Origin of the sequence: Tateyamaria sp., from assembly GCF_039945315.1 — a bacterium.
Taxonomy (GTDB): Bacteria; Pseudomonadota; Alphaproteobacteria; order Rhodobacterales; family Rhodobacteraceae; genus Tateyamaria.
Map to the genome: position 1 here is coordinate 1 of NZ_JBDUXB010000055.1, position 56265 is coordinate 56265.

A 56265-nucleotide genomic window follows, 5' to 3' on the forward strand; every position below is an offset into this window, starting at 1 on the left:
TCCTCGGTGGCTACGATGAGCAACAAACACTCTCTTAGCAAATAACCCTATTTGGACCCATAAGCGCTGACGTCAGACAGAGCAACAAACACTCTCTTAGCAAATAACCCTATTTGGACCCATAAGCGCTGACGTCAGACAGTATCCGGTTATCCAGTCGTCTGCAGCAGACAGATCAGGCGTGGTTGAACCATCGTTGATGCTTGACCCGGCGAATGCTTCCAATTCGAACCGTGGCGCACGCAGACTGCGGGCCTGATCAAGTTCAAATTCAATCGCCTGTTTGTTAGCTTCCGCCGTCTTGATGTCTGGATTTGTCTCCAGAACATAGATGATCACATCCTTTAGCGACAAAGCAACAGAGGCGCTGGGAGCGCAAAGGCAGACCACGGCGAAAACCGTGGAAACGAAAAAACTACACTTCACTCAACTATCCCCGTCGAGGGTTGCTTCGAAAACTTACATTACATTAGACTTTTCTACGATGGGCGGATACCCCGTCAACCCGAAATGGTCGTTAATCCGCGCACCTGTAAACAAGATGAAACACATGATGAAACTGCAACGGTCAGAGCGTTAAAAGATGAGATATTTGATGAATTTGGCCGTGTTCGGGTTCGTTCTGTGCCTGTTGACCCCTCAAGCCAGTTTGAGCGCAGACATCGGAACCGTGAACTTTCAATTCGACTCCGACCAACTCGACACACAAGGCCGGGAGCAAGTCGCGGAAATTGCCGAGCGTCTGAAAGCCGTGAACAGCTATAAACCGACTGTCGTTGTTGGATACACCGATGCTGTCGGGACCTCAGGCTATAACCAATCTTTGGGTCAACGTTGCGCGGATACAGTCGCAAATGCGCTGAGAGCCGCGGGTGTTCCGGTCGATCGCATCGGCAAAACAGAGAGCCGGGGCAAGAATGACCTTTTGATTCAAGTCGCATCGGCAGAACGCCAAAACCGCCGTGTGACCGTGCAGTTGGCGGATATTCTGGGCGCCTGTCAAAGCTATCGAAATATCTCCCTGTCCGAATCCGCCGCTGGCCAAGAGTTGCAGGATGATCTCCGGGCGCGCCTGTCCGAAGCGGTGATCTACTATGACCGTTTTGCATCAAACGGTGCCAACGGGCCCGCGTTTCAGATGGCGGGGGCTGCCAAACAAGACTGTGGGCAAGCCGTCGGATACGTGAACGATTCAGTGCGTAAGATCGAATACGCCAAGAAGTGTTTCTGCAATTCTGCGCGTTTGCAGACTGCGCTTGGAAACTGAACCCTGCCATCTCGTTGGATTTGAGCGCATAGCTGGTCATTATCGAAGCACATCTGTTTATTGATGTGGCCGGGGCAATTCAGATATCTTTGCCCGGCGATCATAAGGACTGACGCATGAACAACGACGCCCACGTTTCGACCCACGATGCCGCCGAAGATACCCGAAATGATGATATCAGGATCTATGTGAACGGCCAGATCGTGCACCGGGATGACGCCAAGGTGTCGGTCTACGACTCTGGGTTTTTACTGGGGGACGGGGTGTGGGAAGGGTTGCGGCTTTATGATGGGCATATCCCGTTTCTGGCCGAACACTTGGACCGGTTGTTTGAGGCAGCGCTTTATATCGATCTTGATATCGGAATGAGCCGCGATGCCCTTGTTCAGGCGATCCACGACACGCTGGATGCCAATGGAATGAACACGGATGTACATATCCGCCTGATGGTTACACGAGGGCGTAAAAAGAAGCCGTTCCAGCATCCGCATTTGTCGATCTATGGGCCGACAATTGTGATTATCGCAGAACACTCCAAACCAGATGACAGCATTGTGGAACGTGGCATCCGTCTGGCCTCGGTCCCTCATCATCGCGGCCTGCCTTTGACGCAGGATGCCAAACTGAATTCGCATTCCAAGCTGAACTGCATCATTCCGTTGACCCATGCGGTTCGGCAGGGTGCGGATGAGGCGCTGATGATGGACCCCTTTGGCTTTGTGAACACCACCAACGCCTGCAATTTCTTTATCGTGAAGCAGGGTGCGGTTTGGACCTCGACCGGGGATTACTGCATGAACGGGATCACGCGCCAAAAGGTGATAGATCTGTGCCGCGCAAATGACATCCCTGTGATTGAACGCAACTATTCGCTGGTCGACACCTACAATGCAGATGAAGCGTTTCTGACCGGTACTTTTGGTGCTCAAACGCCCGTCTTTGAAATCGACGGACGGGTGATCGGGGGCGGTGTCGCTGGGCCGGTGTTTCACCGGATACGTGCGCTTTACAAGGCGGCGATTATGGACGCCCCGGCCTAGTCTCAGTTCGGCCTAGTTTAGCACCAACTGATGCATCCTAGTCTTCGCTTCTGATCTTTGCGGACGTCAAAGGCGAAACGACTGGTGTCCCGCCCTTCAAACATAGAACCCCACGTCTTTGGCCAACGGCAATTGCCGCACACGAGTGCCGGTGGCAGCAAAGATTGCGTTGGCCAACGCAGCCGCTGCCGGAGGCGTGCCGGGTTCGCCCGCCCCACCAATGTCGTGGCCGCTGTTGATGATATGGGTTTCGATCCGCGGCGCCGTCGACATGCGCAGCATTTCGTAGTCATAAAAGTTGCTTTGAACGACCGCGCCGTCTTCGATGGTGATATCGCCGTGGATCGCAGCTGTGAGGGCGTAGATGATGCCCGATTCCATCTGTGCCTTGATGCCGTCGGGCGTGATGGCGACCCCCGCATCAATAACGGCCAGAACACGATCCACACGCACGTCGCCGTTGATCATGGTAACCTCGATGACTTCTGCGACGATGGAGCCGAAGGATTCCTTGACGGCGATGCCGCGCCCGCGTCCTTCACCCAAAGGGGTGCTCCAATCGGCGGCTTCAGCGGCCTTGTCCAGAACCGCCTTCATCCGAGGGTGATCTGACAACAAAGCCGCGCGATAGGCGTAGGGGTCTTGCCCGGCGGCATGCGCGCATTCGTCGATAAAGCTCTCGGTAAAGAACCCGTGCTGTGATTCATCAACGCTGCGCCACGCGCCCCATGGGACGTGGCTTGGGCTTTGAATGTACCCGATGTCCTTGGCGGCAACTACGTATGGGATCAGCGGCGCCTCGACCGGTTCCTGTTTGTTGACGTAGGTGTTTTTCCAGCCTTGGGGTTTGCCGCTGTTGTCCAGTGCGGCGCGAAAGCGGCTGGTGGAGGCGGGACGGTAGTAGTCCTGTCGCACGTCCTCTTCACGCGACCAGATCAGCTGTACGGGTTTCTCAATGGCCTTGGAGATTAACGCCGCCTGAACGGCCCAGTCCGGAACTGATTTGCGTCCAAATCCACCGCCCATAAGCGTGTTGTTCAGGGTCACCTGGTCTTCGTTCATGTCCAGCGCGGTTGCGATCTTGCGGCGGAACCCGAGGGGGTTTTGGCAACCCACCCAAATCTCTGCCGCCGCGCCTGTCACATGCGCCGTGGCATTGGGCGGTTCCATTGTGGTGTGGGCGAGATAGGGCACACGATACTCTGCCTCGATAACGGTCGGCGCTCCTTCAAAAGCCGCGTCGATGTCGCCTTGGGACAAGTCGTGTTCCCGTCCGGCGCCGGCGGCTAGGTCGCTGGCGTGTTTTTCAAAGATTGTCTCGGACGTAACGCTGTCCAGCCCCTTACTGTCCCACTGGATAGTCAGCGTCTCAAGCGCCTGCACGGCGGTCCAGTAGCTGTCCGCAATCACAGCAACGGACTCGCCCGTCGGCCCATATCCACCGATCATGTCCTCGGAGGCATCAGAGGGCAGGGTGAGCACATCAATCACGCCGGCCATTTGGCGGGCTTCGGTGTCGTCGATTTGCACAACGGTTCCACCAAAAACGGGCGCACGCCGGGTCGTCGCGTAGACCATGTCGGGCAGTCGTACATCCAGCGCGAACGGCGCTGTCCCATCGACCTTGCCTGGGATGTCCTGACGCTCAACTGACTGGCCGATAATGGAAAAGTCGCCGATCTCCTTGAGTTGAGGATTGTACGAGGGCGTCATCTCAGCCGCGGCCGAAGCGAAGGTTGCATACGGCTCTGCGCGAGAAGACGCACGGTGGAGCAGCATGCTCTTTTCCGTTTCGATCTGATCGATCGGCACACCCCATGCGTCTGCCGCCGCTTGTTTCAGCATGTCCTTGGTGGCCGCACCTGCAACCCGCATACCATACTGACCGGTCGCGCGGATGCTCAGGCTGCCGCCTGTGATCTGGGCGTTGAGCGCGTTTGATACACGCATCATTACCCCGTCGATGGTCGGGATGACGGCACCTGGTAATGGAACATCTTTGAGCAGGTAGCCGCGGCCCAAGGTGTATGTTGAGTAGTCTCCCAGAGCAGGCGCTTCTTCGATGCGCACCTTTTCCCAATCGGCATCGAGCTCTTCGGCCGCCATTTGCGCCAGAGCTGTCTGCGCACCCTGACCCATTTCAGAGTGAGGAGAGATCACGGTAACAGTGTTGTCCTGATCTATTTTGATGAAGGCATGGACCAGCGTCTCGCCGTCGCCCGCGACTGCATCCTGCAAGCCCGCAACTCGATTGCCGGGACGCATTGCGACCCCCACAAGAATACCGCCACCAACGACAACACCGGCTGAAATGAACGCACGTCGGGTCCACTTATTCATTGGATTGTCCTTTCGTAAGAGCAGCGGTTTTGATGGCGGCTCGGATGCGATCATACATACCGCAGCGGCAGATATTGCCGTCCATTGACGCGTTGATGTCATCGTCTGTTGGATTGGGGATGTCGTTCAAGAGTGCGGCTGCGGACATCAACTGACCAGACTGGCAATACCCGCATTGTGGCACCTGATGCGCGATCCATGCTTGCTGAAGCGCATGCAAAACGTCTTCAGCAGGGGCAAGCCCCTCAATCGTGGTAATCTCCTGACCTGCGACTGCGTCAATCGGCGTGACACATGTACGAGTGGCCACGCCATCGACCATGACTGTGCAGGCCCCACACTGGGCAACGCCGCAGCCAAATTTGGTTCCCGTAAGGCCCAGATCTTCTCTGAGCACCCACAGCAGGGGTTTGGACGGAGCGGCGTCGACATCGCGCAGGCTTCCGTTCACTGTGATCGTGGTTTTCATGGATCTCTCCGGTCAGAGGGGGCTGGGCGCAAATGTAAGAGTAGTATTTGAGCTGTAAACAGAACAAGTATTCTAATTCTGTTTTGACACCGTCCTTGGCACCTGTCAAGAAGCTGAGACATTATTTGATGACGAAGGGTTTGTGCTTGGAAAGCCGCTGGAAATCGGAACTACACTGGCGGCGCACAGGGCAACAAAGCCGCAGCGAGCGCACTCAATCCGCGTTGCTGGATGCGGCAGAAGAGCTGATCCTCGAAAAGGGTACGGACGCGACATCGATTGCGGATATAGCGAAGCGAGCAGGCTCCTCGGTAGGGGCCGTTTACCACCACTTCAAAGACAAAACGGCGCTATACTACGCGTTGTTCCACAGGATGACGGCGACGTACGAGGCGTTAAACAAGCAGGCGTCCGATCCCAAGCTTTGGGAGGGCGCTACGATAAAGGATTTGTTTCGCGGCTATTTGGAAATTGTTCTGACCACGACGCGTGAGAACAGTGCTGCCAAGGCTGCGGCGTCGGCAGTCATCGCAGATTTTCCGGAACTGAACGCCCACTACTGCGAAATTCAGGGCGAAACGCGGAAGGCACTGCTGACACTGGTCATGGAGCGGCGCGACGAAATCAGAGCCCCAGACGCAGAAAACGCAGCCACATTTGCCATCGACCAACTGTCGGCGATGTTGCGTGTCTATCTAGATGCAACCCTGCGGCAGGCCGCACTCGCGCCACTCGATGAAGACCAGTTTGTCGCACAATCGGTCGAACTGGTGTCGCGGTATCTTGATTTGCCTCGGGCGAAATGACTCTTAGTGGAGAGTGCGTTTATGGTTCAAGTCGCGTTGAATGAATCGGACTAGGTTGAGCGGAAAGATTTTACGCAGCCGAGCGAACCGTAAGATGTTCAATGTTGGCTGAGTTCTGACAGGACACGCTGCCCGATCAAAGAGGGCACAAAAAAGCTATAACGGAGGAGACCAGATGTTTGACAAAGCAATTAGCGCAGGCGGTGTGGCCGTGATCACCGGTGGTGCGAGCGGAGTAGGGTTTGCAGCAGCACAGGATCTGGCGCGCCGTGGATTGTCCATTCTGCTGGCGGATGTATCTACAGACGCACTTGAGCAAGCCGCAAGCAGCCTTTCCGCGCAAGGCGCACAAGTGCAGACATCGCAAACGGATGTGCGCGATGCGGATGCCGTTGGCGAACTCGCCGAAATGGCCCGCGCGATGGGCCCGACAGCAGTCTTGATGAACAACGCGGGCATCTCGCGTCCAACCAGCAGTTGGGACAACGCTCAAAATTGGCGCGATCTGATTGAAGTTAACCTTTTTGGTGTGTTGAACGGCGTACAAGCATTTGTGCCGGGGATGATTTATGCCGGTCGCCCGGCGGTCGTGATCAACACGGGGTCGAAGCAGGGAATCACAACGCCGCCCGGCAATCCCGGCTACAACGTATCCAAGGCGGGGGTGAAAGTTATGACGGAAATGCTGGCCCATGAATTGCGTGCCGCAGAATCCCCCATATCGGCGCATCTGTTTGTTCCCGGCTTTACTTATACGGGGATGATTTCGTCCTTCATTCCGGAAAAGCCGGCGTCGGCGTGGACGTCTGAACAGACAATCTCCCACCTTTTTGAGCGGGTTTCGGCAGGGGACTTTTATGTTTTGTGTCCGGATAACGATGTCACGCCAGAGATCGATCAGCGTCGTGTATCGTGGTCCGCGCAGGATATCGTTGAAAATCGACCTGCTTTGTCCAGATGGCATCCGGATTATGCCGAGCGTTTTAACGCGTTTCAGAAGTCTGGGAGTTAGTGTTCAAGCCTGCACAGGGGTTTCTTGGAGTTCTGAGCCAACTGAACCGGCAAGTGCAGATGCATGAGACATCAATTGCCTCGGGAAAGATCCTCCATGAGGGGCTGCCTGAAAACTGTGTTAAGAGCGGATTTTCGATTTCCGAAAGGTTTTCTTGCACATGCCCTTGCGGTCCCTAACGACTCAGACTAAACCCCGCGAACCAAATGGCGCGGGATGGAGCAGCCCGGTAGCTCGTCAGGCTCATAACCTGAAGGTCGTAGGTTCAAATCCTACTCCCGCAACCAAAAAAACCGAAGCGCAAAGCGTCGCAAAAATGGCCACCCGTCGGGTGGTCGTTTGCGTTTTAGCACTTAGGAAAGGCGGTTCTGGCATTGAGCAACGTCGCGTGGTGCAAAGTTTACAGGTCGGTACCATGATCCGCACGCAGTCGGCTTTATCAATGCTTCCACCCCACTCTGCTGGTGTGCTCCACCCCGATAATCGCGCGGCCGAACGCGGCCAGCATAGCCGTCATTGCTGTGTGTTGTTTGCGAAGTTAAAGACAGGTCAGGGCTGTGCAGCACTCCGCACAAGATCCCCAATCTCGCGCAGCGCATCCGCCATCGGGTTGGACTTGCGCCAGACAAGTCCGACGGTGCGGGTCGGCGGCGGTCTGTCAAATCGCGTAATGCAGACCGGAGCTGAGCGGGTTTCGACATCGACTGCCATGTCCGGAATCAATGTCACTCCAATGCCTGCGCCGACCATTTGAACCAGAGTCGACAGCGAACTGCCATCCAGTCCGTCGCGGGGTCGCGTTGGGCTGATGTTGCAAAAAGACAGGGCCTGGTCACGAAAACAGTGTCCTTCTTCCAGCAACAATAGGCGCATCTCATCCAGTGCATCGCGTTGCACGAGTGGCGCGCCAGCATCTTTTTCGGGGCGCACCAGCACCAACTCTTCGCTAAACAGGGGCATTTCTGCCAGGGCAGGTTCATCCGTTGGCAGCGCCACAATTGCTGCATCTAAACGCCCGTCGAGTAATTCTGTGATCAGTCGCGGCGTGACGGTTTCACGGACGTGAAGATCTATTGTGGGGTAGGTTTGGGTCACGTTGCTGATGAAGCGCGGCAACAGGTAAGGCGCGATTGTCGGGATTACACCAAGGCGCAACCGCTCGATCTGCCCGCCCCGCGCCGTTTCGGCCCAGTCGCTCATATCGGCAACCGCGCGCAAGATGTCGCCGGCGCGTTTGGCAAATGCGTCTCCCAACGCAGTCAGGCGGACGTGCCGTGGCCCGCGTTCGAACAGGGCAAAACCAAGGCTTTCTTCAAGGTCCTTGATCTGTACTGAAAGGGCAGGTTGCGAAATTGCGCAGCGTTCAGCTGCACGTCCGAAATGCCCCTCATGGGCAAGAGCTTCGAAATACGTCAGCTGACGCAGGGTGAGATTCTTCATAACCAAAAATTATGACAGTAATAAAAAAATGCAACTTAAATCTATGACGTGATCTTGCTATGACCACACTCAGCCATGGGAGGGATGTGCAGCCAAACGCGAATCGCGCGGTGGCCAAAAACCTTTTGTGACCCAGACAAACAAATCGGCAATCGAGCCTAGATCCACCGTGGTTTAGGCTTGCCTCGCCACAAGAAACCTTTGATCGGAGACAGACATGGACGGAAATGACGTTGGCAAATGCCCAGTGATGCATGGGGCGACCTTGCACAGCACTTTTGGCGGCCGCACGAACAAAGATTGGTGGCCTGAAACCCTGAGCATTGATGTTCTGCACCAGCATGGCGCGCGCGTTGATCCAATGGATCCCGACTTTGATTATCGCGAGGCGGTGAAGGGTCTCGACTATGATGCGGTCAAGGCTGACCTGCATGCGTTGATGACAGACAGCCAGCCCTGGTGGCCTGCGGACTGGGGGCACTACGGTGGCCTGATGATCCGGATGGCGTGGCACGCGGCGGGTACGTATCGCATGCAGGACGGCCGCGGCGGTGGCTCTGCAGGGGATCAGCGCTTTGCTCCGCTGAACTCGTGGCCGGACAACGCGAGCCTTGATAAGGCCCGTCGTTTGCTGTGGCCGATCAAAAAGAAATACGGCAATGCACTGTCCTGGGCTGACCTGATGCTGCTGGCCGGTAATGTTGCTTATGAATCCATGGGGTTCAAAACCTTTGGCTTTGGCTTTGGCCGCGCGGACACATGGGCGCCCGGCATCGACATCAACTGGGGGGAAGAGGCCGAGTGGCTCGCACCCAGCGAAAACCGTTATGAAGATCTGGAAGATCCGTCCACCATGGCGAACCCGCTGGCCTCTGTGCACATGGGCCTGATCTATGTGAACCCCGAAGGTGTGAACGGCAATCCCGACCCTGCACGCACAGCGCTGCACGTCCGTGAAACATTCGCGCGCATGGCGATGAACGACGAAGAAACCGCTGCCCTCGCCGCAGGTGGTCACACGGTTGGCAAGGCGCACGGTAACGGCGACGCCGGCGCGTTGGGTGCGGAACCCGAGGGCGCAGGTTACGAAACCCAAGGCTTTGGCTGGACCAACCCCAACCAGACCGACAAAGCAAGCTCGCTTGTCACTTCCGGCATCGAGGGTGCCTGGACGACGGAGCCAACCAAGTTCGACATGGGCTATTTCAAGCTGCTGTTCGGCTACGAGTGGCAGTTGACCAAATCCCCAGCAGGCGCAAACCAGTGGGAACCCATCGACATCAAGGAAGAGGACATGCCAGTTGATGCCTCTGATCCGTCGATCCGCCGCATGCCGATGATGACGGACGCGGACATGGCGATGAAAGTCGATCCGATCTACCGTGAAATCTGCGAAAAGTTCATGAGCGATGAAGCCTACTTCCGCGACACGTTTGCGCGTGCTTGGTTCAAGCTGACGCACCGCGACATGGGCCCCAAAGCCAACTACATCGGCCCCGATGTGCCTGCTGAAGACCTGATCTGGCAAGACCCGATCCCCGCAGGCAGCACCGACTACGATGTGGCGGCAGTCAAGGCAAAGATCGAGGACGCAGGCGTTCCACACGCCAACCTTATCGCGACGGCATGGGATAGTGCACGTACGTTCCGCGGATCTGACAAGCGGGGCGGGGCCAATGGCGCGCGCATCCGTCTGGCACCACAACGCGGCTGGGAAGGCAACGAACCGGCTCGTTTGGACGCAGTGTTGGCCGCTCTTGAGCCAATCGCTGCAGAAACCGGCGCATCCATCGCAGACGTGATCGTTCTGGCGGGCAACGTTGCGGTTGAAGCGGCGGCAAAGGCCGCTGGGTTCGACATCACCGTGCCCTTCACACCCGGTCGTGGCGATGCCACGGACGAGATGACAGACGGCCCCAGCTTTGACGTGCTTGAGCCCTTCTCGGACGGGTTCCGCAACTGGCACATGGACAAGGTGGCCAAGAGCCCCGAGGACATGCTGGTAGATCGTGCGCAACTGCTTGGTCTGAACGGTCAGGAAATGACCGTGCTGTTGGGCGGGATGCGCGTACTGGGCACCAACCACGGCGGAACGGCGCATGGCGTGTTTACCGACCGCGTGGGCCAACTGACGAACGACTTTTTCGTCAACCTGACCGACATGGCCTACAGCTGGAAACCAGCCGAAGGTGGAACGTACGAGATTGTGGATCGCGCCACAGGCGAGACCAAATTCACGGCCACCCGGGCGGACCTTGTCTTTGGTTCAAACTCGATCCTGCGGGCCTATGCCGAGGTCTATGCGCAAGACGACAACGCGGCCAAGTTCGTGAAGGATTTCGTCGCGGCCTGGACCAAGGTAATGAACGCCGATCGGTTCGACCTTCTGGCCTGATCGGGAGCACAACCACACAGACAAACGCGGGCCCGTCACCGGGCCCGCGTTTTGCGTTTGGCAGGCGTCGCTTGCCGCCTTGACTTTCCACCCCATGCCCGGTGTATCTGCGCCGATCAATTGACCACCCCCGAAGGGACCAAACCCATGCATGCATACCGCTCTCACTCCTGCGCCGCGCTGACTTCGGCGGATGTGGGCAATACTGTCCGTTTGTCGGGCTGGGTGCACCGGGTGCGCGACCACGGTGGCGTGCTGTTTATCGACTTGCGCGACCATTACGGGATGACGCAGGTGCTGTGCGATCCAGACAGCCCCGTCTTTGGCGAGGTCGAAAAGCTGCGCAGCGAATGGTGCATCCGTATCGACGGCGAAGTGAAGGCGCGCGATGCGTCTCTTGTGAACCCTAAGATCCCGACCGGCGAGATCGAGGTATTCGTGCGCGATCTGGAAGTGTTGGGGGCCTCGGACGAGTTGCCGCTGATGGTCTTTGGTGAGCAGGAATATCCCGAGGAAACACGGCTGACATACCGCTATCTCGATCTGCGTCGTGAAAAGATGCAGGCGAACATGAAGCTGCGGAGTGACGTGGTGTCGTCGATCCGCAAGCGCATGTGGGATCAGGAGTTCCGCGAATATCAGACGCCGATCATCACAGCATCTTCACCCGAAGGCGCGCGTGACTTCTTGGTGCCGTCGCGTTTGCATCCGGGCAAGTTTTACGCTCTGCCGCAGGCCCCGCAGCAGTTCAAGCAATTGCTGATGGTGTCTGGGTTCGACAAGTATTTCCAGATCGCGCCTTGTTTCCGCGACGAAGACCCACGCGCAGATCGCTCGCCCACCGACTTTTACCAACTCGACCTCGAGATGTCCTTTGTCACCCAGCAGGACGTGTTCGATACGATCCAACCCGTGCTGGCTGGTGTATTCGAAGAGTTCGGCGGCGGCAAAAAAGTGGACGAGACTTGGGAGCAGATCAGTTATCGTGATGCGGCCTTGTGGTATGGCTCGGACAAACCCGACCTGCGCAACCCGATCAAGATGCAGGTGGTTAGCGAGCATTTTGCAGGCTCCGGTTTTGCGATCTTTGCCAAGCTTCTCGAGCAAGAAGGCACAGAAATCCGCGCCATCCCTGCGCCCAAAGGCGGATCGCGTAAGTTCTGCGATCGCATGAACGCTTACGCCCAGAAAGAAGGGTTGCCCGGAATGGGCTACATCTTCTGGCGCGAAAAGACAGCTGACTCCGTAGCGCAAGAACTTGGTATTTCTGTCAAAGAAGCGCAGGCCAAGCTGAAATCCGGCGAAGTCGAAGGCGGCATGGAAGCCGCGGGTCCGCTCGCCAAAAACATCGGACCAGAGCGCACCGAAGCCATTCGCCAGCAACTGGGCCTGAGTGTGGGTGATGCAGCGTTCTTCCTTGGTGGCAAACCCAAGGCGTTCGAGGCTATCGCGGGGCGTGCGCGCAATGTCATTGGGGACGAGCTGGGACTGACGGACCAAGACCGCTATGCCTTTGCGTGGATCGTCGATTTCCCGATCTATGAGCGCGATGAAGAAAGCGGCAAGGTCGACTTTGAACATAACCCGTTTTCCATGCCGCAAGGCGGTATGGAAGCCTTGCAAGGCGACCCACTGAAAGTCCTCGGGTACCAGTATGATCTGGCCTGCAACGGCTATGAACTGGTGTCCGGCGCGATCCGGAACCACCGCCCCGAGATCATGTTCAAGGCGTTTGAAATTGCAGGCTATGATGAGGCCGAGGTGCGCAAGCGGTTCGGTGGGATGGTCAACGCCTTCCAGTATGGCGCGCCGCCCCACGGGGGCTGTGCGGCGGGTATCGACCGGATCGTGATGCTGCTGGCGGGTGAACAGAACATCCGCGAGGTCATCCTGTTCCCGATGAACCAACGGGCCGAAGACCTGATGATGAACGCACCCAGCGAACCGACAAGCGAACAGCTGATGGATCTGGGCTTGCGTGTTATTCCGCAGGAATAGTCGCACCTTCGCCCGCGCGATGTGCGCGGGCAAGTGAGCCGCACTAGGTTAGAGGGTCCCGCAAGTTGATTTGCAGGGCCGACAACCTGTACGTTTTGACGTGCATCAATAGGGCAGCTTTTGAGCAATCGGTGTTTCCCGGCGTTGAGCTTGGTCCGGATTTAGGCCGTTGTCGCAGCTGGTCGGATGAATTTACTTGGTGTTGCGCTCGACTGCGCCTAACTACACGGTATGTTTGTACTTTATCGCCCGCACCATGATCCTGTTCCTGACTGGACACCGCCGCCTGCGCCGAACAACACGCTAGCGCTAGACGGTGAATATTGCCTGTTAGAACCGCTGGTTGCGGAGAAACACGCTGCTTTGCTCTACCGTGCCTACGTGGGACAGGATCATGTCTGGGCATATCTGCCCTACGGTCCATTTTCGTCTTCTTCTCAATACCATCGCTGGATGCGCGAGACGGAAACTGACAACACGGTTGAATTCTATGCGATCAAGAACAAAGAAACTGGTGCCTATGAAGGGGTGGCCAGTTATCTGCGTATCTCGCCGGCTGCCGGCAGCATTGAGGTTGGGCACATCAATTTCAGCCCTGCTTTGCAGCAAACCCGGGCTGCAACCGAAGCACTCTACCTGATGATGGCATGGGCCTTCGATGCCGGATACCGGCGGTTTGAGTGGAAGTGTGATGCACTGAACCAAGGGTCGCGCCGTGCCGCTCAACGTCTTGGTCTAAGTTACGAGGGTGTGTTCCGGCAAGCGGCCGTGGTCAAAGGGCGCAACCGTGACACGGCCTGGTTTGCCGCTATCGACCGGGAATGGCCGAGTTTGAAGGAGGCGTTTCGCGTTTGGCTGGACCCTTCCAACTTTTTCGGTGATGGCAGGCAGAAAGAGCGTTTGTCCGACCTGACCCAACTCGTTCGTTCAGCCGAGGACCCGTCCTTAAACGGCTAGGCTTGTCTTTCAGATCGCGATCTTGTTGGCCAACCTGCGCTGGACCAGCCCCGCGACGGTGGCCGCTTCGGATGCAGCAGAATCTCCGCGGGCCCTTTTTGCGGGCAGCAGTTCAGTGGCCAGCGCCAATTCATTGTCATCCGCACTGCGCGCCACCCCGCCAAGGAACTGGGCGATGTAATCCAGTGTTCGTGTGTCGTTGTCTTCTTCCATTACGTCCGCGACATGCGCCATGTCGTCGCGGAATGCGATTGGATCAGGTTGTATGATTTCTTCGGGCACCGAGCGTGGCCCAGCGGGATGTCGGTCTCTAGGCAGATTTGCAAGAATTTGATCCTGAAATGTTGCCAGAGAAACGACGGGCTTGCCGAGGTACCCATCGGCGCCTGCCTCCATCACAAGGGCTTCGCTGTTATCGTCTCCAGAGGTGCCAAGGATAACATCCGGGCGCTGGTTGGACGTGGCCAACTCGCGGATCAGGTCTGCACCGTTTCCATCGGGCAGGCCCACATCGATAATTGCCACCGAAGGGCGATATACCTGCAAATGGCGGCGCGCAGCGCGCAGCGTATCGGCCCGCCGGATCCGCGCACCGCTGCGCAGACAAAGCAGACGCAGGGCTTCACATGCAAATCGGCTGTCTTCAATCACCAGTACGGTCAGGCCTAGCAGCGGGCGCATTGCGGTGGGGGCCGGGTAATTTGGTGCTAACGGGTCTGTGGTATCCATTTTTGATCTCCAGGCAGCTATCGCGACTCATCGTTACGTACCGTTGCCTAACAGCAAGTTAACGCCGCGCTTGCGCGCGCCCACAAGCTTGGCGATAAGGGCACAAATTCAACGTCACTTCAGGAGCTTTGTATGATTGGACGCCTCAATCACGTTGCAATCGCCGTGCCCGACCTCGAAGTCGCCGCTGCCCAGTATCGCGATGCCTTGGGTGCGAATGTCGGCGCGCCACAGGACGAGCCTGATCACGGGGTGACGGTGGTGTTTATCGAACTACCCAACACCAAGATCGAACTGCTGTATCCATTGGGTGAAAATAGCCCGATCGCGGCGTTTCTGGAAAAGAACCCATCGGGGGGCATGCATCACGTCTGCTACGAGGTCGATGACATTATCGCCGCGCGTGACCACCTGAAATCAACCGGTGCTCGCGTGCTGGGCACCGGCGAACCCAAGATTGGGGCCCATGGCAAACCTGTCTTGTTCCTGCATCCCAAGGACTTCAACGGCTGTCTGGTCGAGTTGGAGCAGGTCTGATGGGCATCACCTCGGCCCTCGTCCTTTATGCCGTGATCTGGTGGATGTGTTTTCTGATCGCGCTGCCGATCAAGGTGCAGACCCAAGGGGATCTGGGCAAGATCGAGCCGGGCACCCATGCGGGCGCGCCCGAGCATCATCACACGAAGCGCAAGGCGTGGATCGTCACAGTGGTTGCGTTTGTTTTGTGGGCCATCATCGCCGGTATCATCCTGTCGGGTTGGATTTCCCTCAGCGATATGAGTTGGTTTGATCGGGCGCTTGAGCCCCTGTGAGGAGGTGAAACAGGTGCGTGAACGTTGCCGCCCCGATGATCGGGATCAGTAGGTTTATCAATGGGATAGACAGCGGGATCGCCATTAGCGTTCCGGCCAGCCAAACGGTGCCGGAGTGCGCGCGCCTCAGCTCTTTGGCCCGCGCTCGCCCGACACGACGCATGGCGGCGAGGGTGAAGTATTCCCGTCCCAGCAAGTATCCGTTCAGACCCCAAAAAATGAAAATCGCCGATGGTGGAAACATCACGTAGAGGATCAGCGCGAGTATGTTGGCCCCAATCAGCACTCCGAGAAAATTGATAGTATCAACCGCTGCATCCCCAAAAGGCACAGGCGTTGTAGGGGGCAGGTGGGGGTAGTTGCGTTCTTCTACAGCCGCTGCCACCTCGTCCAGAAACATTGAAGTGATTGCCGAGGCCACAGGCATCATCAGAAAGATAGAGAGTCCGAAGAACAAAAAGAATGATCCCCAGCTGACGACGTCGTCCAACCAAGTGATTTCCCCGAACCAAGGGACTGAAACGCTGTCCGCTGTCAGCCAGCCAATCAGCCAGACAAGTCCGGATGTGGCCCCAATCAAAAGTGCGACCGTTAGGGCGAGTCCGAGGAACAGCACCCGGCGAAACCGGGGATCACCCATCTGACCGAGGGCTGCAAAGAAAGACGACAGGATCATGTGTCTACCCATGTTGTGATCTGGGACATATCGGGGCGCGGCCGGTCCGGCGGCGCGCTTGTTTCTGTGCCGATATGGATCAAACCGGCGATGCGTTCATGCGCTTCAAGTCCAAGTCCTAACTGCATAAAACCGCGATCATGGCTGGGCCATCCGCTCAACCAGTTGGCCCCCCAACCTGCCGCAAGTGCAGCGTTCAGCAAGGCCAGACATACCGCTCCAGAAGAGTAGGTTTGCTCCAGCTCGGGGATCTTTTCGGATGGCTTTTGAACCTCGATCACTGCCACTGCGAGGTGGCCCTGATCGAACTGGTTACGTCCTTTGGTGATTTGTTCGGTGTCCAATCCAAGAGCTTCACCGCGAGCCTGAACTGCGGTCGCCAGACGGGGCATCGCACCTTTGCCCAACACGATGAAACGCCACGGCTCCAGCTTGCCATGATCAGGCGTGCGAGCGGCAGCCGTAAGCAAGTTTTCCAATGTCGCGGGATCGGGCACTGGTTCGGCAAGTGTCTTGGCCGGGCGCGACCGTCGTGTCAGCAGAAAGTCGAGGGCGGCGGGGTTTGGGGTGGACATATGTTACGCCTTTTTACATGTTGAGGGTCATGTCGTGACGAAGGGCTGCGACGTCAAGGGGTTAGAGCCCTAATTCTGTGGCCATACGGTCGATTTCCCCTAACTGGAACGCTTCAAGCCGCGCACTTGGTTGGCGCGAGGAGAATGCGCGGGCGAGGGGGTCGGGCGCGGCGATGGCGCTGCCTGACAAAGCTTCGATCGTAGCGTGTCCGCAGAAGGGGACGTAAATTTCGGAGTAGCCACCCTCGTGAGCCAGCACTAGTTTTCCGTCGCAGAGGCGTTCCGCCAAGGTTTTGATCTTCAACGTCATTTCGCGGAATGTCTCGGCCATGCAGAGCATGCTGGCCAGCGGGTCCGGGGCGGCGGCGTCAAAGCCGCAGGCGACGATGATGAGGTCGGGGTTGAACTGTTCAATGGCCGGAATGGCAACCCGGTCGATGGCGTGCAAATAGCCGTTGTGCCCGGTGCCGGCGGGTAGAGGGAGGTTGAGGTTGTAGCCCTCACCGGCGCCCGCGCCTCGGTCGTTCAAGTGCCCGGAATCTAACGGATAATTACCTTCCTGATGGAATGAGATTGAGAGGACTTCGTCGCGCACATAGAAGATGCTCTCTGTTCCGTTCCCGTGGTGCACATCCCAATCAAGCACGGCCACTTTGAGATCGGGCTGCGCCACCTTGGCGCTCTCGATCGCGATGGCGATGTTCGCCAGCAGGCAAAAGCCCATGGGGCCGTCTGCGCGGCAGTGATGGCCCGGAGGACGGCTGAGGGCGTAGGCATTTGCGTGGGTGCCTGCCAGTACATTCGCGACGGCCGTGGTCACGAGCCCGGCGGAGAGAGCGGCGAGGTCGAAGCCGCCCTTGGCGAAAGGCGCATGCTGGCCAATTTCTCCGCCGTTTTTAGCCGACAACGCTTTGAATGTATTTATGTATTCCGGATCATGAACCGCCAATATCTGAGCCTCTGTCACGAGCGGCGCGGAGGCGACAGACAGATCGTGGATTAGTCCCGTGACGTCCATCAGGTTCTTGAGGCGGCGCTTGGTTTCAGGGCTTTCGGGCAGGCCCCCGGCGGCGAGTGGCTGCACCAGCCCACCAAGTGGGACGGTGAAGGCATAGTTCCCACCCGCATGCCACATGCTGCGTTCGTCCCAGTAGAACCCTGTGCTCATAACGTCCCCTTTTCTTGCCCGCGCAAAGTGGCCGAAATCGTACCCCGGCGCAACGCGCGGTGCCGGAAATCCCTGAAGCGGCGCGAATCAAGATTAACGCCATAAAAACAGGGAAATTCCGATGCACTGTGCGTACACAGCGCGTGCACAGGCTGTGCATCGCTTTGTGCACGCGTACCAGTTTAACAGAGCGCGCGCCGGCAACAGTTACCAAAGCCCTAACGTGCCTCTGCCAGCAAAGCGTCAACGTCCAGGGGTGCGTTGACCATGGCAAGATCACCATTGGCATCCACAGGCCAATCGGCGCGGTCGCGGTCCCGATAAAGCTCGACTCCGTTGCCATCCGGGTCCCGGAAATAGACGGCCTCGGACACACCATGGTCTGCGGCTCCATCCAGCGGGGTGCCGTGATCTATCACGCGTTGCAATGCCGCCCCAAGCGAGGCGCGGTCGGGATAGAGAAACGCGGAGTGATAGAGGCCTGCGGCGCGTTCTGGCGCTGGTCCGGCGCCAAGAGAATGCCATGTATTCAGGCCGATATGGTGGTGATATCCGCCCGCCCCGAGAAACGCTGCCCGATTTCCATAGCGCTGAGTGAGCGTAAAGCCGAGTACGTCGCCATAGAAGTGGATGGCACGGTCAAGATCGCTGACCTTGAGATGGATGTGGCCGACGCGCGTGTCAGCCGGTGCTTTTCCAGACATGAGCGTTCCTTTCCTTTAGAACGAGTATCTAAGAGATAGGGTGGGCAGGACGGGTCGAACAAGCGCCAGCCTTGCGCAGCATTGGTGCGTAGATGCAGAGATGCGGTTTGTTTTGGGCCTGTCCGACAGAGGATATCAGGAGCAAACATGCCAAAGATCAGAACGGATCAGTGGAGGCCGCACACAGGCGGCCCGCATCCCATTTCCGGTCAGGACGATGGGTCGAGTGCCGACATCGCACTGGGCGATGCCATCGGGCTTACGCAATTTGGCGCTCGGTTAGAAAAACTGCCGCCCGGGTCACGCTCATCCCATCGCCATTGGCACGAGGGAGAGGATGAATTGATATGTGTGCTCTCGGGCACTTTGGTGTTGGTGGAGGAGGGTGAGACGCCTCTGGGTTCCGGTGACGTTGCTGGATGGAAGGCTGGAGTGCCAGTCGGCCATTGCCTTGAAAACCGATCGGATCAGGAGGCCGTTTTTCTGGTGGTGGGGACACGCGTTGCGGCGGATACCGTGCACTACCCCGACCACGATGTAGTTCTGCGATATGATCCGGACGGGCGGCGTTATTTCCATGGGGACGGGACGGAGGTTTTGCCAGAGGCGTGATGGATTGCGCGTAGGGGCGCTGATGTGTTTGAAACCCGCTTTGCGCTTGATCGTATGCGCGTTAGACTGCCTCAAACAATGAGGTGAGCAGACCCATGATCCTAACCCGCAGAACGGCCCTTTTGACTTTGGGCGCCTTTGGCCTTGCCGCTTGCAGCACAGGTGGCGGATCCGGGGCCCCAGCCAATTCCACCGGGGGCGCGCTCCCTGCTGATTTACGGCCCACGCCAAATGCGGCCTATGATGCGTGGGTGCGTAGTTTTCGTGGGCGCGCCGGAGCGCAGGGGTTGTCCGATTCTACACTGGCGGCAGGGTTTCGCGGTACGGGGTATTTGCCCGGTGTCGTCAAACGGGATCGCAATCAGGTCGAATTTTCCCGAACGCTTGAAGACTACTTGTCCATCGCGGCCTCGGACGAACGGGTGAGCAAGGGGCGCGCGGCCTATTCCCGGCATCGCGACACCTTGGCGGCAGTCGAGCAACGCTATGGCGTTGCGCCCGAAATCGTGACGGCGATTTGGGGTTTGGAGAGCTTTTTTGGCGAGCGGCGGGGTAATGTTCCGGTCGTGTCGGCGACCTCTACACTTGCTTTTGACGGGCGGCGCGGCGCGTTTTTTGAAAAGCAGCTGGTGGCGGCGCTGAAGATTCTGCAATCGGGCGACGTGGCCGCGTCTGACCTCAAGGGGTCATGGGCCGGGGCGATGGGGCACACGCAGTTTATCCCGACATCTTATCAGGCTTTTGCTGTGGATTTCACAGGCGATGGTCGGCGCGATATCTGGTCGGACGACCCATCGGATTCGCTGGCCTCGACCGCTGCGTATCTGTCGCGCAACGGGTGGATGCGCGGTTTGAAGTGGGGAACTGAGGGGGCGGGGCCAGGCCGGTCCCTCACGCCGCAGCCGGGCGGGCCGACGTTCAGCGTGACGTCGAATTTCAACGTCATCAAGCGCTACAACAACTCGGATTCATACGCCATCGGGGTCGGCCATCTGGCGGACCGGATTGCGGGTGGCGGGCCAATCCGGGCGTCTTTCCCGCCAGACAAATACGGGCTGGTCAAGGATCAGCGGATTGCCTTGCAAGAGCGACTCACCGCGCGCGGGTTTGACACCGGCGGGGCGGATGGGGTGATCGGGCCGAAAAGCCGGACGGCGATTTCGGCCTATCAGACCAGCATTGGAGAAGAGGCGACCGGGGATCCGTCTGTGGCGCTCCTGCAAAGCCTTGGCGGCTAGGGCCCAGGGCTTCAGTTGCCTTTTGCGCGCCGAACTTGGCCAAATCCTGCCCGGAAGGACAATACTGCGCCGAAGACCATCAGGGCGTAGCCCAAAAGCTCCAGACTTTCCTGAACGGCGGCTTTGAACGCGGGGTTGTAGGTTTCCCCCATGATCGGGCGCCACAACTCACCTGAGCCGAACACCCGGCTGAAGATCACGATGATCACAAAGCCGACCATCATGAAAACTGCCTCGCGCGTCGCTGCGTGCTGCCTGAATGGGTTTTTAAGAGTATCGCGGTGGCGGTAGGCAAAGAGGGCGCCGATCCCAAGCAGTATCGTGTTCGGGACAACCCAGAAGCCGTGGCGGATCGCGTCGAAATAGGCGTCATTTTCGCGAATAAACATCCATGCGCACAGGGTGGCTACGCTCATCAGGTATCCGACGGCTTCAGGAAATCTGCGCGTGCCGATAAAGAAAAGGATAGCCGTCGTCAGGATGGAGCCGGCCTGTGCAAGTTCCGTCAGCGATGTTTCGGACACGCGTCCAGAGAGCACCTTTACATCGAGCAACACGATCAGCGGGACAAGGATCATCAAAAGGACAAGACAGCCGAATTCAGTCGCGATACGGCCGACCGTAGGCAGGCTGCGTGCTGTCTGCAAAGGTGCATCGTCCGGCATCTGATGTGCGTCCGGTTCCAATGGTTGATTACGTCCCAATACGCGTTTCCCAGAGAATTATTTAGCTGGTAAATTACCGCATTCATTGCTGAAATCAAATAACCATTCAAGTGTAGGTATTTGTGCGGCGCAGTCACGTTTTTGGACTTGGAGGGCTTGGCGGACTGTTTGGGAGAGGCCCATATGGGGTGGTTCTTGAGTGCAAACAGAGGTGGACTGGATCCTAACTTGAGGCCGTCTAGCGATGGTATTTGGTGTCTTTGGGGGTTGGGTCGTTGCCCCAACAGATCGCAACCAAAAGAAAAACGCCCACCCGGGAGGGTAGGCGTTCAAATCTGTGGAGTATTGTCGTTTCGGCTTAAGTCTTGCGGCGGCGCTGAACCGCGAGGGCACCGAGACCCGCGATCAGCAACAGGCCACCTGCTGGCAGAGGCACCGGAGCGACTTGGGTGATGACGCGGATGTTGTCGATATGCGTTTTATTGGTCGTCAATGTGAAGGAAATCTCGTTCGCGCTTTCCAGAACGAAGGTGTCACCTGTGCGTCCGCTGGCTTTACCCTCGGCTCTGCGGCCCAGGTGACTCTCATATGTCGTGGAATCTCCCCCAAACGTGCGATCACTGACGTTCAGCAACCCAAGCGGTGAAAACCGGTCAGTGTTGCCGCTGCCGTTGGAAAGGATGATCGCCACGATTGAATGAGCGAAGGTGAAAGAGCCTGAGGTTGAATTTGCGTTGAATGGATCAAAGTGGATTAGAAAGCTGTCGTAAGTGCCGGCGCCAAGTTCGATGCCTGATCCCGTGACAAAGTCGGTGACGCCGAAATTTACATCACCAAAAACCAAACTGGACGCGAGATAGTCCACTTCCACATCGCCTTGGCCCACCGTCACATTTGATTGTTCTGCAAACAGACGCGCATCCGAGCCTTGTGTCACGCCGAGTCTGAGGTTTGCGGGGAGCGTTTCAGTCGGCGAGACCGTGCCCGCTTGAGTCATCGATGTCGTTGCAATGACAGCCGCAAAAGCCGCAATTAGAGTTTTGATGTTCGAACGCATACTCTGCACGCCTCTTTACTAGTTACACATTCGTTGAATGTGGCGATAACGCGTTTTTTTGAAGGCTGCAACGGCACTCAATCCACGCAAGAGTATTTTTCCCGAGGGGCGATATGGGTGCTTTTTGTGCGTCTTTTTTTGGCAAGAGACGCCTGAGGTTTGGAGGCTGGTTAAAATCGGGAGACAGCCGCCGCGCAATCAGGCGCCGACCATCCCCACAATCTCGTAGGTCTGTTTCAGGATCGGCGCCGTGATCTCGCGCGCCTGTTCTGCACCGCGTGCGAGGACGCGGTCGATTTCAGGGATATCATCCATGAGCCGGGCCATTTCGCCAGAGATTGGCGCGAGTTTTGACACCGCGAGTTCGGCCAATGCTGGTTTGAACGTGCCAAACTGGGCGCCGCCATATTCGGACAGCACCTGTTCCACGGTCATGTCGCCAAGGGCTGCGTAGATGTTGACGAGGTTGCGCGCCTCGGGACGGTTCTCTAGCCCCTTGGCCTCACTTGGCAGGGCGTCCGGGTCGGTTTTCGCCTTGCGGATCTTTTTCGCAATCGTGTCTGCATCATCTGTCATGTTGATGCGTGATGCATCCGAGGGGTCAGATTTAGACATCTTTTTGGATCCGTCCCGCAAGGACATAACGCGGGTCGCGACCCCTTCGATCACCGGTTCGGTGATGGGAAAGAAATCGACGCCATAGTCGTGGTTGAACTTGGCCGCGATGTCGCGCGTCAGTTCAAGGTGCTGTTTCTGGTCCTCGCCCACGGGTACGTGGGTGGCATGATAGATCAGGATGTCAGCGGCCATCAGGGCCGGGTAGGCAAACAGGCCAAGCGAGGCGTTTTGGGCGTTCTTACCGGCCTTGTCCTTGAACTGCGTCATCCGCTGCATCCAGCCCATGCGCGCCACACAGTTAAACACCCAACCCAGTTGGGCGTGTTCGGGCACAGCGGATTGGTTGATCAAAATAGATTTTTCGGTGTCGATCCCGGCGGCGATGTATCCCGCAGCCAGCTCACGCGTTTTGGCCCGTAGATCGGCCGGGTCCTGCCATGTGGTGATCGCGTGCAGGTCGACCATACAATAGATCGTCTCGAACCCACCCTGATCCTGCATTTCCACGTAACGTTTGAGTGCTCCGAGGTAGTTGCCCAAGGTCAGGCCGCCCGAAGGTTGCATCCCCGAAAAGACGCGGGGTGTGAACGTGGTATTTGACATGAGAACCTCTGGGCAAATCAGCGTTGCTGGCTTACCCATGGGGTGTTCCTTCGTCAAGCAGGCCCCGGATGTCAGATTATAAAGAACCAAGCCCCGTTAACCCGTTGCCGCCGGCTGTGTGGCTGCTGTTTCTGGCTCTCGCCTTGCCGGAACTGGCCTTTAGTCTGGCCGAGGCGGGGCTGATCGGTGGTGCAGGCGCTGTGGGTTGGCGTCTCAATGCGTTGAACGACTATGCGTTTTCCGGGGTTGCCTTTGATTTCATGGTTGAGAACGGGCGCCTGTTGCCCGAACACATGCTTCGCTTTGTGACTTATCCGTTTGTTTTTGGCAGCTTTACCTCGTTCCTGTTTGCGGGCGTGATCCTGTTGGCCATGGGCAAGATGGTGGGCGACGTACTGGGCGGTTGGGCTGTGGCGCTGGTATTTTTCCTGTGCGGCATCTTTGGGGCGCTGATGTTTGGTTGGATCACCAATGAGTCCTGGTTGGTGGGGGCGTACCCGAGTGTGTACGGGCTGATTGGCACGTACACCTTCCTTTACTGGCAGCGGCAGGTGGTCAGCGGTGGCCCACAGGGGCAGGCGTTTATGCTGATTGGGGTTCTGATGGGGATCCAGTTGGTTTTTGGCGCATTCTTTCAGGTTGGCTATGATTGGGTTGGTGAGTTGGCGGGCTTTGTTGCGGGTTTTGCCATCACGGCCATTGTTGTGCCCGGTGGCATGGCGCGGGTGCGGGCTGTGCTGCGGCGGCGTTGAGCGGTGGTGTTTGACTGGCATGGCGGCGAGATCACGCGCCAGACGCCGCTGGATTCGGGTTATCGCAACACGCGAAATAAGCGCTGGTTTTTGACGGTTTGTTCGGGCACGGGGTCAAGTTTGACCGCCCGTTTATGGCGTGGATCACGTCAGTTGGCCCGCACACCATGGGGGACGTGGCCGATGAGAGGCTGGCCCGACCCTAGCGGCGACGCACGGCCCCTTTGATCTCTGACAGTCTGAGTGCACCGAGCACTTGTGCGGCCCCAAGATAGGTGGCTGCCCCTACAGCGATCAGGGCAAGCAAGGCGATGTAGCGGACATAGTCCGTCCCGAGCGCCGGTTTGAGCAGGATCGCAGCGACCCACAGTGCCACACCCATTGCGCAGGACGCTGCAAATATCCGCGGCAGGCGAGCGCGATAGCGGTCATCGACTTTGACTGTGCCTCCCATGCCCCGCAGCCCCCCATAGAGCAGGCCCAGCATGGCCCAGCCGGCAATGGTTGTGGCCAGTGCAGGTGCAATCCAGCCGACAAGCGGGGACAGGCCGACGGCAACTGCGGCGTTTATCACCATCGCCACCAGAGCAAAGCGGAACGGGTTGGTCGTGTCACCGCGTGCGAAATACTGGGGCTGCACGACTTTTTGCAGCACGAATGCGGGTAGGCCGGCGCCGTAGATGGCGACAGCCACAGCAATGGCTGCGACGTCATCGGTACCCGTCTGGCCTCGCCCGAACAGGACGGAGACCAGAGGCAGCGGGATAACCATCAGCGCCACTGCGCTGGGAACGGTCAGGGCCATGGCAAACTCGCTTGCCCGCGAATAGGCGCCACGCGCGCCGGTCAGGTCGTCGGCCTTCAGGCGGCGGGCGAGGTCGGGCAGCAGCACGATCCCGACTGCGATGCCGACCACTCCAAGAGGCAGTTGGTAAAGGCGATCAGCGGCAAAGAGCCAGCTGACCGCACTGTCATATTGGCTGGCCACCAGTTGCCCAACGACGAGGTTGATCTGCATTACACCCGTGGCAAGAGCGGCAGGAATAGCGGTGCGGACCATCAGGCTCATATCCGGGGTCCAGCGGGGCAGGGCGGGTTTCAGCGCAAAGCCCGCGCGCGCGGCCGCACTCCAAGTGAGTGCCAGTTGTGCGATGCCCGCCAGTGGGATCACCCAGATGAGCCAGGTGATGATCTCGGCCCCGATGGCCCATGCCATCCCCATGGCCGCGATGACAAAGATGTTCAGTAGGACAGGGGCTGCTGCGGCGGCGGCAAAACGCCCGGTGGCGTTCAGCACGCCGGAAAAGAGCGCCGAGAGCGACATGAAGAAGATGTAGGGAAAGACGATGCGCCCATATCCAACCGTCAGGTCAAAGCGTTCGGGGTCAAACCCGCCAGCGGTGGCCCAAACCAGCGCGGGCATGAAGATCATCGCAACGGCCGTCAGGAGCAGCGTTGCCAGCGCCAGTCCGTTGAGTGCGTCGCGCCCGAAGGTTGCGGCATCCTCTCCCGCCTCGACCTTGCCCGAAAACATTGGGACGAAGGCGGCGTTGAATGCACCTTCGGCAAAGAAGCGGCGAAACATGTTTGGCAGCCGGAAGGCGGCGACAAAGGCGTCCATCAGCGGTCCGGGGCCGATGAGCGACAACAGCATGACCTCGCGCACGAAGCCCAGCACACGGCTGGCCAGCGTCCAGAAGCCCACGGTCAGAAACCCGGACATGAGGCGGATCGGTTTCATGGGCTTGGCGTAGCGGTTGGAGCGGGGCCGTGCAATGGGTGAGCGCCTAGGGCGTCGCCACAAATCCGAGCAGGGCATATCTGCAATGCACAACCAGCTGGTGCAAACGGGCGGGCATGGGCGCACTGACCGTTGCGCATTTTCGCATATTGCCGTTAAGTGCCTGTATTGAACGGCGTTGCACTGCCTTTTTTACGTGCGGAGATTTTGTTGCCTCGACTTTCGGATCGCCAGTCAGAGTTTTTGAAGATGCATCTGGGGTGTTGCCCGCCAGTGAGTGCTGCCGAGAATGAAGCGCTTGCCAAACTGTCCCCTGAGGAACTGGCCAAGACCGACCTGACCAAAGTCGATGTCGATACCCTGTTCGGTAAAGAAGCGATGGACGACCTGCGTGCCGTTGAGATCAAGGGCGAGGGCAAGCCCAAGATGAAAGAGCTGATGCAGGAGATCACCAAAGGGTTCCCCAAGAGGCCCCGCCAGGAGGTGATGGAGGACCTTGAGACTGTTGTTGGCACGCCACCCGATTCAAAGAAGCTGAATCTAGACTACGACCGCTTCCTGATTGTGAAAAAGCAGCAGGAAACCGTGGCGAAGGACAAAAAAGAAGACGCGGCACCCTCTTTGAAGGAGGGCATGCACGAGGATTTCATGGCCTCTCGGGCACAGTTGTTGTGCGGCAAGGTGCTGGGCGACAGTTTTGGGATTCACGAGGTGTTTGGATCGATGCTCAACCCGACGGGTGGGCTTGTGGGACCGGGCAATCTGGCGCTCCACCTTGATATCGATAACCCCATCGCGCTGCATGGCGTTGTACATGACGCCGCCGGGTACTTGAATACGTATCACAATGACGGGCCGGGCTATGACTACCTCGACAGTGATATTGAGTTTCTGAGTACAGACAATCCGCTGGCCGGACAGATCAGTGGGATCGCCCACTGGACGATGGAGGCCGGAGACGAGTACTTTATCAACCGAACGGATGCCGCCGTTCTTGAAGTCGAAAACGCACTTAAGTCCGTGCGCGATGCGGTGGCCAACACAGTGGACAAGATGATGACCATGTTCCGCAGCGACCCGGACGGTGCGCGCCCCGAAGAGGGCGAGGCGCTCGACACAGCAAACGCTATCGAGGACGCTGTTGGCAAAGCTGCCAAGGCCGCGGAACAGGTCTACGATGCAGCCATGACTATTCCCGGACCGCCCATGGCGGCCAAGGCAAAGGAAAAGCTCGACGCGATGTCCAGCTTTGTCTGGAATTAAGTCATGAGCTCAATTGAAATTCATCCCTCTGAGCTCGCCTACGCCTTCGCCTATGCCAAGGTGGACAGCATTATTGGATGGGGCGACACCCCGTTCCTGCCCGAAGATGGCGATGCCACGGAATGGGGTAAGGAGGGCGAAGAGCGTCTGCGCGCGGCGGGGCGCCTTGTGGGCGATCCGGAAACGGGCCTGAACTTTATCCCTGCGATCACGGCGGCCATACTCACCATTGTGAACCCGACGCTTGTGCTGCTCAGCGAACGCCGTTCTGGCAACCGGGTGCAGCGTTTGTCGGTGCACGCGGCGGGCATCTATTTTGTTGGTCTGATTCAGTGTGGTGATGGCATGTTCGAGATGACCAGCTATTCCGACCTGATGGCGGCGGCGGGAGCCTGTGCCGGGTTTGTGGGCGCAACACTTGAGCCTCTGCGGAGTGAGGCACGTGTCGAGACCACGCAGAAAGTGCTAACCACCTTGCATGGGTCTGCGGCCGCGCGCCCGGATGATGTGGTTGGTGGCATGGTCCGCTTGGGCCTGTCCAAGACAGAGGCGGAATCTGCTGTGCGTGCCTTTTCCGATCCTGCTGCGGCAGGCATGCTGTCAGTGTTGTACTGCGCGGGCAACGCTGTGCAGGACGCTGATCCGATCAGCGTGATGACCAATGCCGACAAACAGACATGGACGATTTTCCCACCCGCAAGCCTTGACGGGCCGATGGTGCTGGAGCGCAGTTCGGTGGCGGCACTGACGGCCCGCGTTGCGGTCAGCACAGCAGCACGCTTCAGCGCGCGCGCCTCTTAGGCTCTGCGCCTATTAAGCGACCGGAAAAAGCGGTCCGTTATGTGGTACTTCGATAACTGAGTTATGGCCGAAGCCGCCTTTCGCTCGTTCTCAGCAAGGACTGGCTTTCAATTGATTTTGCTCCTTGAGAACCTCGGCAACATTCGCCTCAAGAATGGCGTAGCTTATGTTTCCAAATAGTATCTGCCGACCATTGTTGATCACGTAAGTTGGGCTGCCTTTTACCCCTGTCGTTTGGGCTAAATCATAATCGCTTGTCAGCTTTGCCATAGCTTCACCCGTTTTGATCCTTTTACGGACATCAGAAAACTCTAGTCCGATGCCTTCGCTAACGTCTTTTTGAACGGACCAGTCAGAGATGTCTTGTGCGTCCTCAAAGAATGCAGAACGAAGTGCTCTTGCGGCTTTCACAGACAGACGCGATCGATAGTCTGGTGTGCAATCGTCTTGAGCCGCCAGCTCCACTGCTTTCAGAAAAAGATGCGGGCTGGCCGAGGAGAGTGGTCGGGTTTCGGACCAGACTTTCTGATTTACCTTTATGGCGTCAAAGCCACGCGCCACGTCCTGCACGTGGTGGGTATACCCGTCAAAGCCACCTTTGTTTCCCCACAGTTTGGAAATCTTTGCTTTGGTATCTGGAAACACCGAAGTGTAGTGCACTTCGATATCTACTTGGTCGCCAAACTGCTCAGCGAGCCGATAGAGAGGCGACTGTCCGATAAAGGCCCAGATGCATAGGATGTCAGAGAAGTGAACCATTTTCAGCGGGCTCATAGAATTTGGTCCTTAGTTGCGGAAATGATGATGGCGGGCCGGCCTTGTCGACCGGCGCTGCCCTTGCAATCGAACTACCGGCGATCGATTGCTTGCCCTATTCGATATCAACCTCGAGCGTGTCAGACTTGCTCCATCGGACCGCCTGCGTCCTTCCAAGCAGAGATACCGCCAACATTCGACACATTTTCAAACCCCATTTCCACAAGAGTTTTGCCGCTAAGCGCGGCCTGGCCACCGGCGCCGCAAACCAAAACAATGTCCGCATCCCTTTTTAAGGCCGGATTGTGGAGTTGGTGAGTGTCATCCGCCTTAAACTCGAGCATGCCACGTGCAACCAAAACAGCACCGGCAATGGTGCCGGTCTTCGCGATATCGGCGCTATCTCGGACATCAACGAAAACAGATTGTCCATCCATGTGCTTTTTGATGCCATCGTCCGTTGAAATTCTGGGCACAGCGGCATTTGCTTCTTCCAGGTAGTCGTTAGCTGATTTCATTTTTGTAACCTCAATAAAAGTTCGTCATGCAGAGTTTCCATTTCACTGGTGAAAATAGCAAGGAGCGATTTCTTTGGTCACAAGTTCTTGGAAAGAAAGCGTCTGCCTTGGGTTCGAAGCGGTCATTCTCTGCACTCTGTTTGAATGACTGCTATGCGGACGAAGCAGCCATTGGTCCCAACGCAAACGAAGGACCGCACGGCGGACCGTACTGCCTCTAGAATTCATCGCGCTGGCAATCGCGGAGTTTGGTGCCAAAAAGTGATAAAGAAAAATAAGACATCGTAAAATGGCGATACTACCGGTTCAGAGCCTCAAGTATCGGAGCGTCTCTTTCATAGGGATCTTCGCGGAAGTGAACGTTTCCCGTCTCAACCCATGCTGTCCAATACGTCAAAAGAACGGGAACGGGTTTGTCCAGTTCGATCCGTGTGGTCTTACCGCTGTCCAGAATTGAGTTCATGCGTTCGTTATTCCAGTTCGGTTGGCCTTCCATCAGAAGGCTTGCAAACTCAAATGGATGTTCAAGCCGCACACAGCCAGAGCTTAGATTTCGGTCGTTTCGATCGAACAGTTCCTTTTGGTTGGTATCGTGCAGGTAAACTGCGTACTCATTTGGAAACATAAACTTCACGCGTCCCAACGCATTGTTCGGTCCTGGCTGCTGCACAAGAGTCACTCCAGGACTATCTGACGCCCAATTGACAGACGCGGCATTCACTGGCGCGCGGTCACTACTCCTCACCACCTTGTAGTCGTTACGTGCCAGATACTCCGGGTCATTTCGGATGCGCGACAGTTTGTCCTTTCGGAAAATTGAGGCGGGTACGGTCCAGGTGGGATTAAACTCCATATACTGGATGTCGTCGCGGAAAACTGGTGTTTTGCGATAGGCCGACCCAGTCACAGAACGTGTGCTCCAAACAGTGTCACCCTTAATGAAATAAGTGCGTGCGCCGGCAATATTGACAAGAACGAATTCGTCGGCGAGTTCGCGCATTAGCCAGCGCGCGCGCTCGAGGCTTAGCCGCAGCTGGTCAACGCGTTCGCTGGCTTTGCGGTTCAAAGATTGAAACGATCTGGGCCCGACCACACCGTCGGCTTCAAGGCCATGACGGGTTTGAAACGCTTTGACTGCTTCAACCAAGGCGTCATCATAAATGTCTTCGCCGCCCACTGTTGCAGATGTCTGAAAGTTTGTTTCTTGCGGCACACCTTCGCGGATAAGCCTCTCGCGTAGAACGGCCATAGCAGGGTGGGTCATCCCGGGCTTTAAAACTGTTTCATCCGGTACGAAGGGCCAACCGCCGTTGAGCTCAATGCTGCGGTAGGTCTCCAAGGCATCAACAAGTTGATGGTATTGCGTGACACCAAGATAAATGCGCTTCATGAGGGCGCTGAAGCCTTCTCCGTCAAGATATTCATTCAAGACAGTCGACGGTTCGCTCTGAATAACCGGCTTGGAGAAGTTCCATGAGCTGTCAAGCTTTGACGGATCGACCTTGCCGAAGACCATGTGATGGATCAGTTTTATAGCCGCGTCGGTTGCGACCAGATCGAAGGTTGCAATATCGTCGGGTTCTCCTGACTTTGCTTTTTCCTGAAGTTCGTAGAGTAGTGCGAGATTGAAATCTGTGGGAAGGAAACCTTGGTCAACACCGCGGTTCAGTTCTGTGAGGAGCTCTTGTTCGTTGCCTGACCCGTGCCATCCCGTGGTGAAGCCGCGCTGTTCATAAAACCGCGGTATCATAAGGGCGGTGTCCAGCTTGGCATCGCCGAAAAGTTCTTCATCACTTGTGTTGAACGATGTCGATAGTCGCTTGACTTCATCCTCAATAGGGCCAGCCAAAAGGCTTGTATGCAAAAGGAGCTGCAAAGCCAGACCGGCACCAACGATCACCGTCAAGTTCAGAATTCGCAAGTCCGCCTCCTACATCTTGTGCAAGCAACCCTTGACAGCACAATCAGCAGATATCAAGACCGTGCCTTAGATCGTTTTTGACTGCGAACGGGCACCGGTGCATGTCCGCTTCGGGCTCAAACCCGCCCTTCACTGCGCAGCGCACCGAGGTCTATTTTTCCGTCAGCACGGACGCGCGGGGCGGTCCGGGTGGCGTCAGGCTGGAAAACGCTTTGCCTGCGTCTGCTTCGTACTCGGCCTCATCCCAAAACCCGATCAGAATACCGGTTTGCGTGGCAACCTTCAGGCTTGCGACAACCTCTTCAGTGGCCGTCACGCGGGTGTGGTGGCGCATGGACCATGTAAACATCGCGTCTTTCAGGCGCGCGCGCACGGCCACATGTTCGGGCGCGTCTGAGGTGCCAAAGTCCTGCACCTCGTCCGGGTCGGTTTCCAGATCGAACAGAACCGGGTCAAACCCGTTGAGGTGCACGTATTTCCAGCGTCCATCAAAGATCATCTTGGAGAACGCATCTTGCTGTTCGACGTTGAGGGCGGTCGCCATTTCAAAGCCTGAGTAGTCATATTCGCTGATCACGTAGCGCCGGTAGAAGCCGTCCGTTCCGTGCAGGAGGGGGGTCAGGTCGCGCCCTTCGATCACTTGCGGTTTTGGCGCACAGCCAAGGGCGTTCATGAAGGTTGGAGCGAGGTCGATCATCTCGATCAGAGCAGCCGACTCTGTGCCACGTGTGCCATCGGCTTGGGGCCTTGGATCGGCGATGATCAGTGGAACTTTGGCTGCCACATCGTGGTAGAAATCTTTGTCCCCCAGCCAGTGATCGCCCAGATAGTCGCCGTGATCTGAGGTGAAAGCGATTATCGTGTTGTCGCTTAGCCCCTTGTCGTCCATCCATTCGAACAGACGTCCCAGATTGTCATCAAGTTGTTTGATCAGCCCCATATAGGCTGGGATGACGTGTTCGCGCACTTGATCGCGGGAAAAGCATCGGCTGACGCGGATGTCCTGATGGGCGGCGAGGAAGGGGTGTGCGCCTTGTCGTTCTGCGTCTGAACGGATGGGGGCAACCACGTGTTCGGGCCCGTACATGTTGTGATAAGGCGCGGGTACGATATAGGGCCAGTGCGGCTTGATATAACTGAGGTGGCAAAGCCAGGGCCTGCCATCTTCCATCGCCCCCTCCATGAACTCCATCGCGCGGTTGGTCATGTAGGCGGTTTCTGAGTGTTCCTCGGGGATGTTGGCCTTGAGGTGCGAGTTTTCCAAAAGCCAGCCAGAGACTAATTTGCCGTCTTTGTCGTAGCCGGAATTTGCGAAGTCTTCCCACGGGTTGTCGGATTCAAAGCCGTGCGACACGAGGTAGTCGTCATAGGCCGACCACCGCTGTCGGTGGCTGTTGGGGTGAAGCCCGTCGTCGCGATCGAAGGGTTCAAAACCGCATTGCGCAACCTTGATCCCGATGTCGCTGTTCGGATCAATACCGAGCCGTGCCATGCCCGGACGGTCGGCCACCATATGAGTTTTGCCCACCAGCACGGCGCGTGCGCCGACCTCGCTCAGGTGATCGCCCAAAGTGGGTTCGCCCACGCGCAGGGGCACGCCATTCCATGTGGCACCGTGGCTGCGCACATACCGTCCCGTATAGGCTGACATCCGCGACGGTCCGCAGACCGGGGATTGAACGTAAGTGTTGGTGAACTTCACACCGCGCGCGGCAAGCGCATCGATATTCGGCGTGTGCAGGTGCGGGTGCCCATAGCAACTGAGGTAATCAAATCGCAGTTGGTCGGCCATGATCCAAAGGACGTTGGGGCGGTTGGTCATTGGGTCACCTTCGGTTCGAGGATGTCGTCAACGGGTTCGCGCAAGGCGTCTTCGAGCCGTGTGAGCAGGTCGACGAGGGTTAAAAGCTCTTGTTCGGAAAAGGTGCTGCGCAGCGCCTCGCGCCGCCGTTTCATTGCCGGGGAAGCGGCTGCGTGTGCGGCGTACCCTGCCGTGTCCATTTCGACCACCACTTGACGGCCATCGTGTTCGCCACGTGTCATGCGCACGAATCCCTTGCGCTCCATTGCGGGAAGCGCGCGGCTGATCAGGGACGGGTCAGAGCGCTGGATTTGAGCCAGATCGCGGATCGTCATTGGCCCGGCCTCGTGCAGATCCCACAGCACACGCCACTCTACCGTTGTCAGACCGGCTGACTGTTGAAGGATGTGCAGGCCTTGCTGGCGCGAGGCATGATGCGCTGAATCCATGCGGGAAAACGGGTTCTTCGCCTCGTAGGCGCGGCGCTTTTCTATCCGGTCTTTTTGGGTGCTTGGCCGCTCTGTCATACTGTTCCGTCCCTTGTGTTTAGTAGACACTGAATAAAATTACGTGACAAGTCATATAATGTCTGCAACTCTGAATCATGAGACCCCGGATACGGGGCAAGGTGCCTCGGGGAGGGGCGCACCACTGACGGGAGGAATACTCATGTTTAAGACCGCATTGATTGGGGCGGCCTGCGTGCTTGCACCGCTAAGCGTGGCCGCACAGGTCACGTTGACCGCAGAAACTTCATCGCCGGGCGGAGGGGCGCACTATGTGTCGACCACTTTTGCCGCTGCACTGGACAGTGCTGGCGTGGCGAATTTGCAGATGACCGAGGGAGCCACGCTCACCAATTCGGTTCAGGCCGTGGCCGAGGGGCGTCTCGATGTGACCACGGCGCCTTTGATTTTGCCCTTCCTGCTATCGCGCGGAATTGGCCCATACAGTGGCGTCGGTAAGGAACAGGGCGCTGAGTTGGCGGCTGAGATTCGCGCGCTTTATTTCCATGCCGCAGCGCACCAGACCTTTGGGTACTACGATTCAAAACCTGTGGCCGACATTCGCAAGCTAGACGGATTGCGCATCTGGAACGGCCCACCACGCGGTGCGGCGTTGACCTCGGGACGGGCGATGATCCAGTTGCTGGGCGGCATAAAAGATGGCGAAGGGTATGAGGGCGTGCAAACCCCTTGGCCAGATGCCGTATCCACGATCACCGGTGGCGCAGTTGAAGCATGGAGCATTCCATCCGCTCTGCCCGGTGGCCGCGAAATTCAGTTTTCCGCCGCAGGCGCAATCACCCTGTTTGACGTTCCGTCGGATCTGCTGAACAGCGAGTTGGGCCAGCAAATCGTCAAAGCGCCGGGCCATGCGCCATTTTCCGTCCCTGTCGATGTTTATCGCGCTGCCTATGAGGGCAACGACGTCACCATCGTGACCGATGACGACACCTTTGACACCTATTCCACCGCCTTTGCCGAGATTGTTCGGGCGAGCATGGACGAGGATCTGGTGTTCGACATCGTGACTACAATGTTGGATGCACAGTCGCGGTTTGAAGAGGGTGCGCCCATGGGCCCGCACCTGAACCTGACCTTTGGCGATATTGATGGTGTCAGCCAAGGCGCTTGCGGTGCTGTAAAGATCAAGATGCACCCCGGTGCCATCCGCGCCTATGAGGCCAAGGGCCACACGGTGGCGGACTGCCTGCGTCCCTAAGTGATCCGGACCCGACTGTTTTGGCCGGGTCCAAACCCCCGATTGGTACGCGCCCCATGACCGAGTTCGATCCAAACGTGCGTACGACAGGCCAACGCATCGCGATGGGGCTGGCGTTGGTTCTGGTCGTTGTAGGGATGATCAATACGCTGCCCGAGATTGCAGGCCTGCAAGCCTGGGCACGTGAGGCGACGGGCATCCCTCTCTTGCGCATTTCGGGGTTCGCCACCGAATACTTCTTTCCGCCGATATTTTTCCTGATGATGACCATCGTGGTCTTTGACGCCAGCGTGTACCGGACGTGGAAACGAGAGAGACCCGAGCGCGCGTGGCTTGGCCTGTTGCTGGACCTTGGTCTGTTGCTGGCCGCGTTTCTGGGTGCCTTTGGCTATCTGGTGGAGATCGACAGCGTATGCCTGATCGACCAGATCACCGGAGAGCGCGCCCGTCTGATTGCCGAGGATGCAGCCAATTCGGCTGATGTGATCCCGGGCATCTCTTTCGAGGCAGAGGTGCCGTCTTGTCAGGCCCGCTTTGGACTTTGGACGATCCCGCTGCTGTTCACCATCATCACCCTGTTTTTCCTTTATAATGTGCGGGTGTGGGGCCTGCCGCTTGTGATCGTGGCGAGCCTTGTGGTGTTTTATACTGTGGCCACTGCGCTGATCTGGATGTTCGATCTGTCGGACAACAATTTCTTGCTGACCAAGCTGGGGGCTGATGGCGGCAACGTGATGGATGCGGCCACGCAGAAGGCCACCAATGTGTTCATATCGCCGGATGGGTTCATGGGCCGTTTCATGGATATCGTGGTCAATCAGGTTTTCCCTTACGTGATCCTTGGCGCGCTCTTTGGCACGTCGGCGGGGGGGACATCCCTCATCAAGCTGGCGGTGCGGTTGACCCGAAATTTGCGCGGTGGGCCTGCACATGCGGCCATCGTGTCGTCGGCCATGTTTGGCACCATCACCGGTGGGCCGGTCACCAATGTTCTTTCCACAGGCCGCCTGACCATTCCGATGATGCTGCGCAATGGGTTCAGCAAGTATTTTGCGGGCGGTGTTGAAGCCGCGGCCTCGTCTGGTGGGCAGATCATGCCGCCGGTGATGGGCGTGGCTGCCTTTGTTCTCGTGGCTCTGACGGCAGTGCCTTATACAGATGTCATTACGGCGGCGTTTTTGCCTGCGATCTGTTTCTTTTTCTCGATCTTTTTGGCGGTCATGTTCCAGTCTCGGCGCGAAAAGGTCGCGGCGATGCGCGAAGTGCCCGAGGATTTGATGATGGAGCGGCAGGACTGGTACAATCTGGTCATCATCTTTTTGCCGATCCTCACGATCCTGTTTCTTTTGCTGGGCAGCAAAGACGGCGTGGCCGAGGGGCCTTTGGGCTGGATTTTTGGTGCGGACAGCGTGCTGGTGCAGACAATCGTGAACGCAACGGGTGATGCGATTTCTGCCGGGTGGTGGGCTGTTGCTGTGCTTGTCCCGCTGCTGTTTCTGGATCCGGGGACGCGGGCCATGCCATCGCGGGTGCTGGTGTCGTTGGCCGAGGGCGGCATCTTGTTGTCCCGCTTGTTTCTGCTGCTTTTTGCGGTGTCGATCATTGCTGCCTTTCTTAATGAAAGCGGGCTGACCGGAGAGTTGACGCGCGCCGTCACGTCGTGGCTGGAAAAGGTCACTGTGCTGCGGCTGTTTGGCCTCGAAATTCCGATTGTGGGTGGCGTTTACCTGATGCTGGCACTGGTCTGTGCGATGCTGTGCGCAATCCTGCTGGGGATGGGTATGCCCACGGTGCCCGCGTATGTGAACGTCGCCCTGTTGCTGGGCCCGCTTTTGGCAAATCTGGGCGTCAGCTTTTTCACGGCCCATATGTTTGTGTTCTACTTTGCGGTGGCGTCGGCCATCACGCCGCCTGTGGCTGTGGCCGCTTTTGCCGCCGCATCTGTCACCGGCGGTGAGCCGATGCGCACTGGGCTGGCGGCGGTCCGGGTGGGCATTGTGATGTTCACCATTCCTTTTGTCTTTGCGTGGTATCCCGAACTGCTGTTGATCGAACAGGCGGTGACCATCGCCAATGACGCCGGACAGCGGGAACTGATCGAGGGATACACGGGTGTGGTCGACTGGGGCCAGTTGAGCCTGTTGCTCGCCCGAATTGCCTTGTGTCTTTATTTGGTGGCCTCTGCACTGGCACGGTTCGACCGGCTGCGCATCGCGCAGTGGGAGGTGGGGTTGCGTCTGCTTTTGGCTGTTTTGGTGCTTTGGAAAACGCCACTGATCATGACAGTCGGTCTTGTTGCCGCCGCGCTTTTGCTGGGCTGGCACCACTTTATCCGATCCGTTCCGCCCGAGGATGTGCCTGCCCAATGATGCCGTTGACAGGGATGTAAGGCCTGAGGCAGAATTATTGCACCGATGGTTCAAATAGTGAACCAATTGGCATTGCGAAGGGCCCTTCAGATGATTGATCAAAGCCGAATTGACGACCTGCGCCAGCGTTCTGTGACAGCAGGACTGCACATCATTGGTGGGGTGTCAGGTCCGTCAGCAGATGGGGCGACCTTGGCCGTTGTTTCGCCCATTGACGGCCAGCCCCTGACGGAGATTGCGGCAGGTGGACAGACCGAGATTGACCGTGCCGTTGCAGCGGCCCGCGCCGCCTTCGAGGATGGGCGCTGGTCCGGTCTGGCCGCAACGGCGCGCGGGCGTGTCCTGCAAAAGATCGCGGATGCAATCGAGGCCGAGGCGGATGCGCTTGCCGTTCTGGGCGTGCGCGACAACGGCACCGAAATTTCCATGGCACGCAAGGCCGAACCCGGCAGCGCGGCGGGCACGTTCCGCTATTACGGCGAACTTTGCGGCAAGGAATATGGCGAAATCGCCCCGACCGCCCCCGGCACGCTGGGCCTTGTCCATCATGAACCTGTGGGCGTTGTCGGCGTGATCGTTCCGTGGAATTTCCCGCTGATGATTGGGGCGTGGAAGATTGCGGCGGCCTTGGCGGTGGGCAACTCTGTTGTGTTGAAGCCGGCCGAGGTGGCCTCTCTTTCTCTGCTGCGGATGGTCGAGATTTGTCATGAAGCCGGTCTGCCCGATGGTGTTTTGAATGTCGTGACCGGAACGGGTGAGGCCGCGGGGGCGGCCTTGGCGCGCCATATGGATGTGGACGTTCTGGCGTTCACGGGCTCTGGCGGTGTGGGGCGCAAGCTGCTGGAATACGCGGCGCAATCCAACCTTAAGCGGGTCTATCTGGAACTTGGCGGCAAGTCGCCGAACGTCGTCTTTGCCGACACGCCTGATCTGGACCGTGCGGCGGCGGTGGCGGCTGGAGGGATTTTCCGCAACAGCGGGCAGGTCTGCGTGGCAGGCTCTAGGCTACTGATCGAACGGTCGATCCATGCTGAATTTGTCGAGCGGGTCATGGCCCATGCCTTGGCTATGCGCGTCGGCGATCCGTTGGATTTGCGCACCAATGCGGGGGCCATCGCGTCCGAGGTGCAGATGAACGCTATTCTGGCGGCGTGCGACAGGGCTGTCGCTGATGGCGCTGATCTGCGGATGGGCGGCACGCGTATCGCCGCTGAAACCGGTGGGTTCTACATCGGCCCGACGCTGTTTGATTACACCCCGCAAAACAGCGCTCTGGTGCAGAGCGAAATCTTTGGCCCTGTGCTGGCGGTCCAACCCTTTGACACCGAGGACGAAGCGGTCGCGTTGGCGAATGGCACAAGTTACGGCCTTGCCGCTGCTGTGTTTACCCGCGATATCAGCCGCGCGCATCGCATGGTGTCGCGGCTGCGGGCCGGGGTTGTGCATGTGAACACCTATGGCGGGGCGGACATCAGCGTACCGTTGGGTGGACATGGGCAGTCGGGCAATGGGCATGACAAATCCCCCCATGCGATGGATAAGTACCGCAATCTCAAAACGGCGTGGATCCAGCTATGAGTGTCTCCAAAACTATCCTTGTGATCGGGACTTACGACACCAAGGATGAAGAACTTGCCTATGTCGCGGGGCGTATCCGTGCCCAAGGCGGTGACGTGCTGAGCATGGATGTAAGCGTGTTGGGGGACCCAAGCGCGCCTTGTGACATCTCCAAACATGATGTGGCTGAGGCGGGCGGCTCCTCGATTGAGGCAGCGATTGGATCAGAGGACGAAAATACAGCGATGCAGATCATGGCGCGTGGCGCCGCGCTGTTGTGTACGCAATTGCACAGTGCAGGGCGGATCGACGGTATGATCGCGCTGGGCGGCACGATGGGCACGGACCTTGCACTGGATTGCGCGCAGGCGCTGCCGTTGGGGGTGCCGAAATACATCGTCTCTACGGTTTCTTTTTCTCCGCTGATCCCACCGGATCGGTTGTCGCCTGACATTCAGATGATCTTGTGGGCCGGGGGGCTTTATGGGCTGAACGCGGTCTGTAAGTCGTCGCTGTCCCAAGCGGCGGGGGCTGTGTTGGGGGCTGCGCGGGCGGTGGAACCGCCTGTATCCACACGGCCTGTGATCGGGATGACCAGCCTTGGCTCGTCCTGCCTGTCCTACATGAAACTGTTGCGCGCCCCATTGGATGCGCGCGGGTTTGATGTGGCTGTTTTTCACGCCACGGGCATGGGTGGCATGGCATTCGAGGCACTGGCGCGTCAGGGGTATTTTGCCGCGGTGATGGATTTTGCGCTGCCGGAACTGGCCAATCTGATGGTCGGGTCGGTCGTGAACTCCGGCCCGGATCGTTTGCGCGGGGCAGGGGACATGGGCATTCCGCAGATCGTGGCGCCGGGCTGTGCTGATCTGATTGATTTTGCGGGCTGGCAGGAGATTCCGGGCGCCTATTCGGACCGTCCGTTTCATGCTCACAACCGCCTCATCAAATCCTCGGGGCTGAACGGCGATGAACGCCGTGCGCTGGTGCGTGATATTGTGGCGCGGCTCGACGCGGCCAAGGGGCCGGTGCATGTGCTGACGCCGCGCGGAGGGGTCGAGGCATGGGACATTGAAGGCGGTGCCACCTATGATCCGGAAGCGCTGGCCGCGATGGCAGATGAGATGGAACATGCGGTGACGGACCCGGTCAAATTGTCGGTGCTGGACTGTCACATCAACGACGCCGCTTTTGCCGAGGCGGCACTTTCGGTGCTAGATGGCTGGATCGAAGATGGCACGCTGGATCGGAGCCTGGGCGCATGATCGACAAGTTCATCAATCTGGACCACGCATTCTTTGCGCAACCTTTGCGGCGCACGTTGACCCTGGCCGTCTGTTTCGGATGGGGCGGGTTCGAGGCGCTGATGGGCAATTTGGGCTGGGCGGCCATCTTTTTAGGGTTGGGCGCAATCGCTCTTTGGCAATTCCGTAAAATCGACTGGTCGAAATATGAGGGCGGGCACTAATAGCCCTCGCTACTCGATCGCGATGACTTCTATGCTGGTCAGTTCGGGTTCTCCGCCGCGTGCGCCACTGCCTGCTGCAATCCATAATTTGCCATCATGCACGCAACAATTGGTCCCATGGCGCGCCCGGTTCAAAGGGGCGCCGAGCGCCCATTGCCCGCTCTCGGGTTCGAATATCTGCATGTCAGTGAACGCTTCCATCCGTCCGGCCTCGCCCCCGACGTAATGGATTTTACCGCCGAGAACTCCGGTGCCTCCTGCCGCTGTCTGGATCGGAAGGGGTTCGGGGTGCACGGACCACGTCTGTGTCGTGAAATCGAACACGTCCACATCGCCAATCGTGTCAAAGAACAGTTGGTTGTAGTCCGTCCCGTTGTGCCGCCCGGTCTCGCGTCCGCCAAAGAAATATAGGGCGTTGCCTGCAATGGCGCAGGGCGCGTGATCGCGCTTGTTCGGTGCGTCGGGAAGGATTTCCCATGCGCCGGTGTCGGGATGGATGCGGTCAAACCACGCCTGTGTGTCCGCATGATGCCCGTCGACGATGCCGCCGACCACATAGATCCAGCCATCGCTGTGCAAGGCGCAGCCTGAGGCCCCGCGGCGGCGCGTGGGAGGAATGGACGGACCTTCCAGCCAGCGATCTGTGCCAGGTTCGTAAATGAAGACCGTTTCCAGAGGCGTTTCGCGGGGGAACACCCCGGTCATGGTCCCAAGGAGCCAGATTTGGTGCCCGACGATGACGGGTTGGAAATGATGGATCTCCAGCGGTGGCGGCGCACCGTGCGTCCATGTGTTGGTTTTGGGGTCAAAGATGTCGACAGGCTGAATGCGCCGCCCGCCAAAAAGGTAGAATTTGCCCTCAAAGCAGGCGAACCCGTTTTCGTGCCGACAGTGTGGGGTGCCATTGCAGTCCAGTGTGATCCAGTTTGACATCCCGCTCTCCTCATACGCGCGCCATCAGGCGTGAAATTGCGCGCCTTGGCAAGCCGTATGGGGCAGGTGGGCTAACTCATTATCCGTGGGACGTCTTATGCGCACAAGACGCGCCTAGATCGCGGCGCTGTAGATGCGTTCGCCCGAGGTGACCGCACTTGGGGTGACCAGTTGAACGGCGATCAGACGCACCAGCGGGTGTGCCCAACGGTTGATGGACAGGCTCTGCCCATCCCAATTGACCGCCCCGTCAAAGTGGTCGGCAACACGGTCGATGTCTGCCATCAGTTCTGCGTCGGCGCGTTGCGCCGCACTCAGATCAACGCCGTGATAGCACATCAGCTGTTCGACCAGATTGGCCTTGAGGTGATCGCGCGCATCCAGCGTATAACCGCGCCACGTGGCGGCCTCGCCTGCGTCGATCTTGTTCGCATACTGCCCGGTCACCGGAATATTTTGGGCAAAGCCGTCCGGGTAGGTCGAGATGGCGGATGCACCCAACCCGATCAGGTAAGGCGAGGTGTCATCTGTGTAGCCCTGAAACGAGCGTTTTAGCGTTTTGGCGTAATAGGCCTGCGCCAGTGGATCGTGGGGCAGGGCAAAGTGGTCGATCCCGATTTGGATATATCCCCGTCCCAAAAGCCTGCGCCGCGCCTGATCAAACAGGGCAAGGCGGGTTTTGGGATCGGGTAGGGCATCGCTGGGGATCAGCACCTGACGTTTGGACATCCACGGCACATGCGCATAGCCAAACAGGGCAATGCGGCTGGGCTGCATCTCGAGTGCGGCCTCGATTGTTGCATCCAGTGTCCGGGCAGTTTGGAACGGCAGACCATAGAGAAGGTCGAAATTCAGCGCCTCAATCCCGCGGTCGCGCAGTTGACCGACAACCTTTTGGGTCAGGTCGCGTGACTGGACTCGTCCGATTGCATCCTGGACCTGCGGATCAAAGTCCTGAATGCCGAGACTGGCGCGGCTAATGCCATGTGATGCAAGTATATCAAGGCGGGCAGGGCCTACATCCGTCGGGTCGACTTCGACTGAGAATTCTTGGAGATTTTCAAGCCCCCAAATGTCGTCGAGGCCGCTGAGTAAAGTGTCAAGAAGATCGGCCGACAGGATTGTGGGCGTGCCCCCGCCAAGGTGCAGTCGGCGTGGCTTGACCCCATTTACAAATTGCACGCGAACGTCGCGTGCTTCGGTCAAAACCCGGCTCACGTAGGGGGCTAAAGGCGCGTCGTTGCGGGTGCCTTGCGTGCGACATGCGCAGAACCAGCAGAGTCTGCGGCAAAAGGGAATGTGGACATAGAGCGAAATCTCTGCATTCTTAGGAGCATCGGATTGCCAAGTACGCGTGCAGTCTGCATCCACACCGTCACTGAACCAGTTGGCGGGCGGATAGCTGGTGAATCGCGGGACCTTTGCGTCAAACAAGCCTAGACGAGAGAGGTCGGAAACATGTTTCATATAGGTACGATGACCTTTGATCCTGAACCTTTCCTTGATGCAGATCAAAGGGCCTGACGAATGGATTTAGATCTTGTCGCTGTCCCGAGCTGTTCGTCTTGTCCGATCCGTCATCGTGCGGTTTGCGCACGCTGCGACAATGACGAATTGGAACGGTTGAACGACATCAAGTTTTACAAATCCTACACGGCGGGCCAGACCATTGCGATGCGCGGGGACGCTTTGGACAGTGTAGCCTCGGTCGTTTCGGGCACTGCGACGCTGGAACGGGTGATCGAGGACGGTCGCACGCAGATGGTGGGCCTTTTGCTGCCCTCAGACTTTATTGGTCGCCCCGGCCGCGAAACGTTGCAGTACAATGTGACGGCTGTGTCTGACGTGACCTTGTGCTGTTTTCAGCGCAAACCGTTTGAAATCCTGTTGATGGAAATCCCGGCCGTGCAACAGCGCCTGTTGGAAATGGCGCTGGATGAATTGGACGCGGCGCGCGACTGGATGCTGCTTTTGGGCCGCAAAACAGCCCGTGAAAAGATCGCCAGCCTATTGATGCTGATCGCCAAGCGCACCATGCACCCTGATGGCAAGGTGATGGGTGACATCACCCGGATCGAGTTGCCGATCAGTCGCGAAACCATGGCGAACTTCCTTGGTCTGACCATCGAAACTGTGAGCCGTCAGTTTACCGGTTTGCGAAAGGACGGGGTGATTGATCTGGATGGCAACCGGGTTGTGCGCATTCCCGACTTGGAAGGGCTGTTATTTGAAAGCGGCGATGATGGGGACGGCGGAACCCTGTTCTGATCCCTGATTGATTCACATCAACGCGTACGCTCCCGGCGCGCACTATCCCTTTTGACCAAAGCTAAAGACGAAGGGGACAATCATGTACAAGAACATTCTGATTCCAGTTGCGTTTGACGCAGAAAAGGACGTGGCCGGTGCCATCGACATCGCCAACCGGATCGCAGCCGAGGGGGGCGCAATCACCTTTTTGCACGTGATGGAGCAAGTGCCAGTCTACGTGACCGATTATGTTCCTGCCACGTTCGTGACCGAGACGCGCGACGCAGCACGTGCTAAACTGAACGAATTGCTGGGCGATGTTGCAAATGCGCGCGTCGTGGTCATTGACGGGCCCACTGGGCGCAGTATCACCAACTGGGCGGATGAAACCGGGGTCGACTGCATCGTCATCCCGTCGCACCGTCCGGTTATGTCCGACATGCTGCTTGGCTCGACGGCGGCTTGGGTCGTGCGTCATGCACATTGCGCGGTGCATGTGATCCGTTAATCGACACCGCCTTGATCCAGATCAACGCGGGTGTCCAGGCACCGCTTTATCACCGATAATTGCGAACAGGTGTGCAGCCCCTCATTCAGGGGCCGCGCAAAACGACAAAGGAAGTCTCATGTTAGATTATGTCAAACTGATTGCACTTGGCTTGATTGCCATTCTTGCTGCTATTGCAGCGGACTGGGGACATGATCTGGCCTACAAAGTGCACGCTGCGCTGATTATGGTGATCGCCGGCGGAATGTTCATCTGGCAGGTACGCCAGATCGGAAACACAAAAGCGGTTGTGGACGACACCGGTTACCTTGACAGCGTTGTACGCGCAGGCGTCATAGCCACGGGGTTCTGGGGGATCGTCGGGTTTCTGGCGGGGGTTTTTATCGCCTTCCAGCTGGCCTTTCCGGCGCTTAATTTTGACTGGGGCCAACCTTTTACAAATTTCGGACGACTGCGCCCGCTGCACACCAGTGCGGTGATTTTTGCTTTTGGGGGCAATGCGTTGATCATGTCCTCTTTCTATATCGTCCAACGGACGTGCGGGGCGCGCCTCTGGGGCGGCAACCTCGCGTGGTTCGTGTTCTGGGGCTATCAGTTGTTCATTGTGCTGGCCGCCACAGGGTACCTGCTGGGCGCGACGCAATCCAAGGAATATGCCGAGCCTGAGTGGTATGTTGACATCTGGCTGACTGTCGTCTGGGTCTCTTTTCTGGCGGTCTACCTTGGCACCATCTTCAAGCGGCGAGAGAAACACATATACGTCGCCAACTGGTTCCTTTTGTCGTTCATCATCACCGTTGCGATGCTGCACATCGTCAACAACCTGAGCATTCCGGTCTCCCTTCTGGGCTCCAAATCAGTGCAGGTGTTCTCCGGTGTGCAGGATGCGATGACGCAGTGGTGGTATGGTCACAACGCGGTCGGTTTCTTCCTAACGGCCGGGTTCCTGGGAATGATGTACTATTTCATTCCCAAACAGGCTGAGCGTCCTGTTTACAGCTACAAGCTCAGCATCATCCACTTTTGGGCGCTGATCTTTCTATATATCTGGGCGGGTCCGCACCACTTACATTACACTGCCCTGCCGGACTGGGCCTCGACCCTTGGCATGGTGTTCTCCATCATCCTGTGGATGCCCAGCTGGGGTGGCATGATCAACGGTCTGATGACGCTGCAAGGCGCGTGGGACAAGTTGCGCACCGATCCGATCATCCGGATGATGGTGATCAGCCTCGCGTTCTATGGCATGTCCACCTTTGAAGGTCCGATGATGTCGATCCGCGCAGTGAACTCGCTGTCGCACTACACCGACTGGACGATTGGTCACGTTCATTCTGGCGCGCTTGGCTGGAACGGCATGATTACCTTTGGGGCTCTGTACTTCCTCACACCAAGACTGTGGGGTCGGGCACAGATGTACTCGATGAAGGCCATCGACTGGCACTTCTGGCTCGCGACCATTGGCATCGTTCTTTATGCGGCGTCCATGTGGGTCACCGGCATCATGGAAGGCTTGATGTGGCGTGAAGTTGATGCCCAAGGGTTCCTCGTGAACTCGTTCGCTGACACCGTGAGCGCGAAGTTCCCGATGTATGTTGTGCGTGGTCTGGGCGGGGTTCTCTACCTCGTAGGCGGTATCATCATGGTGTGGAACATGTGGATGACCATTCGCGGCGGCAAACCCGTCGCAGTGGCCACCCCACCCGCACAAACTCCTCAAGCTGCGTAAAGGAGAGCGAAAATGGCCTTTCTGGACAAACACAAAGCCCTTGAACGCAGCCCGACGCTCTTGTTCGTTGGTTCGCTTCTGGTGGTCTCCATCGGGGGAATCGTGGAAATCGCGCCCCTCTTCTACCTTGAAAACACTATCGAAGAGGTGGAAGGCATGCGCCCTTACAGCCCCTTGGAGCTGGCGGGACGGGACATCTATGTTCGTGAGGGGTGCTATGTGTGCCACTCGCAGATGATCCGCCCCATGCGCGACGAGGTGGAACGCTATGGGCACTATTCACTGGCCGCGGAGTCGATGTACGACCACCCGCACCAGTGGGGATCCAAACGCACCGGGCCTGATCTGGCCCGGGTCGGTGGGCGGTATTCGGACGCATGGCATGTGGATCATCTCAACGATCCGCAATCCGTCGTGCCGGAATCGATCATGCCAAAGTATGAGTTCCTTGGACGCACGCGGATCGACGGCGAGCACATCGAAGATCTGGTGCGCACGCACGCATTCGTCGGCGTTCCCTACACCGAGGAGATGATCGAAAACGCGCTGTTCGACTTCAAGGCGCAGGGTGATCCGGACTCGGATTGGGATGCCACTGTTGAGCGGTATCCCGGTGCGGTCGTGTCTAACTTTGATGGTCAGCCCGAGCTGACCGAGATGGATGCTCTGATCGCTTATCTACAAATGCTGGGCACACTGGTCGACTTTTCGACCTTCACCCCAGACGCAAGCCGCTAACGGAGGACTGAACCATGGATACCTATTCTTTCCTGCGCGAACTGGCTGACAGCTGGGTCCTGCTTGCGATGGTGATTTTTTACATCGCCGCGTGTCTGTATGCGTTCCGCCCCAGTGCGCGGGCCGCCAACGAAGAGGCCGCCAACATTCCCTTTCGCAATGATGGCGAGGTCCAATCCCAAGACATGGAGGCCAAGTAATGGCTGACCAAAAAGACATAGATGACGCAACCGGCGTCGATACGACCGGCCATGACTGGGACGGGATCAAAGAATTGAACAATCCATTGCCGCGCTGGTGGCTGTGGTGCTTTTACGGCACGATTGTGTGGGGTGTTGCCTACACAATCGCCTTTCCAGCCTGGCCGATGATCAACTCGGCCACGTCCGGGGTGCTGGGGTATTCGACCCGCGCCGAGGTGGTCGAACAGATCGCAGTGGTCGAGGCACAGAATGCCGAGGTTTCCATGCGTCTGGCTTCGGCGGATTTGGCTGCACTGGCCCCTGATGATCCGGCGTACCGCTACGGCGTGGCCGGAGGGGCGTCTGTCTTCCTTGCCAATTGCTCGCAATGTCACGGATCAGGTGCTGCCGGTGTGCAGGCGGCAGGCTATCCCAACCTGCTGGACGATGACTGGTTGTGGGGCGGCACGCTGGACGACATCGAATACACCGTGCGTCACGGCATTCGCAACGAAACCGACCCGGATGCCCGTTGGACAGAGATGCCCGCCTTTGGTGACATCTTTGAAAAGGAGGAAATCGCGGCGTCGGTGGAATACGTGCTGTCGATATCCGGTCAGGAACATGATGCGGGCCTTGCCGAACAGGGCGCCCCGTTGTTCGTCGAACAATGCACTGCCTGCCACGGCGATGCTGGTGAGGGCATCCGCGAGTTGGGTGCGCCCAACCTGACGGACGCGATCTGGCTTTATGGCGGCGACCGCGAGACCCTGACGGAGACAATCACGTACTCGCGCTTTGGCGTCATGCCCGCATGGGGCCCGCGTCTGGACGAAACACAGATAAAAGCGGTCACGCTTTATCTGCACCAACTTGGCGGCGGCGAATAAGCCGATTCGCCAATAGGCTGCGCTGCGATGGGGCAATTACTTGCCCCCCCATGGGAGGAGCGTAGCCAACCCGGCCCCTGTCCTGTTCGTACCTAGCGGGGGCCGGGACCATTATTGGGCCCTGTTGATCCAAGTCAAAGCAATCATCCCAAATCATCTGCAATGTGTTATAACGAACAGGACAGTTGAATATGACACAAACACCGGACACACCGCCCGCTCTTTATGCTGCGCGCGAGCCGATCTTTCCTCGGCGCGTCAAAGGCAGCTATCGCACGCTCAAGTGGTGGATCATGGGGGTGACCCTTGCCATCTATTATCTGACCCCCTTCATCCGCTGGGACCGAGGTCCCAACCTGCCTGATCAGGCCGTCCTGATCGATCTTGCGGGGCGCAGGTTTTACTTCTTCTGGATCGAGATTTGGCCCCACGAATTCTATTTCGTTGCGGGCCTTTTGATAATGGCTGGTCTGGGACTTTTCCTGTTCACCTCGGCGCTGGGCCGGGTTTGGTGTGGCTATGCTTGCCCGCAAACGGTCTGGACCGACTTGTTTATCCTTGTGGAGCGCTGGATCGAAGGAGACCGCAACGCGAGGGTCCGCCTTTGGAATGCAAAATGGTCTGCGCACAAAGCGCGCCTGCGCATTACCAAGTGGGTTGTCTGGTTCATTATAGCGATGGCGACAGGTGGCGCTTGGGTGTTCTATTTTGCTGACGCCCCCACATTGCTGGTCGAACTCTTTACGTTTCAGGCGCCACTGGTGGCCTATTCCACCGTTTTGGTTCTGACGGCGACCACGTTCGTCTTTGGCGGATTTATGCGCGAGCAGGTTTGCAATTACATGTGCCCCTGGCCGCGTATTCAGGCGGCGATGATGGACAATGACACGCTGACGGTCGCCTATCGCCACTGGCGAGGCGAGCCGCGCGGCAAGCATCGCAAAGCCGAAGGCGCGGAAAACTTGGGCGATTGCATAGACTGCATGGCCTGCGTCAACGTTTGCCCCGCCGGTATCGACATCCGTGATGGGCAGCAGATGGAGTGTATAACCTGCGCGCTGTGCATCGACGCGTGCGACGACATCATGGAAAAGATCGGCAAGCCGCGTGGCCTTATCGACTACCTTGCCCTTGCCGATGAAGAACGCGAAACCGCGGGCGCGCCACCGCGCCCCTTGTGGCAGCACGTTCTGCGCCCTCGCACCATCCTGTATACCGCGATGTGGAGCCTGATTGGCGTCGCGCTTGTCTATGCGCTGTTTGTTCGGTCGGACATCGATCTGACGGTGGAACCGATCCGCAATCCGCAGTTTGTCACCCTGTCGGATGGGTCAGTGCGCAACACCTACACGCTGCGTATTCGTAATCTGACCGCAGATGATCGCGAATTCCGCGTCATGCTCACTTCAGACGACATTCTGCGCATTGATGTTGAAACGACGGGGGCCGTGCCCAACCACGTGACCGTTCCTGCCAACGAGACTTTGCAGGCCCGTGTCTACGTGATTGCGCGCCCACAGGATGCCGCAGCGGATGCCGAAATCACTGATCTGCGTCTGTGGGTCGAAGACATCGAAACAGACGACCGTGCAGGCGTCGCCACCATCTTTAACGGAAAAGGGTAGGCCATCATGACAAAGCAACTGACCGGCTGGCATGTTCTGGCGATCTTTGGCGCCGCCTTTACCGTGATCATCGGCGTGAACCTGACACTGGCCTTTCAGGCGGTCGCGACCTTTCCGGGTCTTGAGACCCGAAATTCCTATGTGGTCAGCCAGGCGTTTGATGACGACCGGTCCGCACAAGAGGCGCTGGGATGGACCGTCTCCGCCGACGTCACGGACGAAGAGTTGCACCTGTTGATCGACGATGCCATCGGTCCGGTTGTGGCCCATATCAAGTCCGCGACGCTGGGCCGCGCCACCCATGTGGGGGAGGATATCACACCGGAGTTCCTGCACGACGGCACCCGTTTTGTCGCGGATATCCCCGCACTTGGTGCGGGCAACTGGAATCTGCGGCTGGCGGCTGAGGCGCCCGATGGCACGGCCTTTCGTCAGCGCGTGATCGTGCGGATCGCCCCATGACATTGGCAAGCTGCCCCGGTTGCGTCGCAGGCGCGCCCATGGCGGCGTCCAATGCGGTGCGCGGGGGGGTGCCGACCCATGAGCTGATCCTTCCCGCCATTCATTGCTCCGCCTGTATTCAGGCCGTCGAAACCTTGCTGAATGCGCGCCCTGATATCGCAGCGGCGCGAGTCAACCTCAGCCGCAAACGCGTAGCCATCGCCGCCACGCCCGAGGCCGACCCGGCACCTTGGGTCAGTGCCCTTGCGGATATCGGGTTTGAGGCCCATGAGGCGCGTGCGGCACAAAACAAAACCTCTGATGACGGGCTCATGCTGCGCCTTGGTATCGCTGGATTTGCGATGATGAATGTGATGCTTTTGTCAGTTGCCGTCTGGTCAGGGGCCACGGACAGCACGCGCGATTTCTTGCATTGGATCGCCGCCACTATTGCACTGCCAGCCGCATTGTTCTGTGCGCAGCCGTTCTTTGTCTCGGCGTGGAGCGCGTTGCGCGTTTGGCGTCTGAATATGGACGTGCCGATTTCACTGGCGATCGTGCTGGCCTGTGGCCTGTCCCTTTACGAGACAAGCGTGGGCGGTGAACACGCTTATTTTGATGCGGCTTTGTCGCTGACTTTCTTCCTGCTGGGTGGCCGGGTACTTGAAACCCGTATGCGTCGCGCGGCCCGGTCTGCGGCGGCGGATTTGGCGGCACTGGAGCCGAACCGCGTGATCCGTGTGACCGGAGAAAATCGTGTCAGTTGCCCGGTGGATGAGATCAAGGCAGGCGATACTCTTTGGCTGGCTGCCGGTGCCCGCGTCCCGGTGGATGGTGTTTTGTTGGCGTCTGAGGCGCAGGTGGACCGCAGCGCACTCAGCGGTGAAAGCGACGCCATCGCAGTGTCTGAGGGTGCGGTTCTGTCTGCGGGCGAAGTCATGCTGAGCGGCCCCATAACCTTGCGCACCACAGTGGACGCCGCCGGGTCAACCTTGCGCCGCCTTATCCATCTTGCCAGCGTCGCCGAAGGCGCGCGCAGCCGCTACACCAGCCTTGCCACCCAAGCCGCCGGTATCTACGCGCCGCTTGTGCACGGGCTGTCCTTTGCCGCGTTCCTTGGCTGGTCCTTTGCGACGGGCGACATCTATCACGCCCTGACCATAGCCATTGCGACGCTGATCATCACATGTCCCTGCGCTCTGGGGTTGGCTGTACCTGCGGTGTCCACTGTTGCGACGGGGCGATTGTTCCGCGCCGGTGTTTTGGTGAAGTCCGAAACCGCGCTGGAGCGTCTGGCCGAAGTGGACACTGTCGTCTTTGACAAGACCGGCACGCTGAGCGACAGCGCCTTGGTGCCGGGGGCGGACATGACGCAAGAGGCGCGAGGCGTGCTCAAGGCGCTGGCCGAGGCGTCGGACCACCCCCTTAGCCGTTCGGTTCTGTCTGCCCTGTCCGACGTTTCGGCGGCGGATTTGAACGAGATCAGCGAACATCGGGGCCTTGGCATCAAAGGCATTTTCGCAGACATGCCGGTCGCGCTCGGCGACAGTGGCTGGGTTGGGCGAGGCACGGGAACCGTGTTGCAACTTGGTGACGACGTCTTTGCGCTTGAGCGTCGCGAACGCGCGTTGCCCGAAGCGGCCGACACGTTGCGCGCGCTGCGGGACATGGGCCTTGAGGTGCATATGCTGACGGGCGACAGTCAGGCCAACGCAGACCGGATGGCTGCGACGCTCAAGGTCGAACACGTGCATGCCAGTGTCATTCCCGAGCGCAAACAGGCCCTGATTCACGACCTTCAGGACGCGGGCAAAAAAGTGTTGATGGTGGGTGACGGACTTAATGACACGTTGGCGCTGACCCAAGCATGGGCCTCCATCGCCCCCGGCACTGCACTTGAGGCCAGTCAGAATGCAGCTGATGTTGTGCTGCTGGGCCAGCATCTGTCTGGCATTCCGGACGTGATCCATATCGCACGCTCTGCCCGCGATCGCATCCTTGAGAACTTTGGCCTTGCTGCTCTTTACAATATGATCGCGATCCCGCTGGCGTTGGCAGGGTTTGCCACACCGCTGATGGCCGCCCTTGCCATGTCGACCAGTTCGATTACGGTCACCCTGAACGCCCTCAGAACGCGAGCCCGCCCATGAACATCCTTGTCATCCTTGTGCCCTGTTCGCTGATCCTTGGCCTTGGCGCGTTGTTCGCCTTTGTCTGGACCTTGCGCCATGACCAATATGACGACCCGGCAGGCGACGCCGCGCGCATCCTTCTGAACGATGATGTGCCGCCCGAAGAACGCGGCTGACCTGATACGTCGTGAACGGGCGACCCTTGTGTCGGGACCGGGACCGCGCGCTATGTGAGGTAGGGTCAGGCTGACGAGATGACCTATGACGAAATAGCCGCCTTCGCCCTCGACCCGCTCGATATTCCAGAAGAAGCAGTCGAAATGGCCGCCGCGTTGCTGATCGACACGCTGGGGGTTGGGGCAGGGGCGGTTGACCTCGCACCTGCAAGGATCGCTCGGGATCATGCAGTGCGGTTTATGTCCGCTGGCGGGCCTGAAGATGCCGCGCCGCTGCTCTTTGATGGACGGAGCGCCTCTATTCCCGGTGCTTCGTTTGCTTTGGCGACACAGATCGACAATCTGGACGCCCATGACGGGTACAACCCGACCAAGGGGCATATCGGCTGCGCAGTTGTGCCTGCCTTGTGCGCTTTTGCCGAGCATATGCCTGACCTGATCGCCCGCGACGCTCTGATCGCCCTTGTGATGTCTTATGAACTGTCGGCCCGCGCGGCCATCACGTTGCACGCTACGGTGAGCGACTATCACACATCGGGTGCATGGAACGCGCTGGGGGTTGCGGCCCTTGGTTGCCGGTTGCGGGGCATGGACGCTGGACAGTTGCGGCACGCCTTGGGGATTGCGGAGTATCACGGCCCACGCAGCCAGATGATGCGCGAGATCGCGAACCCCACGATGCTGCATGACGGATCGGGCATGGGCGCATTGGTGGGCGCTATGGCCGTGCTGATGGCCGAAGACGGGTTCGAAGGGGCACCCGCCATCACGGTTGAGGCGCCCGAGGCGGCCCCATTTTGGGCTGATCTGGGCCAGACTTGGACCATCACAGAGAATTACATCAAACCTTACCCGATCTGCCGTTGGGCCCACGCAGCCCTTGATGCGCTGGGTGACCTGATCGACATGCATAAACTGACTGCCGATGATATCGCGGGCATTCAGGTCAATACATTTGCGCAATCCGCTGCGTTGTTTCCAGGCATGCCGGAGACCACGTCGCAGGCACAATATTCGCTTGGTTTTGCGCTGGCTGCGCGCCTGATCCATGGGCGGATTGGGCCCGAGCATGTGTCCGGCGCAGGCTTGCGCGACGCCGCAGTCGCAGCCGTGCTGCCACAGATCACCATCACCGAAGACCCCCGCCATTCCGACCGCTTCCCCATGGGACGCTGGTCCGATGTGACGGTGGCGCATGTGGATGGGCGGGTGCTGTCGTCGGGAGATGTGCATGCGCGTGGCGGGCCTGAGGCGCCGATGCCCTTGTCTGAGGTCGAAACCAAGTTCCACGCCATGTCTGGTGGCCTGTCCGAGCATCGCAAGGCCGCTATCTGGGACATGCGTGCGCGGATGCTGCGCCCTGAAACCCGCTTTGGCGATCTGCTTGGACTGCTGCGCGGATCGGTCGGTTCAGCGTGATTTGACCCTCCGGGGAATGGCTGAAATGATGGGCCAACTTGGGAGAGAGACATATGCAAATCACCAGACTGGATCACGTGAACCTGCGCACTGAGCAGCTTGAGGTAATGACTGATTGGTATGTGGATGTGCTGGGATTAGATAATGGCGCGCGCCCGAATTTCGGGTTTCCCGGTGCATGGCTTTATGCAGGTGACGTAGCCGTCGTGCATCTGGTCGGCGTTTCGCAGGATGCAGGTGTTGGATCTGAGGCTACGCTGAAGCTGGAGCATTTTGCGTTGTGGGCCAAGGATGCAGCCGGATTCGAAGCGCGGTTGCAAGATCGCGGTGTCGAATTTCAAAAGTCCGGCATAGATGAGCTGAGGCTTGTCGCCTTCAACATATGGGACCCGGATGGAAACCATATCCACGTGGATTTCACGGACGCTGCGTAAGCAGTAATCACCTACAGATCGATTGAAAAATTATTTCCGACTAAATTAGTAGGGATACTTGCGTTGTGTCAAAAAATAGTATCTGAGTGTTTTAGTAAACATATCTCAATGGAGTTCCCATGCCACGCCCAGCTTTCCTTTTCACCTCCGCCCTCACTGCTGCCGCGGTCACGCTTGGCCCACTTGCTGCCGCTGCTGAAGGTGAACTGAACCTCTACTCCTCGCGTCATTATGACACTGACGAGCGTCTTTATTCCGACTTCACCGAAGCCACCGGTATCGCCATCAATCGGATCGAGGGCAAAGCTGACGAGCTGATTGCGCGGATGAAGGCCGAAGGGGCGAATTCGCCTGCGGACATCCTGCTGACAGTGGACACATCGCGCCTGGAACGCGCCAAGGACGCAGGCGTGTTGCAAAGCGTGGACAGTGACGTGCTTGAGGCGCGTATTCCGGCCTATTTGCAAGACAGCGACAATCAGTGGTTCGGGTTCAGCCAGCGCGCGCGCATCATCTTTTATGACAAGAACGACGTCGAAAATCCGCCCCAAACTTATGCCGACCTCGCAGACCCGGCCTATAACGGCATGGTTTGTCACCGCTCCTCAACCAACGTCTACTCGCAGACCCTGCTGGCTTCGGTCATCGAACATGCAGGCGCCGAGGCGGCCACTGCATGGGCGCAAGGGGTGGTCGACAACTTTGCTAGGAAGCCGCAAGGCGGCGATACCGATCAGTTGCGCGGTCTGGTGTCGGGTGAGTGCGATATCTCGATCTCGAACACGTACTACTTTGCCCGCTCCATTCGCCGCGATGTGGATGGCCTGCCCACGGAGGCACGCGATAACATCGGTTGGGTGTTCCCGTCGCAGAACGCAGAAGGTGCACACATGAACCTGTCGGGCGGTGGCGTGGCGCTGAATGCACCAAACCGCGACAACGCGGTGGCCTTTCTTGAATACCTCGCCAGTGATCAGGCGCAGCAATATTTCTCAGCCGGCAACGACGAATACCCGGCCGTACCTGGTGTCGCGCTCAGCCCGTCTGTAGCGGCCCTTGGTCTGTTCAAACCCGATGACGTTGATCTGAGTGCTGTGGCCAAGAACGTGCCAGAGGCGCAGCGCATCTTTAATACGGTTGGTTGGCAATAACTGCTCCACTCACAGACCGTTAACAAAGGCCCGGGCGATTTTGCCCGGGCCTTTTTTATGGGGCGACCCATGTCCCTTGCCATAGGGTGTCAGCACGATAAATCGCACGCCTGTGCTGTGCGCCAAGATGGACAAGGTCGATGTCCACCAGATGACAGCGCAGCACCGCAAAGCGTTCCCGTAGGGCCGGTTTTTCATAGTCATAGACGGATGAAATCGGCGTGCCTGGTATGGGCTGGGTTCCGTAGGACACCCGAGAGCCCACAGGCACCCGCGCCCAATCATCATCGATCTCGGGTCCGGTCAGGATCTCGACCTGTGCTTGCAGCCGGATTTGCACATCCGCACGTGGCAGCCAGATGTGCAGGCTGGCGCGGGGGCTGTGGCGCAGGGCGGTGATTTTTGGGGTCTCAATGTCGGTATGCACCTCGACAAAACCCTCAGTACGAATTGCTGCGCGTATCGCGACGGTGCGCGCCTCGGGCCAGCCATCGGGCGAAGTGGTGGCAAAGGTCGGATAGCGCGCTGGCGACTTTGCATCGGCCACGCCGCGTGCAAGGTGCTGCCATGCCTCATCCAGAAAGGCGGCCAGATCGTTTGGATCACTCATACCCTGTCATCTCCAGATATCCGCGCCCGGTGTGCGAGCCAGTGATGCCCACCGGCCCCTCCCAATAGGGGATCGACAGGCCCATCCACGCATCCGTGTTCATTGCGCTGACTGTCACATCCACGTTGCGCGCAGGCAAGGCGACTTGCCAGCGCGTGGGTATGCCCCTGCCTGCGACGTTGCTCGTTTCCAGAGGACGGGCGGTGAATGCGCCATCCGCGTAAGCCGTCGTTGCGCCATCCGCCTCGATCCATGTGGCCGAACTGAATGTTGATCCATCCGTTTGGCGTAGCTGGAACCCCATCAGCTTGGCCCCCTGATCAAAGGACAGCGAAAACCAGTCCCAGCCTGATTGTGTGTCACTTAAAGGTTGCGACGACCATTCCCGGTCGAGCCATGCCTGTCCACTGACCATGACCTGTCCTTCGGGCAGGGTCAGCGTGCCAGAGATGTCATAGAAAGGTTGGGAGTAGTAATAACTGGCCTGCCCCTCGGAAGATTTGACGGAAAAGCCCGCATCGCCGTGAAAGACCAGCGGTCCTTGCGCCTCAAGCGTCATGTCATAAGCAAAGTCAGGCGTATGTGCGGACAGGGACAGGGTGTCGAAATCCGGCCCCTCAAGCGCCCATTCGTCAATCCACGCACGGAAGGGGGACGCCTGCACGCCTGCTTGGCCTATGCCGCCGCGCGCGAACCTCTCGGAGGCGAGATGTGAGTCGGGCGTAGTGACGGCGGCATGCGCAAACCAGATTTGCGGCGAGGCCCATCCTTCGTCTTCTCCCGGCGCGAGGGCCGAGCGAAAGAGGGTCCATTGCAGGCCGTAAGCTGTGCCATCTGCGGCTTCGAGCGTGGCCGTCAGGTACCACCATTCGATTCGGTAGTCGGGGTGGGGGCCGTGATCGGCAGGGAAAGCGAAAGCAGGGTTGGGCGTGGGGGTGGCAAATTCTGCGTCCGCTTCCGACCCGAGGCTGGAAAACCCCTGGGCCAGCGCAGAAAGCGGCAACAGGCATAGAAGAAGGAAAAGCCTAACGTTCATGCGCAAACACCTTGAGGAGGGCGGCTGGGGGCGTGCGGATCAGGCGCCAAGCGGGCCATGCAGCTGCAAGTGCAACGGCAACAAGGGCATAGGCCCCCAGTTGTAGATAATCTAACGGGAACAGAAACATGGGCAGTTGCCACCCGAAAGCCTCTACA

General features: G+C 58.3%; 55 protein-coding genes, 1 tRNA gene and 1 pseudogene (1 of these 57 only partly in view). 34 read left to right on the plus strand and 23 right to left on the minus strand.

Annotated features, from left to right (window positions below):
- Positions 1–96 precede the first annotated feature (96 nt).
- Positions 97–426, minus strand: coding sequence for a hypothetical protein (locus ABJD00_RS17950; RefSeq protein ID WP_413831594.1), 330 nt, complete (start codon positions 424–426; stop codon positions 97–99).
- Positions 427–583: 157 nt separating this feature from the next.
- Between ABJD00_RS17950 and ABJD00_RS17955 the strand changes: the two genes are divergently transcribed.
- Positions 584–1267, plus strand: a complete 684-nt coding sequence (locus ABJD00_RS17955) for an OmpA family protein (protein WP_413831596.1) — start codon at positions 584–586, stop codon at positions 1265–1267.
- A 116-nt stretch (positions 1268–1383) separates the two neighbouring features.
- On the plus strand, positions 1384–2307 hold the full coding sequence (locus tag ABJD00_RS17960; protein WP_413831598.1) for an aminotransferase class IV: 924 nt from the start codon (positions 1384–1386) through the stop codon (positions 2305–2307).
- 96 nt (positions 2308–2403) lie between these two features.
- Here the strand turns inward: ABJD00_RS17960 and ABJD00_RS17965 are convergent, their stop codons facing one another.
- Both ABJD00_RS17965 and ABJD00_RS17970 read right to left on the minus strand, forming a co-directional pair.
- Entirely contained in the window at positions 2404–4647 is a 2244-nt protein-coding gene (locus ABJD00_RS17965) for a molybdopterin cofactor-binding domain-containing protein (RefSeq protein WP_413831600.1), read from the minus strand.
- The gene (locus ABJD00_RS17970) at positions 4640–5116 is read right to left on the minus strand and encodes a (2Fe-2S)-binding protein (RefSeq protein ID WP_413831602.1); all 477 of its coding nucleotides are present in this window, start codon (positions 5114–5116) and stop codon (positions 4640–4642) included. The genes ABJD00_RS17965 and ABJD00_RS17970 overlap by 8 nt, the downstream gene beginning before the upstream one ends.
- A gap of 128 nt (positions 5117–5244) precedes the next feature.
- On the opposite strand from ABJD00_RS17970, the gene ABJD00_RS17975 reads away from it, so the two are divergent.
- The 3 genes from ABJD00_RS17975 to ABJD00_RS17985 all read left to right on the plus strand — a co-directional run bounded on the left by ABJD00_RS17975 (position 5245) and on the right by ABJD00_RS17985 (position 7221).
- Positions 5245–5922, plus strand: a complete 678-nt coding sequence (locus ABJD00_RS17975) for a TetR/AcrR family transcriptional regulator (protein ID WP_413831604.1) — start codon at positions 5245–5247, stop codon at positions 5920–5922.
- Positions 5923–6097: 175 nt separating this feature from the next.
- A complete protein-coding gene (locus tag ABJD00_RS17980) occupies positions 6098–6934 on the plus strand; it encodes an SDR family NAD(P)-dependent oxidoreductase (protein WP_413831606.1) in 837 nt (278 codons plus the stop codon).
- Between the two features lie 210 nt (positions 6935–7144).
- A tRNA-Met gene (locus tag ABJD00_RS17985) sits at positions 7145–7221 on the plus strand.
- A gap of 262 nt (positions 7222–7483) precedes the next feature.
- Here ABJD00_RS17985 and ABJD00_RS17990 read toward each other — a convergent pair.
- The gene (locus ABJD00_RS17990) at positions 7484–8374 is read right to left on the minus strand and encodes a hydrogen peroxide-inducible genes activator (RefSeq protein ID WP_413831608.1); all 891 of its coding nucleotides are present in this window, start codon (positions 8372–8374) and stop codon (positions 7484–7486) included.
- Positions 8375–8591: 217 nt separating this feature from the next.
- Here ABJD00_RS17990 and katG point away from each other — a divergent pair, with 217 nt between their 5' ends.
- The 3 genes from katG to ABJD00_RS18005 all read left to right on the plus strand — a co-directional run bounded on the left by katG (position 8592) and on the right by ABJD00_RS18005 (position 13724).
- On the plus strand, positions 8592–10769 hold the full coding sequence (katG, locus tag ABJD00_RS17995) for a catalase/peroxidase HPI (RefSeq protein WP_413831610.1): 2178 nt from the start codon (positions 8592–8594) through the stop codon (positions 10767–10769).
- 147 nt (positions 10770–10916) lie between these two features.
- A complete protein-coding gene (aspS, locus tag ABJD00_RS18000) occupies positions 10917–12767 on the plus strand; it encodes an aspartate--tRNA ligase (protein ID WP_413831612.1) in 1851 nt (616 codons plus the stop codon).
- Between the two features lie 231 nt (positions 12768–12998).
- Positions 12999–13724 (plus strand): GNAT family N-acetyltransferase, encoded by a 726-nt coding sequence (locus ABJD00_RS18005; RefSeq protein ID WP_413831614.1) that lies wholly within the window; start codon positions 12999–13001, stop codon positions 13722–13724.
- Between the two features lie 9 nt (positions 13725–13733).
- On the opposite strand, the gene ABJD00_RS18010 is transcribed toward ABJD00_RS18005, so the two are convergent.
- Positions 13734–14453, minus strand: a complete 720-nt coding sequence (locus ABJD00_RS18010) for a response regulator (RefSeq protein ID WP_413831616.1) — start codon at positions 14451–14453, stop codon at positions 13734–13736.
- 132 nt (positions 14454–14585) lie between these two features.
- On the opposite strand from ABJD00_RS18010, the gene mce reads away from it, so the two are divergent.
- On the plus strand, positions 14586–14990 hold the full coding sequence (gene mce, locus ABJD00_RS18015) for a methylmalonyl-CoA epimerase (RefSeq protein WP_413831618.1): 405 nt from the start codon (positions 14586–14588) through the stop codon (positions 14988–14990).
- On the plus strand, positions 14990–15265 hold the full coding sequence (locus tag ABJD00_RS18020; RefSeq protein WP_413831620.1) for a DUF1467 family protein: 276 nt from the start codon (positions 14990–14992) through the stop codon (positions 15263–15265). Before mce ends, ABJD00_RS18020 begins: the two co-directional genes overlap by 1 nt.
- On the opposite strand, the gene ABJD00_RS18025 is transcribed toward ABJD00_RS18020, so the two are convergent.
- From ABJD00_RS18025 to ABJD00_RS18040, 4 genes are all read right to left on the minus strand, one after another.
- Positions 15222–15941, minus strand: coding sequence for an EI24 domain-containing protein (locus tag ABJD00_RS18025; RefSeq protein WP_413831622.1), 720 nt, complete (start codon positions 15939–15941; stop codon positions 15222–15224). The genes ABJD00_RS18020 and ABJD00_RS18025 overlap by 44 nt on opposite strands.
- Positions 15938–16516 (minus strand): nitroreductase, encoded by a 579-nt coding sequence (locus tag ABJD00_RS18030; protein ID WP_413831624.1) that lies wholly within the window; start codon positions 16514–16516, stop codon positions 15938–15940. Before ABJD00_RS18030 ends, ABJD00_RS18025 begins: the two co-directional genes overlap by 4 nt.
- Positions 16517–16577: 61 nt before the next feature.
- A complete protein-coding gene (locus tag ABJD00_RS18035; protein WP_413831626.1) occupies positions 16578–17684 on the minus strand; it encodes a class II histone deacetylase in 1107 nt (368 codons plus the stop codon).
- Positions 17685–17902: 218 nt separating this feature from the next.
- Positions 17903–18388 (minus strand): VOC family protein, encoded by a 486-nt coding sequence (locus ABJD00_RS18040; RefSeq protein WP_413831628.1) that lies wholly within the window; start codon positions 18386–18388, stop codon positions 17903–17905.
- A gap of 147 nt (positions 18389–18535) precedes the next feature.
- Between ABJD00_RS18040 and ABJD00_RS18045 the strand changes: the two genes are divergently transcribed.
- Together ABJD00_RS18045 and ABJD00_RS18050 are read left to right on the plus strand one after the other, a co-directional pair.
- Complete coding sequence (locus tag ABJD00_RS18045; RefSeq protein ID WP_413831630.1) at positions 18536–19000, plus strand: cupin domain-containing protein; 465 nt, start codon at positions 18536–18538, stop codon at positions 18998–19000.
- Between the two features lie 95 nt (positions 19001–19095).
- On the plus strand, positions 19096–20238 hold the full coding sequence (locus tag ABJD00_RS18050; protein WP_413831632.1) for a lytic murein transglycosylase: 1143 nt from the start codon (positions 19096–19098) through the stop codon (positions 20236–20238).
- A gap of 11 nt (positions 20239–20249) precedes the next feature.
- Here ABJD00_RS18050 and ABJD00_RS18055 read toward each other — a convergent pair whose 3' ends face one another.
- The 3 genes from ABJD00_RS18055 to trpS form a co-directional block, all read right to left on the minus strand.
- On the minus strand, positions 20250–20942 hold the full coding sequence (locus ABJD00_RS18055; protein WP_413831634.1) for a hypothetical protein: 693 nt from the start codon (positions 20940–20942) through the stop codon (positions 20250–20252).
- A gap of 319 nt (positions 20943–21261) precedes the next feature.
- Positions 21262–21960 (minus strand): VPLPA-CTERM sorting domain-containing protein, encoded by a 699-nt coding sequence (locus ABJD00_RS18060; protein ID WP_413831636.1) that lies wholly within the window; start codon positions 21958–21960, stop codon positions 21262–21264.
- A 198-nt stretch (positions 21961–22158) separates the two neighbouring features.
- Complete coding sequence (gene trpS, locus ABJD00_RS18065; protein ID WP_413832028.1) at positions 22159–23181, minus strand: tryptophan--tRNA ligase; 1023 nt, start codon at positions 23179–23181, stop codon at positions 22159–22161.
- A gap of 68 nt (positions 23182–23249) precedes the next feature.
- Between trpS and ABJD00_RS18070 the strand changes: the two genes are divergently transcribed.
- A complete protein-coding gene (locus ABJD00_RS18070; protein ID WP_413831638.1) occupies positions 23250–23933 on the plus strand; it encodes a rhomboid family intramembrane serine protease in 684 nt (227 codons plus the stop codon).
- 6 nt (positions 23934–23939) lie between these two features.
- A pseudogene (locus tag ABJD00_RS18075) lies at positions 23940–24139 on the plus strand (DUF6434 domain-containing protein).
- Here the strand turns inward: ABJD00_RS18075 and murJ are convergent.
- Complete coding sequence (gene murJ / locus ABJD00_RS18080; RefSeq protein WP_413831640.1) at positions 24136–25674, minus strand: murein biosynthesis integral membrane protein MurJ; 1539 nt, start codon at positions 25672–25674, stop codon at positions 24136–24138. The pseudogene ABJD00_RS18075 and the gene murJ sit on opposite strands and share 4 nt — an antisense overlap.
- A gap of 210 nt (positions 25675–25884) precedes the next feature.
- On the opposite strand from murJ, the gene ABJD00_RS18085 reads away from it, so the two are divergent.
- Both ABJD00_RS18085 and ABJD00_RS18090 read left to right on the plus strand, forming a co-directional pair.
- The gene (locus ABJD00_RS18085) at positions 25885–26937 is read left to right on the plus strand and encodes a hypothetical protein (RefSeq protein ID WP_413831642.1); all 1053 of its coding nucleotides are present in this window, start codon (positions 25885–25887) and stop codon (positions 26935–26937) included.
- A gap of 3 nt (positions 26938–26940) precedes the next feature.
- On the plus strand, positions 26941–27738 hold the full coding sequence (locus ABJD00_RS18090) for a hypothetical protein (protein ID WP_413831644.1): 798 nt from the start codon (positions 26941–26943) through the stop codon (positions 27736–27738).
- A gap of 90 nt (positions 27739–27828) precedes the next feature.
- Here the strand turns inward: ABJD00_RS18090 and ABJD00_RS18095 are convergent, their stop codons facing one another.
- The 5 genes from ABJD00_RS18095 to ABJD00_RS18115 all read right to left on the minus strand — a co-directional run bounded on the left by ABJD00_RS18095 (position 27829) and on the right by ABJD00_RS18115 (position 33261).
- Positions 27829–28512 (minus strand): DsbA family oxidoreductase, encoded by a 684-nt coding sequence (locus ABJD00_RS18095; RefSeq protein WP_413831646.1) that lies wholly within the window; start codon positions 28510–28512, stop codon positions 27829–27831.
- A 122-nt stretch (positions 28513–28634) separates the two neighbouring features.
- Positions 28635–29012, minus strand: a complete 378-nt coding sequence (locus tag ABJD00_RS18100; protein WP_413831648.1) for a rhodanese-like domain-containing protein — start codon at positions 29010–29012, stop codon at positions 28635–28637.
- 298 nt (positions 29013–29310) lie between these two features.
- Positions 29311–30933: a L,D-transpeptidase family protein gene (locus ABJD00_RS18105; RefSeq protein WP_413831650.1), complete on the minus strand. Its 1623-nt coding sequence runs from the start codon at positions 30931–30933 to the stop codon at positions 29311–29313.
- A gap of 151 nt (positions 30934–31084) precedes the next feature.
- On the minus strand, positions 31085–32755 hold the full coding sequence (locus ABJD00_RS18110; protein WP_413831652.1) for a sulfatase-like hydrolase/transferase: 1671 nt from the start codon (positions 32753–32755) through the stop codon (positions 31085–31087).
- Positions 32752–33261 carry a MarR family winged helix-turn-helix transcriptional regulator gene (locus ABJD00_RS18115; RefSeq protein WP_413831654.1) on the minus strand — a complete coding sequence of 170 codons (510 nt, stop codon included), beginning with the start codon at positions 33259–33261 and terminating at the stop codon, positions 32752–32754. The genes ABJD00_RS18110 and ABJD00_RS18115 overlap by 4 nt, the downstream gene beginning before the upstream one ends.
- Before the next feature lie 142 nt (positions 33262–33403).
- Between ABJD00_RS18115 and ABJD00_RS18120 the strand changes: the two genes are divergently transcribed.
- The 5 genes from ABJD00_RS18120 to ABJD00_RS18140 all read left to right on the plus strand — a co-directional run bounded on the left by ABJD00_RS18120 (position 33404) and on the right by ABJD00_RS18140 (position 39853).
- The gene (locus ABJD00_RS18120) at positions 33404–34459 is read left to right on the plus strand and encodes a TAXI family TRAP transporter solute-binding subunit (RefSeq protein WP_413831656.1); all 1056 of its coding nucleotides are present in this window, start codon (positions 33404–33406) and stop codon (positions 34457–34459) included.
- 56 nt (positions 34460–34515) lie between these two features.
- Positions 34516–36828: a TRAP transporter permease gene (locus tag ABJD00_RS18125; protein ID WP_413831658.1), complete on the plus strand. Its 2313-nt coding sequence runs from the start codon at positions 34516–34518 to the stop codon at positions 36826–36828.
- Positions 36829–36918: 90 nt separating this feature from the next.
- Positions 36919–38406: an aldehyde dehydrogenase family protein gene (locus tag ABJD00_RS18130; protein WP_413831660.1), complete on the plus strand. Its 1488-nt coding sequence runs from the start codon at positions 36919–36921 to the stop codon at positions 38404–38406.
- Positions 38403–39650, plus strand: a complete 1248-nt coding sequence (locus ABJD00_RS18135; RefSeq protein ID WP_413831662.1) for a Tm-1-like ATP-binding domain-containing protein — start codon at positions 38403–38405, stop codon at positions 39648–39650. The genes ABJD00_RS18130 and ABJD00_RS18135 overlap by 4 nt, the downstream gene beginning before the upstream one ends.
- Complete coding sequence (locus ABJD00_RS18140) at positions 39647–39853, plus strand: hypothetical protein (RefSeq protein WP_108837218.1); 207 nt, start codon at positions 39647–39649, stop codon at positions 39851–39853. Before ABJD00_RS18135 ends, ABJD00_RS18140 begins: the two co-directional genes overlap by 4 nt.
- 9 nt (positions 39854–39862) lie before the next feature.
- On the opposite strand, the gene ABJD00_RS18145 is transcribed toward ABJD00_RS18140, so the two are convergent.
- Both ABJD00_RS18145 and hemN read right to left on the minus strand, forming a co-directional pair.
- Complete coding sequence (locus tag ABJD00_RS18145) at positions 39863–40786, minus strand: Kelch repeat-containing protein (protein ID WP_413831664.1); 924 nt, start codon at positions 40784–40786, stop codon at positions 39863–39865.
- A gap of 114 nt (positions 40787–40900) precedes the next feature.
- Entirely contained in the window at positions 40901–42253 is a 1353-nt protein-coding gene (gene hemN / locus ABJD00_RS18150) for an oxygen-independent coproporphyrinogen III oxidase (protein ID WP_413831666.1), read from the minus strand.
- A 60-nt stretch (positions 42254–42313) separates the two neighbouring features.
- Here hemN and fnrL point away from each other — a divergent pair, with 60 nt between their 5' ends.
- The 13 genes from fnrL to ABJD00_RS18215 all read left to right on the plus strand — a co-directional run bounded on the left by fnrL (position 42314) and on the right by ABJD00_RS18215 (position 54461).
- A complete protein-coding gene (gene fnrL / locus ABJD00_RS18155) occupies positions 42314–43054 on the plus strand; it encodes a transcriptional regulator FnrL (protein ID WP_413831668.1) in 741 nt (246 codons plus the stop codon).
- Positions 43055–43136: 82 nt separating this feature from the next.
- Positions 43137–43544 carry a universal stress protein gene (locus ABJD00_RS18160; protein WP_413831670.1) on the plus strand — a complete coding sequence of 136 codons (408 nt, stop codon included), beginning with the start codon at positions 43137–43139 and terminating at the stop codon, positions 43542–43544.
- 118 nt (positions 43545–43662) lie between these two features.
- On the plus strand, positions 43663–45273 hold the full coding sequence (gene ccoN / locus ABJD00_RS18165; RefSeq protein WP_413831672.1) for a cytochrome-c oxidase, cbb3-type subunit I: 1611 nt from the start codon (positions 43663–43665) through the stop codon (positions 45271–45273).
- A 12-nt stretch (positions 45274–45285) separates the two neighbouring features.
- Complete coding sequence (ccoO, locus tag ABJD00_RS18170; protein ID WP_108837213.1) at positions 45286–46011, plus strand: cytochrome-c oxidase, cbb3-type subunit II; 726 nt, start codon at positions 45286–45288, stop codon at positions 46009–46011.
- Positions 46012–46025: 14 nt separating this feature from the next.
- On the plus strand, positions 46026–46211 hold the full coding sequence (locus tag ABJD00_RS18175; RefSeq protein ID WP_413831674.1) for a cbb3-type cytochrome c oxidase subunit 3: 186 nt from the start codon (positions 46026–46028) through the stop codon (positions 46209–46211).
- Positions 46211–47083, plus strand: a complete 873-nt coding sequence (ccoP, locus tag ABJD00_RS18180; RefSeq protein WP_413831676.1) for a cytochrome-c oxidase, cbb3-type subunit III — start codon at positions 46211–46213, stop codon at positions 47081–47083. The genes ABJD00_RS18175 and ccoP overlap by 1 nt, the downstream gene beginning before the upstream one ends.
- Before the next feature lie 191 nt (positions 47084–47274).
- A complete protein-coding gene (gene ccoG, locus ABJD00_RS18185; RefSeq protein ID WP_413831678.1) occupies positions 47275–48708 on the plus strand; it encodes a cytochrome c oxidase accessory protein CcoG in 1434 nt (477 codons plus the stop codon).
- Positions 48709–48714: 6 nt separating this feature from the next.
- A complete protein-coding gene (locus ABJD00_RS18190) occupies positions 48715–49170 on the plus strand; it encodes a FixH family protein (RefSeq protein ID WP_413831680.1) in 456 nt (151 codons plus the stop codon).
- Complete coding sequence (locus ABJD00_RS18195; RefSeq protein WP_413831682.1) at positions 49167–51299, plus strand: heavy metal translocating P-type ATPase; 2133 nt, start codon at positions 49167–49169, stop codon at positions 51297–51299. The genes ABJD00_RS18190 and ABJD00_RS18195 overlap by 4 nt, the downstream gene beginning before the upstream one ends.
- A complete protein-coding gene (gene ccoS, locus ABJD00_RS18200; RefSeq protein WP_108837207.1) occupies positions 51296–51457 on the plus strand; it encodes a cbb3-type cytochrome oxidase assembly protein CcoS in 162 nt (53 codons plus the stop codon). Before ABJD00_RS18195 ends, ccoS begins: the two co-directional genes overlap by 4 nt.
- A 78-nt stretch (positions 51458–51535) precedes the next feature.
- Positions 51536–52876, plus strand: coding sequence for an MmgE/PrpD family protein (locus tag ABJD00_RS18205; RefSeq protein WP_413831685.1), 1341 nt, complete (start codon positions 51536–51538; stop codon positions 52874–52876).
- A 53-nt stretch (positions 52877–52929) separates the two neighbouring features.
- Positions 52930–53310 carry a VOC family protein gene (locus ABJD00_RS18210; RefSeq protein ID WP_413831687.1) on the plus strand — a complete coding sequence of 127 codons (381 nt, stop codon included), beginning with the start codon at positions 52930–52932 and terminating at the stop codon, positions 53308–53310.
- A 119-nt stretch (positions 53311–53429) separates the two neighbouring features.
- On the plus strand, positions 53430–54461 hold the full coding sequence (locus ABJD00_RS18215) for an extracellular solute-binding protein (RefSeq protein ID WP_413831689.1): 1032 nt from the start codon (positions 53430–53432) through the stop codon (positions 54459–54461).
- Between the two features lie 55 nt (positions 54462–54516).
- Here the strand turns inward: ABJD00_RS18215 and ABJD00_RS18220 are convergent, their stop codons facing one another.
- The 3 genes in view from ABJD00_RS18220 to ABJD00_RS18230 are tightly spaced (each overlapping or abutting the next) and all read right to left on the minus strand, a layout consistent with a single transcriptional unit that may run on beyond the window.
- Complete coding sequence (locus tag ABJD00_RS18220; protein WP_413831691.1) at positions 54517–55071, minus strand: pyridoxamine 5'-phosphate oxidase family protein; 555 nt, start codon at positions 55069–55071, stop codon at positions 54517–54519.
- Entirely contained in the window at positions 55064–56107 is a 1044-nt protein-coding gene (locus ABJD00_RS18225) for a lipocalin-like domain-containing protein (RefSeq protein WP_413831693.1), read from the minus strand. Before ABJD00_RS18225 ends, ABJD00_RS18220 begins: the two co-directional genes overlap by 8 nt.
- On the minus strand, positions 56097–56265 hold the final stretch of the coding sequence (locus ABJD00_RS18230) for an FtsX-like permease family protein (RefSeq protein ID WP_413831695.1). It continues 2210 nt past the right edge of the window; the window shows 169 of its 2379 coding nt (coding positions 2211–2379); its start codon lies beyond the right edge, outside the window — the gene reads right to left on this strand; it ends in the stop codon at positions 56097–56099. The genes ABJD00_RS18225 and ABJD00_RS18230 overlap by 11 nt, the downstream gene beginning before the upstream one ends.

What these genes read in the sequence shown, in the direction of transcription:
- fnrL (WP_413831668.1), top strand. Translation starts at nt 42,314, where the DNA reads ATGGATTTAGATCTTGTCGCTGTCCCGAGCTGTTCGTCTTGTCCGATC.
- ABJD00_RS18040 (WP_413831628.1), bottom strand. Translation starts at nt 18,388, where the DNA reads ATGTCTGGAAAAGCACCGGCTGACACGCGCGTCGGCCACATCCATCTC.
- ABJD00_RS17980 (WP_413831606.1), top strand. Translation starts at nt 6,098, where the DNA reads ATGTTTGACAAAGCAATTAGCGCAGGCGGTGTGGCCGTGATCACCGGT.
- ABJD00_RS18125 (WP_413831658.1), top strand. Translation starts at nt 34,516, where the DNA reads ATGACCGAGTTCGATCCAAACGTGCGTACGACAGGCCAACGCATCGCG.
- ABJD00_RS17955 (WP_413831596.1), top strand. Translation starts at nt 584, where the DNA reads ATGAGATATTTGATGAATTTGGCCGTGTTCGGGTTCGTTCTGTGCCTG.
- ABJD00_RS18195 (WP_413831682.1), top strand. Translation starts at nt 49,167, where the DNA reads ATGACATTGGCAAGCTGCCCCGGTTGCGTCGCAGGCGCGCCCATGGCG.
- ABJD00_RS18010 (WP_413831616.1), bottom strand. Translation starts at nt 14,453, where the DNA reads ATGGATACCACAGACCCGTTAGCACCAAATTACCCGGCCCCCACCGCA.
- ABJD00_RS18210 (WP_413831687.1), top strand. Translation starts at nt 52,930, where the DNA reads ATGCAAATCACCAGACTGGATCACGTGAACCTGCGCACTGAGCAGCTT.
- ABJD00_RS18020 (WP_413831620.1), top strand. Translation starts at nt 14,990, where the DNA reads ATGGGCATCACCTCGGCCCTCGTCCTTTATGCCGTGATCTGGTGGATG.
- ABJD00_RS18220 (WP_413831691.1), bottom strand. Translation starts at nt 55,071, where the DNA reads ATGAGTGATCCAAACGATCTGGCCGCCTTTCTGGATGAGGCATGGCAG.
- ABJD00_RS17960 (WP_413831598.1), top strand. Translation starts at nt 1,384, where the DNA reads ATGAACAACGACGCCCACGTTTCGACCCACGATGCCGCCGAAGATACC.
- katG (WP_413831610.1), top strand. Translation starts at nt 8,592, where the DNA reads ATGGACGGAAATGACGTTGGCAAATGCCCAGTGATGCATGGGGCGACC.
- ABJD00_RS18140 (WP_108837218.1), top strand. Translation starts at nt 39,647, where the DNA reads ATGATCGACAAGTTCATCAATCTGGACCACGCATTCTTTGCGCAACCT.
- ABJD00_RS18110 (WP_413831652.1), bottom strand. Translation starts at nt 32,755, where the DNA reads ATGACCAACCGCCCCAACGTCCTTTGGATCATGGCCGACCAACTGCGA.
- ABJD00_RS18130 (WP_413831660.1), top strand. Translation starts at nt 36,919, where the DNA reads ATGATTGATCAAAGCCGAATTGACGACCTGCGCCAGCGTTCTGTGACA.
- ABJD00_RS18005 (WP_413831614.1), top strand. Translation starts at nt 12,999, where the DNA reads ATGTTTGTACTTTATCGCCCGCACCATGATCCTGTTCCTGACTGGACA.
- ccoP (WP_413831676.1), top strand. Translation starts at nt 46,211, where the DNA reads ATGGCTGACCAAAAAGACATAGATGACGCAACCGGCGTCGATACGACC.
- ABJD00_RS18145 (WP_413831664.1), bottom strand. Translation starts at nt 40,786, where the DNA reads ATGTCAAACTGGATCACACTGGACTGCAATGGCACCCCACACTGTCGG.
- ccoO (WP_108837213.1), top strand. Translation starts at nt 45,286, where the DNA reads ATGGCCTTTCTGGACAAACACAAAGCCCTTGAACGCAGCCCGACGCTC.
- hemN (WP_413831666.1), bottom strand. Translation starts at nt 42,253, where the DNA reads ATGAAACATGTTTCCGACCTCTCTCGTCTAGGCTTGTTTGACGCAAAG.
- ABJD00_RS18095 (WP_413831646.1), bottom strand. Translation starts at nt 28,512, where the DNA reads ATGAGCCCGCTGAAAATGGTTCACTTCTCTGACATCCTATGCATCTGG.
- ABJD00_RS18225 (WP_413831693.1), bottom strand. Translation starts at nt 56,107, where the DNA reads ATGAACGTTAGGCTTTTCCTTCTTCTATGCCTGTTGCCGCTTTCTGCG.
- ABJD00_RS18025 (WP_413831622.1), bottom strand. Translation starts at nt 15,941, where the DNA reads ATGATCCTGTCGTCTTTCTTTGCAGCCCTCGGTCAGATGGGTGATCCC.
- trpS (WP_413832028.1), bottom strand. Translation starts at nt 23,181, where the DNA reads ATGTCAAATACCACGTTCACACCCCGCGTCTTTTCGGGGATGCAACCT.
- ABJD00_RS18090 (WP_413831644.1), top strand. Translation starts at nt 26,941, where the DNA reads ATGAGCTCAATTGAAATTCATCCCTCTGAGCTCGCCTACGCCTTCGCC.
- mce (WP_413831618.1), top strand. Translation starts at nt 14,586, where the DNA reads ATGATTGGACGCCTCAATCACGTTGCAATCGCCGTGCCCGACCTCGAA.
- ABJD00_RS18215 (WP_413831689.1), top strand. Translation starts at nt 53,430, where the DNA reads ATGCCACGCCCAGCTTTCCTTTTCACCTCCGCCCTCACTGCTGCCGCG.
- ABJD00_RS18100 (WP_413831648.1), bottom strand. Translation starts at nt 29,012, where the DNA reads ATGAAATCAGCTAACGACTACCTGGAAGAAGCAAATGCCGCTGTGCCC.
- ABJD00_RS18070 (WP_413831638.1), top strand. Translation starts at nt 23,250, where the DNA reads ATGTCAGATTATAAAGAACCAAGCCCCGTTAACCCGTTGCCGCCGGCT.
- ABJD00_RS18190 (WP_413831680.1), top strand. Translation starts at nt 48,715, where the DNA reads ATGACAAAGCAACTGACCGGCTGGCATGTTCTGGCGATCTTTGGCGCC.
- ABJD00_RS18135 (WP_413831662.1), top strand. Translation starts at nt 38,403, where the DNA reads ATGAGTGTCTCCAAAACTATCCTTGTGATCGGGACTTACGACACCAAG.
- ABJD00_RS18045 (WP_413831630.1), top strand. Translation starts at nt 18,536, where the DNA reads ATGCCAAAGATCAGAACGGATCAGTGGAGGCCGCACACAGGCGGCCCG.
- ABJD00_RS18115 (WP_413831654.1), bottom strand. Translation starts at nt 33,261, where the DNA reads ATGACAGAGCGGCCAAGCACCCAAAAAGACCGGATAGAAAAGCGCCGC.
- ABJD00_RS18030 (WP_413831624.1), bottom strand. Translation starts at nt 16,516, where the DNA reads ATGTCCACCCCAAACCCCGCCGCCCTCGACTTTCTGCTGACACGACGG.
- aspS (WP_413831612.1), top strand. Translation starts at nt 10,917, where the DNA reads ATGCATGCATACCGCTCTCACTCCTGCGCCGCGCTGACTTCGGCGGAT.
- ABJD00_RS18175 (WP_413831674.1), top strand. Translation starts at nt 46,026, where the DNA reads ATGGATACCTATTCTTTCCTGCGCGAACTGGCTGACAGCTGGGTCCTG.
- murJ (WP_413831640.1), bottom strand. Translation starts at nt 25,674, where the DNA reads ATGAAACCGATCCGCCTCATGTCCGGGTTTCTGACCGTGGGCTTCTGG.
- ABJD00_RS18035 (WP_413831626.1), bottom strand. Translation starts at nt 17,684, where the DNA reads ATGAGCACAGGGTTCTACTGGGACGAACGCAGCATGTGGCATGCGGGT.
- ABJD00_RS18160 (WP_413831670.1), top strand. Translation starts at nt 43,137, where the DNA reads ATGTACAAGAACATTCTGATTCCAGTTGCGTTTGACGCAGAAAAGGAC.
- ABJD00_RS17990 (WP_413831608.1), bottom strand. Translation starts at nt 8,374, where the DNA reads ATGAAGAATCTCACCCTGCGTCAGCTGACGTATTTCGAAGCTCTTGCC.
- ABJD00_RS18120 (WP_413831656.1), top strand. Translation starts at nt 33,404, where the DNA reads ATGTTTAAGACCGCATTGATTGGGGCGGCCTGCGTGCTTGCACCGCTA.
- ABJD00_RS17970 (WP_413831602.1), bottom strand. Translation starts at nt 5,116, where the DNA reads ATGAAAACCACGATCACAGTGAACGGAAGCCTGCGCGATGTCGACGCC.
- ABJD00_RS18205 (WP_413831685.1), top strand. Translation starts at nt 51,536, where the DNA reads ATGACCTATGACGAAATAGCCGCCTTCGCCCTCGACCCGCTCGATATT.
- ABJD00_RS17965 (WP_413831600.1), bottom strand. Translation starts at nt 4,647, where the DNA reads ATGAATAAGTGGACCCGACGTGCGTTCATTTCAGCCGGTGTTGTCGTT.
- ccoG (WP_413831678.1), top strand. Translation starts at nt 47,275, where the DNA reads ATGACACAAACACCGGACACACCGCCCGCTCTTTATGCTGCGCGCGAG.
- ccoN (WP_413831672.1), top strand. Translation starts at nt 43,663, where the DNA reads ATGTTAGATTATGTCAAACTGATTGCACTTGGCTTGATTGCCATTCTT.
- ABJD00_RS17975 (WP_413831604.1), top strand. Translation starts at nt 5,245, where the DNA reads ATGACGAAGGGTTTGTGCTTGGAAAGCCGCTGGAAATCGGAACTACAC.
- ABJD00_RS18050 (WP_413831632.1), top strand. Translation starts at nt 19,096, where the DNA reads ATGATCCTAACCCGCAGAACGGCCCTTTTGACTTTGGGCGCCTTTGGC.
- ABJD00_RS18060 (WP_413831636.1), bottom strand. Translation starts at nt 21,960, where the DNA reads ATGCGTTCGAACATCAAAACTCTAATTGCGGCTTTTGCGGCTGTCATT.
- ccoS (WP_108837207.1), top strand. Translation starts at nt 51,296, where the DNA reads ATGAACATCCTTGTCATCCTTGTGCCCTGTTCGCTGATCCTTGGCCTT.